Origin of the sequence: Salinarimonas soli (assembly GCF_008386575.1) — a bacterium.
GTDB classification, from domain to species: Bacteria; Pseudomonadota; Alphaproteobacteria; order Rhizobiales; family Beijerinckiaceae; genus Salinarimonas_A; species Salinarimonas_A soli.
Map to the genome: position 1 here is coordinate 1 of NZ_VUOA01000026.1, position 46,775 is coordinate 46,775.

Genomic DNA, 46,775 nt, shown 5'->3' on the forward strand with positions numbered 1-46,775 from the left:
CCGCAACCAAACACACCAAAAGCCCCCTCCCACACACCACGGGGCTTTTTGACGTTCTGGGAGCTTGGCTCATCAGTACGGCCCACCCTCCCACCTCGTCCCCCGCCTTCGCGGGGGCAGCCTCCGAGCTGCCCCCGCAATGGACCTCGGAGGGCGCTCCAGAGGTCCTCGGACTGCCGGGGCAGAGGTGGTGCGTGCTTCGAGGCTCGCCTACGGCTCGCACCTCAGAGGCTGGCTCATAAGGACGGCCCACCTCCCACCTCGTCCCCCGCCTTCGCGGGGGCAGGCTTTGAGGCGCCCACGAAGTGGGCCTCGAACGGCGCTCAGGGATCGCCAGACGGCTGTGGCAGCGTCCTGCGTGCTTCGAGGCCCTGCTTTCGCAGGGCACCTCGGCATGAGGGCGGCAGGAGCAAGCCCCTTCGGGTCAGCCGATGAGGACAGAAGGAGGCGCACTGCGCAGGAGCAGTCCGCGCCGTTGCATCGCAGCCGGCCGCAGGGCCCTTCAGCCACCGGATCGGCAAGCGGGGGAGAGGGCCGCCACTTCGATCGCTGTGCTCCTCAACTCGGATGCGGCCGCGGTCAACCTGGCCAGCGCTCCCGTCCAGCCGAGCGCACGGCCGATCCGACGTTCTGCCGCGACCCAGGGGCGCACCCCCCTCCGGCCCGGAACCCCGCTCGTCGCGCCTCCGTTCATGACGCGATCCAACAACTCGGAGACCGACATGACCATGGATGCCCGCGCGATCTATCAGGGCGCGCTCGTGAACACCCACGCGATGGAGCAGCAGGGGCTGCAGCAGATGGAGAAGCAGATCGGGCGCCTCGAGCGCTACCCCGATTACCGCGCCCTCCTCGAGCGCCACGTCGCCACCACCAAGGGCCAGCTCACCCGCCTCGAAGCCGCGATGCAGGCCGCGGGCACGAGCCCGTCGGGCTTCAAGGAGACCGTGACCTCCATTGCCGGTCACATCGGAGCGCAGGTCCACGCGGCGTTCCAGGACGAGACCCTGAAGAACCTCTATGCGGGCTACGCCTATCAGTACGAGCAGATCGGCGCCTATCGCTCCCTCATCGCCATCGCGGAAGCCGCGGGCGAGACCGCGCACGTGGCGGGCTTCCGCCAGTCGGTGCAGGAGGAGGAGTCGGCCGCGCAGGCCGTGGCCGCCATCATCGAGCCCGTGACGCGGCGCTATGTCGAGCTCACCGTGGCCGGCGAGAAGGCCGACCGCTAACGCGCCACTCCGCCGCCCGTCATGATCCCGGCGGGCGGCGCCTTTCCCCTGTCGCGGGCCCATGTGCGCGTGCGCACCGCGCCGGGTCCCACCCCCGGCCATAACGCCGCGCCCCGAACAGTCGGGCTTGACCTGCGCGAGCCGGCTGTCTTATGAGAATGAACGTTCATTCTCATGGCTCAGGCATGCTCCACGTCCCTGTCGACGCTCTCACGGACCGCCATACCCGCATCCTGGACGCAGCGGAGCGCTGCTTCGCGCGCGCCGGGATCCATCGCACGACGATGCAGGACGTGGCGTCGGAGGCGGGCATGAGCCCCGGCAATCTCTATCGTTACTTCCCCTCCAAGGACGCGCTCGCCGCCGGCCTCGCCGAGCGTGACCGGGCGCAGCTCGCCGCGGATTTCGGCTTCCTGGCCGAAGCCGACGACTTCGTGTCCGCCTTCAAGGCGCTGGGGCGCAAGCACTTCATGGAGGAGCCCCGGGAGCGCTCGGTGCTCTGCCTGGAGATCTGGGCCGAGGCGACGCGCAACCCGAACTTCGCCGCCATGACCCATGCCTTCGAGCGCGAGCTCGTGGGGCGCATGAGCGGACTCTTCGCCGACGCCCAGCGGCGCGGCCGGCTGCCCGGCACGCTCGATCCCCATGCCGCGGCCGTCATGGTGTCGACCCTTGCCAACGGCCTGTTCGTGCGCCGCGCCGTGGCGCCGGGCTTCGACGCCGAGCGCGAGGTCGCCGCGGTGCTCACCATGATCGGCGCCGTCCTGCGCGGCGCCGTCGATCTCTCCCCGTCCGTCCAGCCCGAGAAGACCTGATCCGATGTCGTCCCCCCGCTCCCTCATCCTGCTGGCCGGACTGGCGCTCGTCGCCCCCGTGGGCTCCGCGGGCGCGCAGACGCCGGCGGCCCAGAGCCTCGCCCCCGCCGTGACGGTCGCGACCGCCCTGGAGCGGGAGCTCGTCGAGCGCGTCATCGTCACGGGCACCCTCATGCCGCGCGAGGAGATCCTCGTGGCGCCGGAGGTCGAGGGCCTGCGCATCGTCGAGGTGCGGGCGGAGGAGGGCGACCGGGTGGAGGCCGGCCAGGTGCTGGCGCGCCTGAACCGCGACCTCCTGGAGACCACGCTCGCCCAGAACAACGCCACCATCACCCGGGCCGCCGCCGCCATCGCCCAGGCCAAGAGCCAGATCGTCCAGGCTCAGGCCGCCGACGTCGAGGCGCGGCAGGCGCTGGAGCGGACGGAATCGCTGAGCCGCTCCGGCAACACCACCCAGGCGGCCCTGGAGCAGCGCGTCTCGGCCGCGCGGGCCGCGGAGGGGCGGCTCGCGGCCGCGCGGGACGCGCTCGCCATCGCCGAAGCCGACCGGGCCGCCGCCGAGGCGCAGCGCAAGGAGATCGAGGTGCGGCTCGCCCGCACCGAGATCAAGGCGCCCGCCGCCGGCATCGTGAGCCGCAAGAACGCCCGCGTGGGCGCGACGGCCTCCGGCGCGGGCGATCCGCTCTTCCGCATCATCAAGGACGGCGAGATCGAGCTCGAAGGCGAGATGACGGAAACGCAGCTCCCCCGCATCAAGGAGGGAGCCGCCGCGGAGGTGCGCATCGACGAGGACCGCACGGTCGCGGGGCGGGTGCGCAACGTCTATCCCGAGGTCGACCGTGCGACCCGCTTGGGCCGCGTCAGGATCTCGCTCGCCCGGGACCCGAGCCTGCGGGTCGGCTCGTTCGCCCGCGGCACGGTCGAGGTGGCGCGCCGCGCCGGCGTGGCGGTCCCCCTCGGCGCCGTGCTCTACGGCGCGGAGGGGCCGAGCGTGCAGGTCGTCGTGAACGACCGCGTCGAGACCCGGCGCGTGCGCACCGGCCTCTCGTCGGACGGCCTGATCGAGATCCGCGAGGGCGTCGCGGCGGGCGAGCCGGTGGTCGCGCGCGCGGGCAGCTTCCTGCGCCACGGCGACACGGTCCGCCCCATCGTCGCCGAGACCGCGCAAGGGGGGAGCGCTCGCCGATGACCGGCCTCCCGCCGCCCCGGGCCGCCCGACGGCCGCAATCCTTCCTGATGCCGGTCCCCGTGCCGCGCCGCGCGTCCCCCGGGACCGTGGCCGCCGCGATGCGGGGTGGAGTGCGCTGACATGCAGCTGAACGTCTCGGCCTGGGCCATCCGCAAGCCCATCCCCTCCATCGTGCTGTTCATCGTGCTGATGATCCTCGGGGTCTTCAGCTTCCGGCAGCTCCCGATCACGCGCTTTCCCAACATCGACATCCCGATCATCTCGGTGTCGGTGACCCAGGCGGGCGCCGCGCCGTCCGAGCTGCAGAACCAGGTCACGAAGCGGGTCGAGGACGCCATCGCCGGCCTCACCGGCGTGAAGCACATCATCTCGACCATCGCCGAGGGCGTCTCGACCACGACCATCGAGTTCCGTCTCGAGACGAACTCGGACCGGGCCGTCAACGACGTCAAGGACGCGATCGCCAAGATCCGCGCCGAGCTGCCGCGCACCATCGACGAGCCGATCGTGCAGCGCGTCGACGTGGCGGGCCTGCCGATCGTGACCTATGCGGCCTCGGCGCCCGCCATGACCCCGGAGGAGCTGTCCTGGTTCGTGGACGACGTGGTGGCGCGCGGGCTCCAGAGCGTGGCGGGCGTGGGCTCGGTGGCGCGCGTGGGCGGCGTCGACCGCGAGGTGCGGGTGACCCTCAAGCCCGATCGCCTGCTGGCGCTCGGCATCACGGCCGCGGAGGTGAACCGGCAGCTGCGCGCCACGAGCGTGGACCTTGCCGGCGGCCGGGCCGAGCTCGGCGGCAAGGAGCAGTCGATCCGCGCGCTGGGCAGCGCCCAGTCCCTGGAGAGCCTGCGCGGCACGACGATCATGCTCACCGGCGGCCGGCGCATCCGCCTCGACGAGGTCGCGGACGTGGCCGACACGTCGGCGGAGGCCCGCACCTTCGCGCGCTTCAACGGCGAGCCCGTGGTGGCCTTCTCGGTCACCCGTTCCAAGGGCGCGAGCGACGCCACCGTGGGCGAGGCCGTCGAGAAGAAGGTGGCGCAGCTCCAGGCCCAGAACCCGGACGTGCGCCTCTCCCTCATCGACACCTCCGTGACCTACACGGTGGGCAACTACGAATCCGCCATGCACACCCTCATCGAGGGCGCCTTGCTCGCGGTGCTCGTGGTGTTCATCTTCCTCAAGGACTGGCGCGCGACGCTCATCGCCTCGGTTGCCCTGCCGCTCTCCATCTTCCCCACCTTCTGGGCGATGGACGCCATGGGCTTCTCGCTCAACCTCGTCTCGCTTCTGGCCATCACCCTCGTGACGGGCATCCTCGTCGACGACGCCATCGTGGAGATCGAGAACATCGTGCGCCACCAGCGCATGGGGAAGAGCGCCTACCGGGCGGCGCTGGAGGCCGCGGACGAGATCGGGCTCGCCGTGATCGCGATCACCTTCACGATCGTGGCGGTCTTCGCGCCCGTGTCGTTCATGGGCGGCATCGCGGGGCAGTATTTCAAGCAGTTCGGCATCACGGTCGCGGCCGCGGTCTTGTTCTCGCTGCTCGTGGCGCGGCTCATCACGCCGATGATGGCGGCCTATTTCATGCGGGCCCACCCCCACGAGGAGCCCAGGGACGGCTTCATCATGCGCGCCTACACGCGCCTTGTGGGCTGGTCGGTTCGCTGGAAGTGGATCACGCTCGTGCTGGGCCTCGCCTTCTTCGCGGGCTCGATCTACTCGACGCGGCTGCTGCCTTCCGGCTTCCTGCCGGAGGGCGATGTGGGGCGCTCGCTCTTCATCGTCGAGCTGCCGCCGGGCACGCGCCTGGAGGACACCAAGGCTAAGACCGACATGCTGGCGCAGCGCCTGCGCGAGATGCCCGAGGTCTCGTCCGTCTTCGTGAACGGCGGCGTGCAGCTGCCGGGCAAGAAGGAGGTGCGGCTCGCGACGCTCACCGTGAACTACGTGCCCAAGGGCGAGCGCACGCTGCGCCAGCGCCAGCTGGAGGGCCGCGTGAGCGACATGTTCCGGGACGTGCCCGACATGCGCTTCTTCGCCCTGCAGGACAACGGCCAGCGCGGCATGTCGATGATCGTCAGCGGGCCCGACCCGGTGGTGATCGTCGAGACCGCGGCGAAGCTCCAGCGCGAGATGGCCTCGATCCCCTACCTGGAGAACGTGGTCTCGACGGCGCCGCTCAACCGGCCCGAGGTCCGCATCTCGCCCAAGCCCGAGCTCGCCGCCGAGCTCGGCGTCTCGACCGACCTCATCGCCGAGACGATCCGCGTGGGCTCCATCGGCGACGTCGGCGCGAATCTCGCGAAGTTCGACGTGGGCGACCGCCAGGTGCCGATCCGCGTCCAGCTGCCGGACGCCTCGCGCGGGGATCTCGACCTGATCCGCACCCTCAAGGTTCCGGCGCGGACGGGCGCGGTGCCGCTTGCGGCGGTGGCCGACATCACGCTCGGCCAGGGCCCCTCGTCCATCGACCGCTACGACCGCTCGCTGCGCGTGGCGCTCGAGGCGGACCTGCGCGGCACGGATGCGCTCGGCAAGGTGCTGGAGCAGGTCTACGCCCTGCCCACCGCCAAGAACCTGCCGCCTGGCGTCACCCTGAAGCAGACCGGCGACGCGGAGGTGATGGGCGAGGTGTTCGCGAGCTTCGGCAAGGCCATGGGCGCGGGCATCATGATGGTGCTCGGCGTGCTCATCCTGCTCTTCGCCAACTTCCTCCAGCCCTTCACCATCCTGCTCTCGCTGCCGCTCTCCATCGGCGGCGCGATCCTGGCGCTGGTGCTGACCCAGAAGGCGATCTCGCTGCCCGTGGTCATCGGCTTCCTGATGCTGATGGGCATCGTGACGAAGAACGCGATCATGCTCGTGGACTTCGCCATCGAGGAGATGGCCAAGGGCGTGGACCGGGTGACCGCCATCGTGGACGCGGGCCGCAAGCGCGCGCGGCCCATCGTGATGACCACCATCGCCATGGCGGCCGGCATGCTGCCCTCGGCCATGGCCTTCGGGGCGGGCGGCGAGTTCCGCGCCCCCATGGCCATCGCGGTGATCGGCGGCCTCATCGTGTCGACGATGCTCTCGCTCGTCTTCGTGCCGGCCTTCTTCGTGCTGATGGACGATCTGTCCCGCTTCTTCACCTGGGTCTTCGGCCGCTTCGTGGGGCCGCGCGACGAGCCCGGCGAGGGGGCCATGGTGGGGGTGTCGCCGCATCCGACGCCCTATCCGCCCGAGCCCTACAAGATCGCGGCCGAATAGCGCCGGACGAGCGGACCGCGAACCGGGGAGGGGGCCATTGGCCCCCTCTCTGCGTTCGGCTATCCCTTGAGGTCACTGGAGGGCCGACCCATGCCGCACGATCTCGCCGCGCTTCTCGCCCGCGCGCCCGTCATCCCCGTGATCGCCATCGAGGACGCCGGCCTCGCCGAGCCCCTGGCCGCGGCCCTCGTGGAGGCGGGCCTGCCCCTCATCGAGATCACCCTGCGGACCCCCGCCGCCCTCGACGCGATCCGGGCGGTGGCGCGGGCCGTGCCGGGCGCCGTGCCCATCGCCGGGACGGTGCTGGACGAGCGCCAGATCGCCGCCTCCTTGGACGCGGGCGCGCAGATGATCGTGACCCCCGGCACGCCCCTGGCGCTCGCCGAGGCGCTCGCGGGCTGCGGCGTCCCGGTCATGCCGGGCTGCGCGAGCCCCGGCGAAGCGATGGCGCTGTCGCGGCTCGGCTTCAACGCCTTGAAGTTCTTCCCCGCCGAGGCCTCGGGCGGGCCCCGCTGGCTCTCGGCGATCGCCGGGCCGCTGCCGCACCTCGTCTTCTGCCCCACGGGCGGCGTCACGCTCGCCAACGCGCCCGATTATCTGGCCCTGCCCAACGTGGCCTGCGTCGGGGGCACGTGGATCACCCCGAAGGCCGCGCTCCAGGCCCGGGACTTCGCCGCCATCGGGCGGCTTGCCCGGGAGGCGGCGGGGCTCAAGGGGCGCTGACGCCGGGCGGCCCCGGAACGGCTTGGCTGGTCTCGCGTTCGGTTCCTGACACCAATCGATCCGGGAGCCATCGATGTTCGACGCCAAGAAGCTTCTCGACGCCGTCGTGGGCGCCGTCGCCAAGCCAGGGGCGTCCGGCGCCACGGGCGAGACGCTCTCGCGCCTCCTCGGCCAGGCGACCCAGGGCCTGTCCCAGGGTGCCCAGCGCCTCGACGCCGCCACCGGTTCCGTGGGCGCGGGCGTCAACGAGGCGGCGCGCTCCGCCGTGGCGACGTCGCCCGCGGGCGACACGCTCGCCAAGGCCGGCGCCTATGTCCGGGCCAATCCCGGCCTCGCCGAGGCCGCGCTCGCCGGGGTCGCGGGGCTCCTGATCTCGTCGCGCCGCACGCGGGGCGTCGCCATGAACGCGGCGGCGGTGGGCGGGCTCGCGCTGATCGGCGGGCTCGCCTACAGCGCCTTCCAGAACAGCCGCTCCGGACGCCCGATTCTCGATACGGGAGCGGCCGGCACGGCTCCCGCGCTGGGCCTCGACGCCTTCCCGAACGCCGACGATCCGGCCCCGGCCCACGTGCCGAGCCCCGCCGCCACGCCGCCCGCGGGATCGGCCGCGCCGCAACTCGCCTCCGCCTCCCCGAACCCCCAGCCCGGCGGCGAGGAGGTCTCCCGCGTCCGGCCGGGGCGCGGCGACGTCAGCGACGACGACGCCGTCCTCCTCGTGCGGGCCATGGTGGCCGCGGCCTCCGCCGACGGCATCGTGGACCAGGCCGAGCGCTCGCGCATCATCTCCGGCCTCCAGCAGGCGGGCCTCGACCCGGACGCGACGGGCTTCCTGGAGCGCGAGCTGAGCCAGCCCGCCGACGTGGAGGAGCTCGCCGCCGGCATCACCGATCCCGACAAGGCCGCCCAGGTCTACACCGCCGCCCGCCTGGCCATCGACCCCGACACCCTCCAGGAACGCGAGTTCCTCCGCCGCCTCCAGGAGGCCCTGGATTTGGAGGATGATCTCGTGGCCCACATCGACGCCGCCGCCGCGACGGTGAAGGGGGAGTAGGGGGAGGGGCGCCGCTGTCATCCCCGGCCGGAACTGGCCGTCAGGCCAGTGTAGGGGAAGGGGATCCAGCACAGCTCTTGTCGCGAAGCGACGCCTTGTGCCCGTCCAGGGCCCTTGGCGGGCCCAAATGAGCCGCTACGCGGCGGCATCATTGCGCTGGATCCCCTTCCCCTCCGCGCGACAAGCGCGCTCCGGCCGGGGATGACACGGTGAGGCTAGGCCCGACACCGCGTCACGCCCCCTCGCAACCCGCACCTCACCCCTTGCCGTCACGCTTGTCCGGCGCGATGCTGGCGCCCTGCATGCGAATCCTCGTCCTCTACGCCCATCCCGATCCCGAGAGCTACGTCGCCGCCCTCCTGCGGGCGAGCCTCGAGGCGCTGGCGCGGGCGGGGCACGAGGCGGATCTGTGCGATCTCTATGCCGACGGCTTCGATCCGGTCCTCAGCCTCGGCGAGCGCCGCTCCTATCACGCGGTGCCGGAGAACCGGCGGGGCGTGGAGGATTACGTGCGGCGGCTGGAGCGGGCGGAGGGCCTGCTCCTCGTCCATCCTGTGTGGAACTTCGGCTATCCCGCGATCCTGAAAGGGTTTCTCGATCGCGTCTTCCTGCCGGGCGTGAGCTTTCGCATCGAGGCCGGGACCGTGGTGCCGAACCTCACCCATCTGCGCCTGCTCGGCGCCGTCACCACCTACGGCGCGCCGCGCTGGCGGGCGATGCTCGTCGGCGATCCGCCGCGGCGGGTCACCGGGCGGATGCTACGGGTGCTCGCCGCGCCCCGGGCCCGCTTCGTCTACCTGGCCCATTACGACATGAATCGCTCGACGCCGGACAGTCGCGCCCGCTTCCTCGCCCGGGTCTCGGGCACGCTCGGGGGCCTGTGACATGCGCGTGCTCGTCGTCTACGTCCATCCCTGCCCCGAGAGCTACGCGGCCGCGCTCCGCGACCGGGCGCTCGCGGCGCTGGCCCGGGCCGGCCACGAGACCCGCGTCCTCGACCTCTACGGCATGGGCTTCGATCCCGTGATGGGGGCGCAGGAGCGGCGGGACTACCACACGCCCGGCGACAACGAGCGCCCCGTGGCCGAGCACCTCGCCGCCTTGCGCTGGGCCGAGGGGCTGATCTTCGTCTATCCCACCTGGTGGTACGGCCTGCCCGCGATGCTCAAGGGCTGGCTCGACCGGGTCTGGATCCCCCACGCCACGTTCCGCATGCCCGAGGACGGCAAGCCGATTTCGCGGGTGCTCACCAATATCCGGGTGATCGGCGCGATCTCGACGCTCGGCAGCCCCGCCTGGTGGTGGTGGATCGTCGGCATGCCGGGGCGGCGCACCCTGCTCACGGGCCTCAGCGTGCTGTGCGCGCCGCGCTGCCGTACGTTCTGGCTCGGCCATCACAGCATGGACGCGTCGACCCCGGCGAGCCGCGCGCGCTTCCTCGACCGGGTGGAGCGGCGCCTCGCCCGCCTGGCCTGACCCTCGTCGGGGCCCTGTCATCCAACCGTCATGGGAGGCGGTCAGGGTGCGAACTTCGGATCCGAGGGGTTTGCATGCGGTCTCGCCACCATCCAGGCCTGGAGAGCGTCGGTTGGGCGCTGGTGCAGGCCGCGCGCCTGCACAGGGCCCGCGTGAGCGAGCGGCTCGGCGCGGTCGGGCTGTTCGCGGGGCAAGAAAGCGTCATCCTCGCCCTCGCCGACGGCCCGATGACCATGGGCGAGCTGGCGGACCTCCTGCGTGTGCGGCCTCCCACGGCCTCGAAGACGGTGTCGCGCCTGTCATCCGCGGGGCTCCTGGAGCGGCGCGCCGGGTCGGGCGACGGCCGCCTCGTGCGCGTGGGGCTGACCTCTGCGGGCGAGGCCAAGGCGCGGGCGCTGGCGGGCCTGTGGGACGAGATCGACGAGGAGATGCTGGCGGGCCTCTCGCGCGACGAGCGCGCCAGGCTCCTCTCCCTCCTGCGCCGGGTCGCCGACAGGCCCGACGGGGCCTCGGGCGCCGAGCCCTACGACCCGGCGTTCAGCGCGCCAGCGTGAGCGCCAGCCCCGCCGCCGCCCCGATCGCCACCGCCCGCACCACGCCCCAGTGCAGCCGGAACAGGATGACAGCCGCGAGCGCCGCGAGCAGGGCCGCGTCCCAGCGCAGGCTCGTCCAGTCCGGCCACGGCAGGCTGACGGGCCCGAGCCGCGCGGTGCCGCTCGATGCGAAGAGCACGCTCACCGCGAAGCGCACGGCGAGCGTCGCGATGACGCCCACCACCGCCGCCGTGACGGCCGCGAGCGCGCCCGCGAGCCGCCGGTTCGCCACGATCCGCTCCAGATAGGGCCCGCCCACGAAGATCCACAGGAACGAGGGCGCGAAGGTCACCCACACGGTAATGAGCGCGCCGAGCGTCGCGGCCACGTAAGGAGGGAAGGGGGCGGGGGCCCGGAACGCGGCGAGGAAGCCCACGAACTGGTTCACGAGGATCGTCGGCCCGGGCGTGGTCTCGGCGAGGCCGAGGCCGTCGACCATCTCGCCCGGCGTCACCCAGGCCCGCTGGACGGCGACGTCCGTCAGATAGGCGAGCACCGCATAGGCGCCGCCGAAGGTCACCACGGCGAGCTTCGAGAACAGGAGGCCGATCTCGACGAGGATGTGCCCGCTCCCGAGCGCCAGGGCCGCGGCCCCGACGGGCAGCCACCACAGGATCAGGGCCGCGCCGGCGGCAGCGAACGCGCCGCCCGCCGGGCGCGCGGGCGGTGCCGGCGCCTCGTCCCCGGTGAAGCCGAACCAGCCCGGGTGCTCGCGGCTCGCCGCAAGCCCGAACAGGCCCGCCGCGACGACGACCAGGGGAAAGGGCACGGGAAGCGCCAGGAGCGCCGCGAAGGCGAGTGCCGCGATGGTGACGAGCACCCGCGTCTTCATCGCCCGCCGGGCGATGCGCTGGACCGCCTCGACGATGATCGCGAGCACCGCCGCCTTGATGCCCAGGAAGATCCCCTCGACGAGCGGCGAGCCCCGCCCGGCGGCGTAGAACAGCGACAGGGCGAGCATCACGAGCGCGCCGGGCAGGACGAAGAACAGGCCCGCCACGAGCCCGCCGCGCACCCCGTGCAGGCGCCAGCCCATATAGGTCGCGAGCTGCTGCGCCTCGGGCCCGGGGAGGAGGGTGACGAAGTTGAGGGCGTTGAGGAACGCGCGCTCGTCGAGCCAGCGGCGCTCGTCCACCACGAATCGGTGCATGAGCGCGATCTGCCCCGCCGCGCCGCCGAAGGAGAGGAGCCCCACCTTCAGCCACAGCCGGGAGGCCTGCCCGAGCGAGATCGCGGGAGGGGCGTCGGCGCCCGAGGGGAGGAGGTCTGGCATGCGAGGGAGAAGCAGCCTGCGGCGGGGTTCGTTCCGGCCCTCACGGTGGACCGAGGCCGGCTCTCCGCGCAAGGGGCCCCTGTGCCCCTCCGGCCTCGTCAGGCCCGCCCGCCTCGTCTAGGGTCGAGCCATGCAGACCCCCCGACAGAGCGCCGCCTCGGACCTGCCGAGCACCGGCGAGGTCGAGCGCCGCCGCCGGCTCGCCGGCATCGGCCTCATGTGCTGCGCCCTGATGTGCTTTGCGGGCCTCGACGCGTCGGCCAAGTGGGTGAACCAGTTCGTCGATCCGCTCCAGACCGTCTGGGCGCGCTACGCGGTGAGCGTGGTGATCGTCGCCTTCTTCGTGAACCCCATCACCACGCCGGGCGTGTCCCGCACCCGCCGCCCCTGGCTCCAGGCCGGCCGTTCGCTCCTGTTGCTCGCCTCGACGGCGCTCAACTTCATCGCCCTGCAATATCTTCAGCTCGCGGAGGCGATCTCGATCCAGTTCATGACGCCGTTCCTCGTGGCGCTGCTCGCCGGCCCGATCCTCGGCGAATGGGTCGGGCCCCGGCGGCTCGTGGCGATCTCGGTGGGGTTCCTCGGGGTTCTCGTCATCACCCGCCCGGGCCTGGGCGGGCTGCACCCGGCGGCCTTCCTCTCGGCGCTCGGGTCGGTGTGCTACGCCCTCTACGGCATCTCGACCCGCGTCCTCGCGGCGCACGATTCCTCGCGCACCACGATGGTCTATTCGGGGGCGGCCGGCGTCGCGATCATGACGCCCATCGTGCCCTTCGTCTGGAGCGCGCCGCCCTCCGGGCTCGGCTGGGCGCTCCTCTTCGCGGTTGGGGTGTTCGGGGCCGTGGGGCACTGGCTCCTGATCCTCGCCCATGCCCGGGCGCCGGCGCCGATCCTGTCGCCCTTCATCTACACGCAGATCGTCTGGATGATCGCGCTCGGCTGGCTCGTCTTCGGCCAGCTTCCCGACGCCTGGACGCTCGGCGGCGCGGGCGTCGTGGTCGCCTCGGGGCTGTACCTGCTCTACCGGGAGCAGGTGAGAAGCCGGGAGCGCGCGTGACTCCCTCCCCCTTGCGGGGAGAGGTCGGGGGTGGGGGTCGCAAAGTCGGAGCTAGCGGGGAGGTCGGGAGAACGCAGGCTGCTACAGCTCTATCCTCGGCTGGCCGCGGATGGCGTCCCGACCCCCACCCCTAGCCCCTCCCCGCAAGGGGGAGGGGGACTGGCGTTTCCGCCACGGGGGTCAGCGCGCCCCGGCCGTCGAACCACGAGACGAGGTTGTCCACCACGAGCTGGCCCATGGCGTTGCGGGTGTGGACGGAGGCGGAGCCCACATGGGGCAGGAGCACCACGTGCTCCATGGCGATGAGCTCGGCCGGCACCCGGGGCTCGTCCTCGAACACGTCGAGGCCCGCCGAGAGGATCGCCCCTTGCCGGAGCGCGTCGATCAGCGCCCGCTCGTCCACCACCGTGCCGCGCGCCACGTTGACGAGGATGCCCTCGGGGCCGAGCGCCTCCAGCACGGGGGCGTTCACCATGTGGCGCGTCTCCGGGCCGCCGGGGGTGACGACCATGAGCACGTCGGCGTCGCGCGCCATCTCGACGAGATCGCCGTAGAACCGGTAGGGCACGTCGGGCTGGGCGCGCCGCCCGTGATAGACCACCTCGAGGCCGAAGGCCTGGAGCCGCGTCGCGATCGCCTTGCCGATGCGCCCTAAGCCCAGGATGCCCACGCGCCGGCCCCGCAAGGTGGCGGTGAGGGGATAGGGGCGCTCGAGCCAGCGCCCCGCCCGCAGGTGGGCCTCCGCCTGCGGCAGCTGGCGCACCGTGGAGATCAGGAGGCCCAGCGCGAGATCCGCCACCTCGTCGGTGAGGACGTCGGGGGTGTTCGTCACCACGACGCCGCGCTCGCCCGCATGGGCGGCGTCCACATGGTCGTAGCCCACCCCGAAGCTCGCCACGATCTCCAGCCGGGGCAGGCGGTCGATGACCGCCGCGGTCACCGGCGCGTGCGATCCCGCCGCGATGCCGCGGACGCGCTCGGCGAGCTCGGCGAGCGCGCGCTCGGGGTCGGGCGCCTCCCACAGCCGGTGCAGGGTGAAGCGGGCGGCGATCCCCTCCACGATGAGCGGCATCATCGGCGCGAGCATCAGGATGTCGGGCTTCTCCACGCGATTCCTCCGTTTGCGGCCCCATTTTCGGGGTCTATGGTCCGGTGGGACCGATTCGATGTCTCTTTCGGCTTGATCTCGCGGCGCCGAGTGCCGATGATGACGGCCAAGATCACGAGCGGCAAGCTCCGGCAAGAGAGCCAAAGCCGCGATCCGCATCGGCGGGAGGAAACGCATGGTACCCCAGACGGCAGGGCGCATCCGCCCCGTACCCCAACCCCACGGCTTCCTCCGCTTCCGCTAATCCGCACGCGTCGCCGTCCGATCCCGGACGGCGCGGCCGCTTCAGCACGAAGACCCAAGGGAATCCATGGCTGCAGTCGAGATCCGGGACGTCCGCAAGAGCTTCGGCGCGACGCCCATCATCCACGGGGTGTCGATCGACATCCGGGACGGTGAGTTCGTCATCCTGGTGGGGCCGTCGGGCTGCGGGAAATCCACCCTGCTGCGCATGATCGCGGGGCTGGAGAACGTGACGGGAGGCGAGATCCGCATCGCCGACCGGGTGGTGAACAACATGCCGCCCAAGGAGCGGGACATCGCCATGGTGTTCCAGAACTACGCGCTCTACCCGCACATGACCGTGGCCGACAACATGGCCTTCTCCATGAAGCTGCGGGGCGCGCCGCAGGCCGAGATCGAGACCCGGGTGAGCAAGGCGGCGGGGATCCTCGGCCTCACGCAGCTCCTCGACCGCTTCCCGCGCCAGCTCTCGGGCGGCCAGCGCCAGCGCGTCGCCATGGGCCGCGCCATCGTGCGCGACCCGCAGGTCTTCCTCTTCGACGAGCCGCTCTCCAACCTCGACGCCAAGCTGCGCGTGGCGATGCGCACCGAGATCAAGGAGCTGCACCAGCGCCTCAAGACCACGACGGTCTACGTCACCCACGACCAGATCGAGGCCATGACCATGGCCGACAAGATCGTCGTCATGCATGACGGCATCGTCGAGCAGATGGGCTCGCCCCTCGATCTCTACGACCGGCCCGACAACGTCTTCGTCGCGGGCTTCATCGGCAGCCCGTCCATGAACTTCATCACGGGGCGCGTCGAGAACGGCGCCTTCGTCACGGGCGACGGCATCCGCCTGCCGCTCGGCGGGGCGCCCGCCGCGGCGGAAGGCCGGCCGGTGATCTACGGCCTGCGGCCCGAGCATGTGAGCCTCGACGACAACGGCGTGCCCGTCGAGGTCGTCGTCATCGAGCCCACGGGCTCGGAGACGCAGGTGGTGGTGAAGCTCGGCGCCCAGGAGCTCGTGACGGTGTTTCGCGAGCGCATCGGCGTGCAGCCGGGCGCGCAGATCCGCATCAGCCCCAACCCGGCATTGGTGCACCTCTTCGACGAGGCGACGGGCAAGCGCCTCGTCGCCTGACGCTCGTCCACCCCCGGCGGAACGGGACCGCCGCGGGGATCTCAACGATGTCCAAACCCGTATCCGGAGGACTCCATGACCATCTCCAGACGCGACCTTCTCCTCGGCGCCACGGGCCTTGCGGCCGCGGGCACCGTCGCCTCGCCGGGCCAGGTCTTCGCCCAGGCCGCGGGCGCCCCGAAATACACCCCTGAGCCCGGCGCCACCCTGCGCCTGCTGCGCTGGGCGCCCTTCGTGAAGGGCGACGACGAGGCCTGGCTCGCCAACACCAAGAAGTTCTCCGACGCCACGGGCGTGCAGGTGCGCGTCGACAAGGAGAGCTGGGAGGACATCCGCCCGAAGGCGGCGGTGGCCGCCAACGTGGGCTCCGGCCCCGACCTGATGCTGGTGTGGTTCGACGACCCGTTCCAGTACCCTGAGAAGCTCCTCGACGTCACCGACATCGCCACCGACCTCGGCAACCGCTTCGGCGGCTGGTACGAGGGCCCGAAGGGCTACGGCCAGACCAAGGACGGCAAGTTCGTCGCCCTGCCGCTCGCCACCATCGGCAACGGCCTCGTCTGGCGCCAGTCGGTCATCGAGAAGGCCGGCTTCAAGGACATGCCGACCGACACCAAGGGCTTCCTGGAGCTCTGCCAGGCGCTCGCCAAGAACAACCTGCCGCGCGCCGGCTTCGCCATGGGCAACGCGGTCGGCGACGGCAACAACTTCGCCCACTGGATCGTCTGGAGCCACGGCGGCCAGATGGTGGACGAATCCGGCAAGGTGGTCATCAACTCGCCGGAGACCATCGCGGCGTTGAACTACGCCCGGGAGCTCTACAAGACCTTCATCCCCGGCACGGAAGGCTGGCTCGACATCAACAACAACCGCGCCTGGCTCGCCGGCGAGGTGGGCGTGACCGCGAACGGCGTCTCGATCTACTACTCGACCAAGAACGAGGCGCGCTTCAAGGAGATCGCCGACGACACCCGCTCGTCGATCCTTCCCGTCGGCCCCGTGGGCAAGCCCATCGAGCTGCACCAGACCACCTCGGCGATCATCTTCCGCCACACGAAGTTCCCGAATGCGGCCCGGGCCTACCTGCAGTTCATGTACGACAAGCCGCAGATGGACGCCTGGATCGGCGGATCGAGCGCCTATTGCTGCCCGGCGCTGAAGGGATTCATCGACAACCCCGTCTGGAACGCGGATCCGGTGCACAAGCCCTATGCGCGCGCCTCGGAGACCCTGCGGCCGAACGGCTATGCCGGCCCGCTCGGCTTCGCCTCCGCCGCCACCATGGCGGACTACGTGATGGTCAACATGGTGGCCGAGGCCGCCACGGGCCAGCGCACGCCCGAGGAAGCCGCCAAGCGCGCCGAGACCCGGGCGAACCGCGTCTACAAGGTGTGACGCCATTCTCCTCTCCCCGCCGGGCGGGGAGAGGGCTCCGGCTGCGGAATGGCAGCCGGAGCGAGCGAACGAAGTGAGCGGGGGTGAGGGGGTCTGTCCGGATGGAGCTCCGTCCTGATGCGCCCCCTCACCGTCGGGCTGCCGCCCTTAGCTGTAGGCCCCGGCAAGGGGGCCTGAAGCCCTCTCCCCGCATCGCTGGGAGAGGTGACCGACGCCGCTCGCCCGCGCCGCACGACCACCCGAGGACCCCACGATGGCCACCACCGCCGCCCTGAGCCGCCCCGCGCCCCGGGAGACCACCCTCGCCGAGCGCATCCTGCAGGACAGGAACGTCCTCGGCATCCTCTTCATGCTGCCGGCTGCGGCCTTCCTGTTCCTGTTCCTGACCTATCCGCTGGGCCTCGGCGTCTATCTCGGCTTCACGGATACCCGGATCGGGCGCGCCGGCGTCTGGGTCGGCTTCGAGAACTACGAGTCGCTGTGGGGCGATTCCGTCTTCTGGCTGTCGGTGTTCAACACCTTCCTCTACACCTTCGTGGCCTCGATCCTGAAGTTCATGCTGGGCCTGTGGCTGGCGCTGCTCCTGAACGAGCACCTGCCGTTCAAGGCCCTCATCCGCGCCATCGTGCTCCTGCCCTGGGTGGTGCCCACGGTCCTGTCGGCGATCGCGTTCTGGTGGATCTTCGACGCCCAGTTCTCCATCGTGACCTGGTCGCTCCAGAAGCTCGGGCTCGTGCAGGGCTCGATCAACTGGCTCGGCGACCCGCAGATCGCCCGCGCCTCCGTGATCGCGGCCAATGTCTGGCGCGGCATCCCCTTCGTGGCGATCACGCTGCTCGCGGGTCTCCAGACCATCCCGCCGTCCCTCCACGAGGCCGCGACCCTCGACGGGGCGACGTCCTGGCAGCGCTTCTGGCACATCACCCTGCCGATGCTCTCGCCGATCATCGCCGTGGTCATGACCTTCTCGGTCCTGTTCACCTTCACCGACTTCCAGCTCATCTACGTGCTGACCCGCGGCGGGCCGCTCAACGCCACCCACCTCATGGCGACGCTGAGCTTCCAGCGCGCCATCCCGGGCGGCCAGCTCGGCGAGGGCGCGGCCATCGCGGTCGCCATGGTGCCCTTCCTCCTGGGAGCCATCATGTTCAGCTATTTCGGCCTGCAGCGCCGCCGCTGGCAGCAGGGCGGGCAGGATTAAAGAACTCCCCTCTCCCGGATGGGAGAGGGGCAGGGGGTGAGGGATCACGCCAGACCAGGGGACCGAGACCTTGACGACGCGCCAACGCCGATTTGCCCGCTCGCTTCGCCAAACCGCCACCTCGGCGGAGGACGTTCTGTGGCAGGCGCTGCGCGGCCGTCGCCTCGCGGGCCTCAAGTTCCGGCGGCAGGTGCCGCTCCTGACCTACACCCTCGACTTCGCCTGCATCGAGCGCCGCCTCGTGGTCGAGCTCGACGGCCGGCAGCACGAGTGGTTCGCCGAGTACGACGAGACGCGCACGAAGGAGATCGAGAGGGAGGGATTCACGGTGATCCGGTTCGCGAACCAGCAGGTCACGGAGGATCTCGATGCCGTGCTCGCCGCCATCTGCGCGGCGGCGGCGCAGTGCGAACCTCCCCGTCTGGCCACCCTCACCCCCGGCCCCTCTCCCATCCGGGAGAGGGGAGAGTCGCGCACCTGATCCAGGATCGAGCCATGACCACCGCCTCCCGCATCGAGCGCGCCGCCGTCACGGACGAGAGCGTCGGCATGTCCTATCTGGACCGCGTGCCGCGCCGGATCGTCACCGTGTGGCTTCCGCTCCTCGTCTTCATGTTCGTGCTGCTGTTCCCGTTCTACTGGATGGCGATCACGGCGCTCAAACCCAACGCCGAGCTCACGAACTTCAACGACTACAGCCCCTTCTGGCCCTCCAGCCCGACGCTGCGCCACATCAAGTACCTCCTGTTCGAGACCTCCTATCCGGGCTGGCTCTGGAACACGATGCTGGTGGCCCTGGGCTCGACGTTCCTGTCCCTGTTCGCCTCGGTCTTCGCGGCCTATGCCATCGAGCGCATCCGCTTCAAGGGCTCGCGCTGGACGGGGCTGGGCATCTTCCTGGCCTACCTGGTCCCGCCCTCGATCCTGTTCATCCCCCTCGCCGTGATGGTGTTCAAGCTCGGGATCTACGATTCCAAGCTCGCGCTCATCTTCACCTATCCGACCTTCCTGATCCCGTTCTGCACCTGGCTGCTCATGGGCTATTTCCGCTCGATCCCCTACGAGCTGGAGGAATGCGCCCTTGTCGACGGCGCCTCGCGCTGGCAGATCCTCACGAAGATCATGCTGCCGCTCGCGGTGCCGGGGCTGATCTCGGCGGGCATCTTCGCCTTCACCCTGTCCTGGAACGAGTTCATCTACGCGCTCACCTTCATCCAGTCCTCGGAGAACAAGACCGTGCCCGTGGGCGTGCTGACCGAGCTCGTGCGCGGCGACGTCTACGAGTGGGGGGCGCTCATGGCCGGCGCGCTGCTCGGCTCGCTGCCGGTGGTGATCCTCTACTCGTTCTTCGTCGACTATTACGTGGCCTCCATGACGGGCGCCGTGAAGGAATAGGCCGCGCACGCGTCAAGGAGACCCGGATGACCCGCGTCGGTTTCGTCGGCCTCGGCGCCATGGGCCTGCCCATGGCGGGACACCTCGTCGAGAAGGGCTTCGACGTCGCGGCCTTCGACCTGCGCGCCGACGCGGTGGAGGCGGCGGCCGAGGCCGGCGCGCGCCGGGCGGGGACGGCGGCGGAGGCGGCCCGGGGCGCGGCGGCGCTCGTCCTCATGGTGGTGAACGCGCGCCAGGCGGCGGCCGTCCTGTTCGAGGGCGGGGCGCTCGACGCCCTCGAACAGGACGGGATCGTCGTCCTCATGGCGACGTGCGCGCCGGCCGAGGTCGAGGCCTTGGACGAGCGCATCGCCGCCGCGGGCCGGCGTCTCGTCGACGCGCCCGTCTCAGGGGGCGTGGTGGGCGCGCGGGCCGGGACGCTCACGATCATGGCGGCGGCGCCCGCCGACACCTTCGCGGCCGCGCGGCCCATGCTTGATGCCATGGGCGACAAGGTGTTCCATGTGGGCGAGCGGCCGGGGCAGGGGGCGATGGTGAAGACCGTCAACCAGCTTCTGTGCGGCGTCCACATCGCCGCCGCCGCGGAGGCCTTCTCGCTCGCCGCCAAGGCGGGGCTCGACGGCGCGCTCCTTCTCAAAATCCTCGGCGGGTCCGCCGCGTCCTCATGGATGCTCAACAATCGTGGGCCGCGCATGCTCCAGGACGATCCGGAGGTGGCGAGCGCCGTCGACATCTTCGTCAAGGATCTCGGGATCGTGCTCGATGCCGGGCGCGGGTCCCGGTCGGCCCTGCCGCTCGCGGCGGCAGCCCACCAGATGTTCCTCGCCGCCTCGGGCCTCGGCCACGGCGCGGAGGACGACAGCCAGGTGCTCGCGGCCTATCGGGCGCTCAACGGGGGCTCATAGGCCCCGCCTGAAGCGAACGAAGCGGCGCCATCAGCGGAAAAGGAGCGCACCATGAGCGAGAGCGAGCGGATCGGGTTCATCGGCCTCGGCCTGATGGGCCATGGCATGGCCAAGAACATCCTGGAGAAGGGCTATCCCCTCACCGTGATGGGCAACCGCAACCGCGCGCCCGTGGAGGACATGGTGGGGCGCGGCGCGAGGGAAGCCCGCAGCGCCCGCGAGGTGGCCGAGAACGCCACCATCGTGTTCCTGTGCGTCACCGCCTCGCCGCAGGTGGAATCCCTGGTGCGCGGGCCCGACGGCTTGGCTGCCGGGATGAAGCCCGGCGGCATCATCGTCGACACCTCGACGTCCGACCCGACCTCCACCCTGGCGCTCGCCGCCGAGCTCGCCGAGCGGGGCATCACCTTCGTCGACGCGCCGCTCTCGCGCACGCCCAAGGAGGCCTGGGCCGGCACCCTCGACACGATGGTGGGCTGCGACGAGGCGACGTTCGCGCGCCTCAAGCCCGTGCTCGACACCTGGGCCGGCCGCGCGATCCATATCGGCCGCACGGGCGACGGCCATAAGATGAAGCTCATCAACAACTTCATCGCCATGGGCTACGCCGCGCTCTACTCGGAGGCCCTGGCGCTCGGCGCGAAATCGGGGATCTCGCCGCAGCAATTCGACAGCGTCATCCGCGGCGGGCGCATGGAATGCGGCTTCTACGGCACCTTCATGACCTACGTCCTGGAGCGCGACCGCGACGCCCACCGCTTCACCCTCGTCAACGCCCTCAAGGACACCCGCTACATCGAAGCCATGGCCGACGCGGCGGGCCTCGCCAACCCCATCGGCAACGCGGTGAAGAACTATTTCGCCATCGCGGTGGGCACCGGGCGGGGCGACGACTACGTGCCGATGCTCTCCGACGTGGTGGCGGGCCTGAACGGGACGCGGCTCGACTGAGGCCGCCTCACGCCGCCCGCCGCCGCTCCAGGAACTCGCCCATACGCTCCAGGGCGCGAGCGATGTTCTCCGCCGAGTTGGCGTAGGACAGCCTGATATAGCCCTCGCCGTGGACGCCGAAATCGGGGCCGCCGATGGTGGCGACGCCTGCATCCTCCAGGAGGGCGGAGGCGAGCGGCTTCGCCTTCCAGCCCGTCGCCGTGATGTTGGGGAAGGCGTAGAAGGCGCCCTTCGGCGTGATGCAGGAGACGCCGGGCAGCCGGTTCAAGCCCTCCACCACGAGGCGCCGGCGGGTGTCGAAGGCGCTCATCATGGCATGGACCGCGTCCTGCGGGCCGTTCAGAGCGGCGATGCCCGCCCACTGCGTCGCGGCGTTGACGCAGGAATGGGAGTTCACGGCAAGCTTGCGCGCCGCGTCGTAGAAGGGCTTGGGCCACACCGACCAGCCGAGCCGCCAGCCCGTCATGGCGTAGGTCTTGGAGGCGCCGTCGAGATAGATCAGCCGGTCGCGGATCGAGGGATAGGTGAGGAGCGAGACATGCGCCTCCCCGTCATAGGTCATGGTGCCGTAGATCTCGTCGGACATGATCGCGACATGGGGGTGCGCCTCCAGCCCCGCCACGAGCCGGTCGATCTCCGCTTTCGGGGTCACGCCGCCCGTGGGGTTGGCCGGCGAGTTCAGGATGAGGAGGCGGGTGCGCGGGGTGATCAGCGCCAGGGTCTCCTCCGCCGAGAAGGCGAAGCCGTTCGCCTCGCGGATCGGCACGGGGACGGGCGTCGCGCCCGTGAACTCGATCATGGAGCGGTAGATCGGGAAGCCGGGGTCCGGATAGAGGATCTCGGCGCCGGGCTCGCCGAACATGAGGATCGCCATGAACATGGTGACCTTGCCGCCGGGCACGACCATCACGCTCTCCGGCGAGACCTCGACCGAGAAGCGCCGGTGCAGGTCGGCGCTCACCGCCTCGCGTAAAGGGAGGATGCCGTTGGCCGGCGTGTAGCCGTGGTGGCCGTCGCGCAGCGCCTGGATCGCCGCCTCGACGATGTGGGGCGGGGTCGGGAAGTCGGGCTGGCCGATGCCGAGATTGACGATGTCGCGGCCGGCGCGGCTCAGTTCCGTGGCACGGGCCAGGACCGCGAAGGCGTTCTCCTCGCCGATGCGCTGGAAGGCGGGCACGATGGCAGGCATGGGGTTCCCTCCCGTGGCGGGTTTCGCCCGGTTATGGCGCGATCTCACCATACCCGGCAAGCCGTCACGGGGGCTCGTCACGTAGTTCTCCGGATGGCGCGGATTAGCCCCGCCTTAACGGGGCGCTCCCTAGGCTCGGGACGGTCAGGAAAGCGCCGCCCCTTATGCATATCGTCATCGTCGATCCCAGCCGGGTCGCCCTTAAGGTGATCTCGGGCCTCCTGACGCCGAACGGCCATTTCGTCCATGCCTTCACGGATTCCCGCGAGGCGCTGGTGTTCCTTGCCGACAACGAGTTCGTCGACGCGCTGATCACGAGCCTTGAGGTGCAGCCGATCGCCGGCCTGGAGCTGTGCTGGCAGGCCCGCCTCCTCGCCGAGACGCGCCGGCCCCTCTACATCATCGCCATGTCGTCGCTGCACAACACGCGCAACCTCGGCGAGGCCCTCGACAGCGGCGCCGACGACTTCATCTCGAAGCCCCCGAGCGCCGAGGAGCTGCATGCGCGCCTGCGCGCCGCGCAGCGCCTCACCGGCCTCCAGCGCGAGCTGATCCGGCTCGCCGAGACGGACCCGCTCACGGGCCTCCTCAACCGCCGCGCCTTCACGACGCGCTCGCGCGAGGCGACGGAGCGGCTGGGGCCCCATTCGCCGCTCTCCCTCGTCCTCGTCGACATCGACCACTTCAAGGCCGTCAACGACACCCATGGCCACGACGTGGGCGACCTCGCGATCCAGGCGGTCGCAGCCGAGCTCGCCAAGGTGGGCGGGATCGCGGGGCGCCTCGGGGGTGAGGAGTTCGGCGTGCTGCTCCCGGGCCAGAGCGCGATCCACGCCACCGAGGTCGCCAACGCGCTTCGCCTGCGCTGCCAGGCGCTCCTCATCAAGGGCCATCGCGGCCCCGTGCGCCTCACCTGCAGCTTCGGCATCAGCGAATGGTCCGACGGCGAGACGGTGGAAGGCCTCCTCAAGCGCGCCGACATCGCCCTCTACGACGCCAAGGCCGCGGGCCGGAACTCCGTCGTGACGAGCCGGACGGACTTCGTGCTGGCCAAGACGGCTTGAGGGCTTCGCTCAGCGGCAGCGGATCAAGCCTCCCCACACCCCCTCATGCTGAGGAGCCCGCGTCAGCGGGCGTCTCGAAGCACGCAGGACGCCTGCCACAGCCGTCCTGTGATCCCTGGAACGCCCTTCGAGGCCCGCCTACGGCGGGCACCTCAGGACGAGGTGGGAGGGTAGGGTCACGGCAGTCCGATCACCCCCGCCGCAGGGGATCGTTCTCCAGAACCACCGGCTCGCCGTGCGGGGTCGCGCGGGCGGCGCGGTCGAAGGCGGCGCGGCGCTCGTGCAGGGTGGCTTCGGGCGCGATGCCGCGCTCGGCGACGAGCCGTTCCAGGGCCGCGAGCCAATGGGCGTAGTAGGTGGTGCCGTCGTCCGGGTCGCCGCCGGCTTGCGCCGCGCGGATCGCGGCGGATAGGGCCGCCGCCCATTCGGGCCAGGTGAAGAGACCCCGTTCGTGCAGGGCGAGCGTCATGGCGAAGGCCTGCGCCTCCCAGGGCGCGCCGAAGACCGGAGCGTCGCCGCAAACGGGTGCGGGGGCGACGGCGGCCGCCGCGGCGAGGAGGTCGCGCTCAGGCCGGCTCAAGATAGCTCTCCCAGGCGTCGACGCTCACGACGAGGGCCGGATCGGCCTCCTCGCCCCACACCTCGCGCCCGTCGAAGCGGACGGTGTAGAGCCATTGCGGCGCCTCGCCCGCCCCGTGGGCATTGGTGTCGGGAAACACGAACACGCCGTGCACCCGCTCGATGGTGCCCGTCTTGCCCCGCGCATAGCGCGGCAGGCGGGTGTGGCCGCTCGGGTTGAGGTTGCGCGTCACCACCCGGTCGCCCACGGTAAACCGCGCCGGCGCGGCGGGCTCCCGGTCGCAGGGACCGCCCCGGGCGAGCACGGCCGCGACGTCACCGGCCCGCAGCACGCGCTTCACCGGCGCGGGCGGGGCGAGCGCCGCGCCCTGGCGCAGCTCGTCGGGGGAGACGAGGCCCGTCTGCACCACGAGGCGCTCCACGCCCTTGGTCCAGATCGCATAGTAGCTGGAGGTGAGGTACTCGCCCGGCGGCAGGCTCTCGCGAGCGTGCCGGCTCACGTCGATGTTCCAGGCGCCCGTGGCCCCCATGGCGAGGGTGACCCCGAAGGCGCGGCGCTCCCAGGGGGCGTGGAAGAGGGGCTCGTCCGCCTCCGGGCGCACGGGCCCGAAGCCCATCATGCCGCCGAGATCCTGTCCCCCGTTCATGCCGCCACCGCCTCGGGCGAGAGGGCGAGGCCCGTGCCGATCATGGAATCGCGGGTGACGAGGCCCGCCAGGCGCTCCTCGTCCCACCCGTCCGTCCCCGCCGGGCGCATGGGGATCACGAGGTAGCGCACCTCCGCGGTGGAATCCCAGATGCGAATGCGGGTCTGAGGCGGGAGGGCGACGCCGAACTCCGCCAGCACGCCGCGCGGATCGATCACCGCCCGGGAGCGGTAGGGCGCCGACTTGTACCAGACGGGCGGCAGACCGAGCACCGGCCAGGGGTAGCAGGAGCACAGGGTGCACACGACCATGTGGTGCTCGTCGGGCGTATTCTCGACCGCCACCATGTGCTCGCCCTGGCGCCCCGTGAAGCCCAAGGACGCGATGGCCGCGGTGGCGTCCCGCAGAAGCCAGTCGCGGAACCCTGGGTCGCTCCAGGCCTTGGCGACGACGCGGGCGCCGTTGCGCGGGCCGACCCGGGTCTCGTAGGTCTCGATCAGGGCGTCGACTGCGGCGGGGTCGACATAGCCCTTCTCGACGAGGATGGATTCGAGCGCGCGCACGCGCAGGTCCATGGGCGAGAGCTCGCTGCCCTCGTGGTCATGGGGGTGGTCGTGGTCGTGATGATGGCCTGCGCCCATGGGGCTCCCCGACGCTGACGCCCGGGCGCCGGAGCGCGGCGGGCACATGTGCCAGGAATCTACAGCGACCAGTCGATCGGCGGCAGCCCTTTTTGCGCAAACCACGCATTCGCCCGGGCGAAGGGCTTCGAGCCCTCGAAGTCGCGCAGCCGGTTGAGCGGGGAGGGGTGGCCGGCCTCCAGGACGAGGTGCTTGCCCGCATCGACGAGCGCGGCGCGCTTGCGGGCGGGCGCTCCCCACAGCAGGAAGGCGACGGCGGGCCGGGTGTCGGAGACGGCCTTCATGGCCTGGTCGGTGAAGTCGGACCAGCCGAGCTTCAGATGGGCCCCGGCGGCCCCCGCCTCCACGGTGAGAGCCGTGTTGAGGAGGAGCACGCCCTGGCGCGCCCAGGGCGTGAGGTCGCCGCGCTTCGGGGTCGGCGCGCCGGTCTCGGCGGCCATCTCCTTCAGGATCACCTGGAGCGAGGCGGGCAGGCGGCGCTTGCCCACGTAGGAAAAGGCGAGGCCGTGGGCGTCGCCCGGCGTCGGATAGGGGTCTTGGCCGAGGATCACCGCCCGCACGCTCTCGAGCGGCGTGAGCAGCAGGCCGTTGAAGATGTTCTCGGGGTCGGGCAGCACCGTCGCGCCCGCCTCGATGCGGGCATCGACCTTGGCGGCGACCCGTTCGGCCGAGCCGTCCTGGAAGAAGGGGAGGGCGCTCCACCCCTTCGCGTCTGCGTTCGTCTTGAACGCGGCGAGCGCCGCGGCCACCGGTCCGCCCATGCGGGACTCCTCGATCGGCGCCGCGGCGACGGGCCGTTTCTAGCGGATCACGATCCGGTTCTCGGTGCCGGGGCTAACCGTGCCGAGCTTGCGGATATGGGCCATGACCTCGCCCGCGATGAGCTTGCCGTCCGTGCCGGCGATCTTCGGCGTGCCGCGGGTAAGCGCCACGTAGCCGTCGCCGCCGCGGAGCATGAAGTCCGCCGTGCCCACCTTGTAAATTTTCGCTTCGTCGAGCGGTTCCCCGCCGACCTTGACCGAAACGACGCGGGAGCCCGCGGGCTTCGAGCGGTCGACCTCGACGACGAGGCCCGAGATCTGCGGGAAGCGGCCCGAGGGCGTCTCGATCTGGGCGAAGCCGTTCTCCAGGGCGGCCTTGAGGTCCGCGCCCTTGAGCTCGGTCATCACGGTGGCGTTGCCGAAGGGCAGCTCGGTGAGCACGTCGCGGCGAGAAAGCGTCGCGCCGGCCGCGTAGGTCTTGTTGCCGCGGATGCCGCCGCCGTTGACGATCGCCGCGTCGGCGCCCGTGGAGGCGCGCACCGCGTCGGCGACGAGGTTGCCGAAATTGGTCTCCTTCGTGCGCACCGAGGCGGTGCGGGTGTCGAGCTCCACCGAGGTGGTGCCGAGCGCCACGTCGAGCTCCTTCGACAGCTCCGCCTCGTAGGCCTTCACCTTCTCGGCCACGGCCGGGTCGGGGGTCACGCTCGCCGTGTCGATGATGCGGAAGTTCGGGTGCCAGGTGGCGGTGCGGCGGTTGTTCTGGGTCTGGACGGTCACGTCCGTCTCGACGACGACCACGTATTCCGCGTCCTCGCCGCTCTCGGCCATCACGCGCTTGCCGTCGTAGAACAGGCGCAGGTCGTGGTCGTGGCCCGTGAGCAGGATGTCGACGAGCCCCTGCTCCACGATGCGGAAGTCGGTGGCGCGGTCGGTGTGGGTGACGGCGACGACGAGGTCCGCGCCCTCGTCCTTGAGCGCCTTGGCCTGGGCCCGGATGGTCTCGATCTCGGGGGCGAACTTCAGGTCGCCCGTCGACGAGATGTTCGGCGTGGACTCCAGGGCGATGCCCATGATGCCCACCTTCACGCCGCCCGCATCGACGATGCGCCGGTCCTCGTGGCCCGGCAGGGGCTGGCCGTCGGGGCCGCGCAGGTTGGCGGCGAGGAACGGGAACTTGGCCTCGGCGCGCCGCTTCGCGTACGTGTCCTTGCCGAAGTCGAACTCGTGGTTGCCGGGCACGAAGATGTCGGGCGGGAACTCGTTGAAGAGCGCCACCATGTGGGCGCCCTGGTCGAAGCCGCACAGCAGGCACGGCGACCAGGTGTCGCCCGCATGCACGAAGAGGACGGTGCCGCCCTTCGCCTTCTCGGCCTTCACGATGGCGGCGAGCCGCGCCATGCCGCCCCGGCCCTTCTCCTCGGACATCTGGTAGATGTCGTTGGTGAGCACGAAGGTCACCTTGGCCTGCTGCGCGGCGGCGAGGCCCGCGCTGAGGGCGAGGAACGCGCCGGCGGCGAGCGCGCGTGGCAGAGATCTGATCATCGTCGGTCCAGGTCTGGAAGCGGGTCGAGCGGACGCGCCGCTCGGGCCGGAACCCTAACCATCCGGGCCGCCTCGGTCCAGGACTTGGACCCGGGAGGGTAAATCTGCCGCGCGCCGTGCCCCGCAAGGGGTTGCGGCGGAGCCTCTTCCCTCCACTTGCAAATCAGTGGCAACTTGCGGCATGTTGCAGTTGCGAGCGATTTGCAGAACGAGGGCGGCATGAGCGAGATCGCGCTTGGAGCGGGGCGGTGGTTCATGGGCGGGGCGCTGCTGCGGGCGCTGCGCCAGGAGTGGATGCTTGTGACGCTCGCGGTGCTCGCCGGGCTCGCGCTGGCGTCCCCTGAGCTGCGCGAGAAGGCGGCGGGCGCGCTCGCCGACGCGTACCTGGAGGTGAGCACCTTCGTCGCCCTCACCCTCGCGATCTTCTACGGCCTGGAGCGCTGGGCGGGGATCGACCTCGCGCAGGTGCTCGGCCGCCACCGCGCCTGGCAGGTACCGATCGCCGCGATCCTCGGCGCGACGCCGGGCTGCGGCGCCGAGATCCTCCTCGTCACGCAATATACCCGCGGCGTGGTGAGCTTCGGCGCGATCGTCGCGGCGCTCACCGCCACGATGGGCGATTCCGCCTTCCTCCTCATCGCGAAGGACCCGCCGGCGGCCGCGATCGTCATCGGCCTGTGCACGCTGGCGGGCATCGCGGCGGGCTACGCGGTCAACCTTCTTCACCCCGATGGCCTGGGCGTGCTCAAGCGTGAGATCGCGGCCAATCTCGGCTGCGGTGCGCCCGCCGGCGCGGATGAGCGGCCGTCCCGGGCGCGCCGCCTCGCGGAGGCCGGTTGGCTCCTGGTCCTCATACCGGGCCTCGCGATCGCGATCCTGGAGGGCATCCTCCAGCTCGACGTGAACGCCTGGTTCGGCGCCTATGCCGAGCACGAGCCGACGAAGGTGCTGGGCCTCGCCGGCGGCCTTCTCGCCATCGCGATGTTCATCACCCGCCGCGACCCCGCCAAGGGCTATGGCGGCATCGATCCGCGGGTCACCATGGCGCTGCCGCCCGTGCGGCGGATGATCGTCGACACGAACTTCGTGACCTTCTGGGTCGTCCTCGGCCTGTTCGGGTACGAGATCGTGGCCCATGCCACGGGCGGGGGCGTCGGGCCCTGGCTGCAGGCGAGCGAGATCCTGCTGCCGCTCACCGCGACCCTCATCGGGCTGATCCCGGGCTGCGGGGTGATGGTGCTCGTCACCACGCTCTATCTTCAGCACGGGATCCCGCTCGCGGCCCTGATCTCGGCGGCGATCTCCACGGACGGCGACGCGCTCTTCCCCGCCATCGCGCTCGCCCCCCGCGCCGCCGTGCTCGCGACCCTCTACACGGCGGTGCCGGCGCTGGTGGCCGGCTATGGCTGGTATTTCGTCATGGGCTAGGCCGCCTGCGGCGACGGGATGGTTTGATCCCGACGCCGTCTGGCCTATCTAGGGCACGAGAGCGAGCGGCGCGCAGGCAGCGCCGCGCCACCGGTGCCGCCCCATGAACAAGAACGTCTCCCCCCTCGAGCTCGCGCCCGCCGCGCCCGTGAAGCCGGCCGACCACCCGCAGGTGCGCACGGGCCGCATCGGCGTGCTGCTCATGAACCTCGGCACGCCGGACGGGACCGACTATTGGTCGATGCGCCGCTACCTCAAGGAGTTCCTCTCCGACCGCCGGGTGATCGAGACCTCGCGGCTGATCTGGTGGCCGGTGCTCAACCTCATCATCCTGTCGAAGCGCCCCGGGCCGAAGGGCCGCGACTACGCGACGATCTGGAACAAGGAGCGCGACGAGGGCCCCCTCAAGACCATCACCCGCTCCCAGGCCGAGCAGGTCGCCGAGCGCATGCGCGCCGTGGCGGGGGACAAGGTCGTGGTCGACTGGGCCATGCGCTACGGCAACCCGCCCGTGAAGCCCGCCATCGAGAACCTGCTGGCCCAGGGCTGCGACCGCATCCTCCTCGTGCCGCTCTATCCCCAATACGCCGCCGCCACCTCCGCCACGGCCTGCGACCAGGCCTTCCGGGCGCTGATGGAAATGCGCTGGCAGCCCACCGTGCGCGTCTCGCCGCCCTATTTCGAGGACCCGGTCTATATCGACGCGGTGGTGAACTCGATGAAGCGGGACCTCGCGAAGCTCGACTTCGAGCCCGAGGTGGTGCTCGTGTCGTTCCACGGGGTGCCGAAGTCGTACCTCCTCAAGGGCGACCCGTATCATTGCCAGTGCGTGAAGACCTACCGCCTCATGCGCGAGGCCATGGGCTGGCCCGCCGAGCGCTTCCGCATGAGCTTCCAGTCGCGCTTCGGCACCGAGGAATGGCTCAAGCCCTACACCGACGAGACCGTGGAAAGCCTCGCCAAGAGCGGCGTGAAGCGCATGGCGATCCTCGCGCCGGGCTTCTCGGCCGACTGCCTGGAGACCCTGGAGGAGCTCGACGGCGAGAACCGCGAGATCTTCGAGCACAATGGCGGCGAGAAATTCGCCTACCTGCCCTGCCTCAACGACAGCGAGGACGGGATCAGGGTGATCCAGGCGGTGGTGGAGCGCGAGCTCCAGGGCTGGCTGTAGGCGGAGCCGCTGGGCGGCGGCTCCGTACCCCCTTACGCCGCCGACAGGAAGCGTGACGCCCGGTCGAGGGCCTCGCGGGTGAGGGGGAGCTGGAGGACCGTGCCGCGGGCGCCGTGCTCCGCGATGCGGGCGCTGACGTCGCCGAGCCCCGGGAGGCGCAGGGTCACCCGCTCGCCGCGCTCGCCCGCGAGCCGCTCGGCGAGCTCGGCCATCGCGGCCGACATGCGCACCACCCGGACGGGCACCGTCGCGGACCCGGTCGCGACCTCGCCCGCGAGGTCCACGGTCCGGCGCGCGATCGCCTCGCGGGTGCCGCCGTCCGAGATCCCGTCGAGGAAGTTGCGCACCTCCTCGGAAAGCACGCCGGCCTCCAGGGAGAGCGACCGGGCCGCGGCCTGCACCTCCTCGGACACGGTCTTCGCGACGAGGCCGCTGTCGCGTACCCCCGACACCTCGCCGCGCACGGCATCGAGGTCGCCGCGCACCTCCTGGACCGCCCGGGCGATCTCGTCGGTGGCCACCGTCTGCTCCGTGGTGGCGGCGGCAACCGATTGCGACACGGCGTCGAGCTCGCCGACGAAGCCCGCGATGCGGCGGATCGCGTCGACGGCGCCGTCGGCCGAGCGGCTGATGGCGTCGATGGCGGCGGCGATCTCGTCGGTGGCGCGGGTGGTCTGGCCCGCGAGGGCCTTGACCTCGGTGGCGACGACCGCGAAGCCCCGGCCCGCCTCGCCGGCCCGCGCCGCCTCGATGGTGGCGTTGAGCGCGAGCAGGTTCGTCTGCTCCGAGATCGCGCGGATGAGCTGGACGATGTGCCCGACCTGGCCGACAGCGCTGGAGAGCGTATGGACCTGCCCCGCGGTGTCGCGGGCGGCCTCGCTCGCCTGGCGCGACATCTGGCTCGCGGTGTCGATCTGGCGCGCGATCTCGCCGATGGAGGCGGAGAGCTCCTGCGCGGCCGCCGCGACGGCCTGCGCGTTGTCGTAGGCCCGCACCGTGGTGCCCTGCACCCGGTCGGCCTGGGCGAGGTTGGCCTGCGCCGTCGCGCTCATCTGCTGCGAGGTGCCGGCCATGCCGCCGGACGCGCCCTCGATCTTGCGCAGCACGCCGTCGATGGAGCGGCCGAACATGGCCACGAGCTGGTCCACCTCGTCCTGCCGGTGGCGCTGGTCCTCGAAGGAGCGCACGCGCTCGGCCTCGAGCTTGCCCCGCTCGCGGGCATTGTCGAGGAACCGGCCCATGGCGGCCGCCATGGCGCCGATCTCGTCGCGCCGGCCCGTGTCGGGAACCGTCACGTCAAGATCGTTCGCGGCGAGCCGCCGCATGCTCGCCGTGATCCGGCGCACGGGCGCCGAGATGGCAAGATGCAGCCACACGCCGATGCCGAGCGCCGCCGCGAGCGCGATCGCGACGCCCGCGAGCAGGGCGCGGTCGACGCTCGCCTTCTCGTCGCGGATCGCATCCGCGCTCGCCGCCTCCAGGGTTCTGGCGGCGCCGAGCATGGCGCGCGAGGCCCCCTCGACGGCCGCCATGCGCGGCCCGAACAGGCGGTCCGTGGCGGCGCCCTCGGCCGCGATCAGGCTCTCCAGATCCACCAGCACCCGGGAGACGCGGGCGACGAGGCCCGCCGCCTCGCGTAGCGCCGGCACGCCCGCCAGCGCCGCCTCGGCACGGGCGATCTCGGCTCGCGCGCGGGTCAGGTCGGCGGCCTCGAAGCGCAGCAGATAGCGGTTGGCATAGTCGCGGGCGAGCAGCAGCGGCACCACGGCGGCGCCGGCCCCCGCCACCCCGCGCTCGTCGGCCGCCGAGAGAAGCCTGCGGGCCGCGGTCGCGGCATCGCGCAGCTCGCTCTCGACGACGTCGTTGCGGCGGTTGCGCTGGAGCGCGAACTCCTCGAACGAGGCGCGCAGCTCGCTCAACGCCGTGCGCGTCGCCTTGATGCCCTCGCCATAGGCGCCCTCGATGTGCCGCCCCGCCGCGTCGAGCTGAGCGCGGACCCTGGCATAGACGTCGAGCGTCGCGGCGTAGCGCGCCTGGGTGTTGCGGGCGGCATATTCCTTGGCGGCGCCCACGAATTCGTGGACGGCGACGCGCAGCTCCTCGGCCGCCTTCGTCTGCTGGACGGCGGTCTGGTAGCGCTCCAGGCTGCCCTCGATGCGCTCCAGCCCCCACCAGGCCTTGCCGCTCACGCCCCCGATGATGACGAGAAGGCAGCCCAGGCCGACGGCAAGCCGGCCGCCGACGCCGATGGCGCGAAACGGCGCCCTCACGGCCGGCCCGCCAGCGCGGCGACGGCGCCCACGAGCTCCTCCGCCTCGAAGGGCTTGCGCAAGGTGGCGTCGGCGAGGCCTTCCGCCATGCCGAGCGCCTCCTCCGCCCCCACGAGCGAGCCGCCGCCCGAGATCGCGAGCACCTTGGGCCGCGCGCCGCCGGGCCGCCTCAATCCCTCGATCACCTCGATGCCGTCGACCTGCGGCATGAGGAGGTCGGTGATCACGATGCCCGGCGCCTGGCCGCGGGCCAAGTCCAGGCCCTCGCGCCCGTCCCGGGCCTCGATCACCTCGTAGCCCTCGCGGCGCAGGATCGCCGCGATGGTGCGCCGGACGCCTGCGACGTCGTCGATGACGAGAACGCGATTCATGAAACCCCCTGGACGCTTTGATCCGGACCGCCCGCCGCGACGGGCACGTGAATGGTGATGCAGGTGCCCTGGCCGGGCCGGCTCTCGACGCCCGCGCTGCCGCCCCAGCTCGCCACGAGGCCGTGGACGACCGAGAGGCCGAGCCCCGTGCCCTCGCCGGGCGGCTTGGTGGTGAAGAACGGCTCGAAGATCCGCGCCCGCACGGCCTCGTCCATCCCTGGGCCGTTGTCGGCGACCGTCAGCCGAAGGGCGTCTCCATCACCGACGAGCCCCACCTCCACCTCGCCGTGGCCGCCCATGGCCTGGGCGGCGTTGAGGAGGAGGTTGGTGAGCACCTGGCGCAGCTGCGTTTCCTCGACCGCGACGAGCCCCAGCCGCGCCCCCGACGCGAGCGCGCCCGTCCGCCGGACCGAGACGCCCGGCGGGATGAGCCCCTGCGCGAAGCCGAGGGCCTGGGTCACGAGGGCCGTGGCCTCGCGGGGCTTCGCGGGCTTCTCCGAGCCGCGGCTGAAGGCGAGCACGTCGCGCACGATGCTGCGCGCCTGGCGGGCGTGGTCCTGGATGAGGGTGAGCCATTCCCGCTCGGCCTCGGCCTCCGCCGGGAGGGCGTCGGCGACGAGGGAGGGGAGGGCGAGCATGGGCTGGAGCAGGTTGTTGATCTCGTGGGCGACGCCGCCCGCGAGCCGGCCCAAGGCCTCGACACGCTGGCGCTGGCCGTCGCGCTCGGCGGCGATGCGCTCCTGCGTGACGTCGACCTGCTGGCCGAGGAAGGCCTCCAGCTGCCCGTCCGTGCCGAAGACGGGCAGGATGCTGAGCTCGTTCCAGAACGGCTTGCCGTCGCGGCGGTAGTTGAGGAGCGTGATCCGGATCGGCTCGGCCCGGGCGAGCGCCCCGCGCAACCGCTCCACGGCCTCGGGGTCGGTGTCGGGGCCCTGGAGGAAGCGGCAATTGCGGCCGAGCACCTCCTCGGCGCTGTAGCCCGTCGTCTCGCAGAAGGCCGGGTTCACGTAGAGGAGGGGGCGGCCGGGCTTCGTGGCGTCCGCGAGCGTCACGTTGACCGGCGACGTCTCGATCGCCGCCCGCAGAAGGCGTTCGAGCCCCGCAGCTGCCCCGAGGCGGAGCACCCCGCCGAAGCCGTCCCCGGCCTCCGCTGCCGCCCCAGCTCCCCTGCCCACGTTGCGTCTCCCGGAATGCCGCTGTCGTTCGCGATGGCGGGATCAAGCAAGCATAGGCGCTAAGGAAGCTTTAAAGCCGAGTAGTTCGGACGGTTTTCGTTAGACGCCGACGTATAGTCCACCTGGCAAGGTGACGTTGCGTCCACTTGTCTGCTTGCGTGCATCGCCGAAATCTGGCCGCCGGGGATCCGCGCCGCGATAATACATGTGGTTCGTGTGTTTTGACGGCCCGAGCCGCTCAGTGGGGAGCCGCGGGTCCCGGGCCTGCGTGCGGGCTCGAGCCTAGCGTCGCGCCGCTCTCATCGCGGCGGCGCGGATCTGCTATGCTTGATCCATCGAGCCGCGCCCAGCGGCCGCCGGGGGCCTGCCGTCATGCCGTTTTCGCTTGGGTTCGACGTCGTCGTCATCGGGCTGGCGATCCTCGCCGTGATCACGATCGCGCTCGGCGTGCGCACCATCCCTCAAGGGTACAACTACACCGTCGAGCGGTTCGGCAAGTATTCCCGCACCCTCGGGCCGGGCCTCGGGCTGATCATCCCCTACGTGGAGGGGATCGGGCAGAAGGTGAACGTGATGGAGCAGGTGCTCGACGTGCCGAGCCAGGAGGCCTTCACCCGGGACAACGCGGGCGTGACCATCGACGCGGTCGCCTTCTACCAGGTGCTCGACCCCGCGCTCGCCTCTTACGAGGTCACGAACCTGCAGCAGGCGCTCCTCACCCTCACCATGACGAACATCCGCACGGTGGTGGGCTCCATGGACCTCGACCAGCTCCTGTCCCACCGCGACGAGATCAACGACCGGCTCCTCAAGGTGATGGACGCCGCCGCCTCGCCCTGGGGCGCCAAGGTCACCCGCATCGAGATCAAGGACATCCTGCCCCCGGCCGATCTCGCGGGCGCCATGGCGCGGCAGATGAAGGCCGAGCGCGAGAAGCGGGCCGCCGTGCTGGAGGCGGAGGGGATGCGCCAGGCCGAGATCCTGCGCGCCGAGGGCCGCAAGCAATCCGCGATCCTGGAGGCGGAAGGGCGCAAGGAATCGGCGTTCCGCGACGCCGAGGCCCGCGAGCGCCAGGCGGAGGCCGAGGCCAAGGCCACCGCCATGGTGAGCGAGGCGATCGGGCGCGGGGACCTCGCGGCCGCGAACTTCCTCATCGCCGAGAAATATATCGAGGCGCTCGGCGCCCTCGCCACCGCTCCGAACCAGAAGGTGCTCATCGTGCCCATCGAGGCGGCGGGCCTCGCCGGGTCGCTCGGCGGCATCGCCGAGATCACGAAATCCGTCTTCGCGGCCGACGGCAGCGGGACGGGGCAGGCGGCCGGGCGACGCAGCGGCAGCCTGCCCCCGCCGGTCAAGGGGTGAGCGGGCCATGGTGGGCTATCTCTCCGATCTCGGCGCCTGGGCCTGGGTGATCGCCGGCATCGTCCTCCTGGGGCTGGAGCTCGCGATGCCGGGGGGCTTCCTGCTGTGGCTCGGCCTCGCGGCGCTCGCCACGGGGGCGGTGGCCTGGGCCACCCCGCTCTCGTGGCAGGCCGCCGTCATCCTCTTCGTGGTGCTCGCCCCCGCGATCCTGCTCGCCGGGCGCCGCCTCACCCGCGACCGCGCCGAGGAGACGGCCCGGGACGTGCCCCACCTCAACCGGCGCGCCAAGGCCCTCGTCGGCCGGGTCCTCACCCTGGAGGCGCCGATGGTCAACGGCGAGGGGCGGGTGCGGATGGACGATTCCTCCTGGCGCGTGATCGGCCCCGACCTGCCGGGGGGCGGGAGCGTGCGCGTGGTGCGGGTGGAGGGCGCGACGCTCGTGGTCGAGCCCGCCTGAGCCGGAGCCCGGACCATGCGCCGCTCTTGACCCCGGGGCCCGTCCAGTGATCATCGCGCCACAAGGATCCCAGGAAAGCGCGCCCATGCCCACCGCTCCCGCCGGCAAGCCCCGTGTCGGCCTCTTCGCCACCTGCCTCGTCGACCTCATGCGCCCCTCGGTGGGCTTTGCCGCCGCCAAGCTCCTGGAGGAGGCGGGCTGCGAGGTCGACGTGCCGGTCCAGACCTGCTGCGGCCAGCCGGCCTTCAATTCCGGCGACCGGTCGGCGGCGCGCGACCTCGCGATCCAGACCATCCGCGCCTTCGAGCCCTTCGACTACCTCGTGGCGCCGTCGGGCTCCTGCGCCGGGATGATCAAGGCGCATTACGTCGAGCTGTTCTCCGACGACCCGAACTGGCTGCCCAAGGCCAACGCGCTCGCCGCGCGCACCTACGAGCTCACGAGCTTCCTCGTCGACGTCCTAGGGGTGGAGCGGGTCGAGGCGCGCTACGACGGCTCGGTGACCTACCACGATTCCTGCTCGGGCCTGCGCGAGCTCGGCGTGCGGACCCAGCCCCGCAAGCTCCTGAAGAGCGTCCAGGGCCTGACCCTCATCGAGATGGCGGAGACCGACGTGTGCTGCGGCTTCGGCGGCACCTTCGCCGTGAAGTACGGCGACATCTCCGGCGCGATCGTCGGCAAGAAGGCCGAGAACATCGTGGCCTCCGGCGCCTCCACCGTGCTCGCGGGCGATCTTGGCTGCCTCATGAACATGGCCGGCAAGCTCTCCCGCGACGGGCAGCCCGTGGTGGCCCGCCACGTGGCCGAGGTGCTGGCCGGCATGACCGACGAGCCGCCCATCGGCATGCCCGCGACGAAGGCTTCCTGAGCCTCCGGAGCCGTCGCCCGGAGCGCCTAGGCGGAAATTCCCGCCGACAGGAACCCTTCGGCCAGCTAGGCGTTGTCTGCACAGTGCGCCCAGCGGCCGTCCGGTTCGCCCTTCGACCCGCGATCCCGCAAGTCCCGGCCTCCGCGCCGGGCCCTTCCTGCGCCACTCCGCCCGTCGGCAGGGTTTCCCTGCCTGGCGATCCGAGCCCGCTCGCTTCGGCCGAACGGTCGCGTCCGCTTGGCCCAAGCCGACTATGAGGATCCCGCCCGGTGATCGATCCGACACTTCGCGATTCGTTGCTCGCCGCCGTCCCCAGCCTCCGCGCCTTCGCCATCTCGCTTTGCGGGCGGGTCGACCGGGCGGACGACCTCGTCCAGGACACGCTCGTGCGGGCGCTCACGCATATCGATCGGTTCGAGAAGGGCACCAACCTCAACGCCTGGCTCTTCACCATCCTGCGCAACCTCTTCCTGTCCGAGTACCGCAAACGCCGCCGGGAGGTGGAGGACGTGGACGGGAGCTACGCCGCGAGCCTCACGAGCATCCCCGAGCAGGGCGCCCATCTCGACTTCGAGGACATGCGCCGGGCGTTGGCCAAGCTCCCCGACGACCAGCGCGAGGCCCTCATCCTCATCGCGGCGCAAGGCTTCTCCTACGAGGACGCCGCCATGATCTGCGGCACGGCGGTCGGCACCATGAAGAGCCGCGTCAACCGCGCCCGCCGTCGCCTCTCCGAGCAGCTCGGCCTCCAGGGCACCGCCGTGAAGGTGGAGCTCGTGATGGCGGCGCATGGGTGAGGGGCGAGCCGACAACCGGCTTTCCAGAATTCGCCTACTCCTGAGCGAGTCAGGTTGAAAATACACCGACAGCTTGCAATCGCCGATCCGCTCTGCTTCCCTCGCCGAAAAGGCGGGGGCGGCATCGTGGATCTGGACGCGTTCATCGCCCGCTGGACGGCGGGCGAGGGTGGAGCCGAGCGGGCGAACTACCAGCTCTTCCTCGCCGAGCTGTGCGATGTGCTCGACCTGCCCTGCCCCGATCCCGCCGAGGCCGGGCGCGAGCGCAACGATTACGTGTTCGAGCGTGCCGTGCGGCCTCGCGACGGCGATCCCGCGGCGGGCCTGAAGCGCATCGATCTCTACAAACGCGGCTGCTTCATCCTGGAAGCCAAGCAGTCCCGTCTGCCGGGGCACAAGAACGCGATCCCCGGCCAGCTCTCACTCCCCGTCGACGATCCCGCGACGCTCGGACGGCGCTCCATCGCCCGCGGCTGGGACGTGATGATGCAGAACGCACGTCGCCAGGCGGAGAACTACGTCTTCCTGCTCGATGCCGACCACCCGGCTCCGCCCTTCGTCATCGTCTGCGACGTGGGCCACGCCTTCGAGCTCTATGCCGACTTCACCGGCACCGGCCGCGCCTATGCGCAATATCCCGACCGCAAGGGCTTCCGGATCTATCTGGAGGACCTGCGCGATCCCGCAATCCGCGCGCTGTTCGGCACGATCTGGCGCGAGCCGCACAGTCTCGACCCGGCCCGGGTCTCGGCCCGCGTCACCCGCGAGATCGCCAAGCGGCTGGCCGACGTGAGCCGGTCACTGGAGGCGGTGCACCGGCCCGAGGACGTGGCCCATTTCCTCATGCGCTGCATCTTCACGATGTTCGCCGAGGACGTCGACCTGCTGCCGCGGGGCGAGTTCAAGCGGCTCTTGGAGGATTGCAGGGCCGCGCCCGACGCCTTCGCGCCCCTGCTCAAGGAATTGTGGGCCAAGATGGACGAGAAGAACCGCGACGACCGGTTCTTCTCCGCCTTCCGCACCCATCTGCGCCATTTCAACGGCAACCTGTTCAACGACGCCCGCGTGTTCGATCTCGGCCGCGAGGAGATCGGCGAGCTTCTGGAGGCGGCGAGGCATCGCTGGACGGAGGTCGACCCCGCCATCTTCGGCACCCTTCTGGAGCAGGCCCTCGACCGTGACGAGCGGCGCAAGCTCGGCGCCCATTACACGCCCCGCGCCTACGTCCAGCGCCTCGTCGAGGTCACCGTCATGGAGCCGCTTCGGGCCGATTGGCAGGCGGCGCTCGCCCGCGCCGAGAGCGCGAAGGAGGAGCGTGACGACAAGCGCGCCGTCGCGGCGGTGCGGGCCTTCCTGCACAAGCTGTGCACCACGCGGGTCCTGGATCCTGCATGCGGGACGGGAAATTTTCTCTACGTCGCCCTGGAGCTGATGAAGACGCTTGAGGGCGAGGTGCTGGAGACGCTGGCTCGCCTCGGCGAGACGGAATCCCTGGGCCTCGAGCGCGAGACGGTCGACCCGCACCAGTTCCTCGGCCTCGAGCTCAACCCCCGCGCCGCCGCGATCGCGGAGCTCGTGGTCTGGATCGGCTATCTCCAGCAGCATTACCGCACCCGCACCGGCCACCCCTCCGAGCCGATCTTGCGGGCGTTCCAGACCATCAATTTCGGGCAGCGCGCGGGCTACGACGCGGTGCTGACCTGGGACGGGTACCCGGTGCCGACCGTGGTGGAGCGGGACGGCAAGCGGGTGGACACCTACCCGAACCCGCGGCGGCCGGACTGGCCTGAGGCGGAGTTCATCGTGGGGAACCCGCCGTTCATCGGCGGCAAGGACCTGCGCTCGCGCATGCGGCCGGGCTACGCCGAGGCACTGTGGGCCGCCCACCGGCACATGAACGAGAGCGCCGACTTCGTCATGTATTGGTGGGACCGGGCGGCGGAGTTGCTGACCCGCAAGGGAACTGCGCTACGCCGGTTCGGCTTCGTCACCACGAACTCGATCAGCCAGGTGTTCCAGAGGCGCGTCATGGAGCGGCACATCTCCGTGAAGCCTCCCGTGAGCCTCGTCCTCGCCATCCCCGACCACCCGTGGACGAAGGCGACGCGGGACAGCGCGGCCGTGCGGATCGCGATGACGGTGGCAAGGCTGGCGTACACGATGGGCAGTTTATAGAGGTTGTCGCGGAGAGTGGTCTCGACACAGACCAACCAACAATCCAGACAATCGAACGGCGCGGGGTGATCAATGCGGACCTTTCGGTTGGTGTTGATGTAACCCGAGCAACGCTGCTCAAAGCGAACGCGGGAGTTGCTCATGATGGGGTGAAGCTGCATGGCAGCGGCTTCATTGTGACACCTTCCGAGGCTGTGCATCTCGGCTTGCATAGACGCCCTGGGCTACACAAGCAGGTCCGTCCGTACAGGAATGGTCGAGATCTTGCGGGTAGTCCGCGCGGCCTTTTTGTGATTGATCTATTTGGCTTAAGCGCTGACGAAGTAAGGCGCGATTTTCCAGAGGTATACGCGCACTTGTTGGAGAGCGTGCGACCTCAACGGGAGTTAAATAATCGTGTCTCTTATCGCGATTTTTGGTGGATTTTCGGGGAGCCTCGGCGTGATCTAAGGCCTGCGCTAGCCTCTCTGGAAAGATTCATCTGCACCGTCGACACGTCTCGTCACCGGATATTTCAGTTTGTGCCTGCGGAGTACATTCTCGATGACAAAGCGGTCGTAATTGCAAGTGAGAACGCAGACCTGCTTTCGCTGCTCAGTTCGCGCATACACACGACATGGTCCACCCGATCTGGGGGGTGGCTTGGGCAGGGAAATGACTCGGTTTACACCAAGTCCCGTACCTTCGACCCCTTCCCCTTTCCCGAGCCGTCGGCTCTCACCCAAGCCTGCCTCCGCGCCGCCGGCGAAGAGCTCGACGCCACCCGCAAGGGGGTCCAGGCCGAGCATCCCGACCTCACCCTCACGGGCCTCTACAACGTCCTGGAGCGGATCCGCGCCGGCACTCCGCTCACTGAGGCCGACGAGGACGTGAAGCGGCGCGGGCGGGTGCTGATCCTCCGCGAGCTCCACGACACCATCGACCGCCTCACGGCCGAGGCCTATGGCTGGCCAGCCGACCTCTCCGACGAGGCGATCCTGGAACGGCTCGTGGCGCTCAATGCCGAGCGGGCGCGGGAGGAGGCGGCAGGGCACGTGCGCTGGCTGCGCCCCGACTACCAGATCCCCCGTTTCGCCAAGGGCGCGGCGGCGAGGACGGGGCAGCTCGATCTGGGGGCCACGGTGGTGGCCATCGACCGGGGGCTTCCCGTCTTCCCCGCCGACCGGGACGAGCAGCCGCTCGCGGTCGAGGCGGCGCTGGCGAGGGCCGGGCAGCCCTTGGATGCGGCGGCCCTGGCGCGGGCCTTCCGGCAGGGCGCCGGGCGGGGCGGCAAGCGGATCGAGCCGCAGATCGTGCGGGCGCTGGACAAGCTCGCCCGCTACGGCCGCATCACGGCGCTCCCCGACGGGCGCTACGCGGCGCGGCGGGCGGCTTGAAGGTTTGGACTGCGACGATGGTTCCCACCCCCTCATGCTGAGGTGCCCTGCGGAGCAGGGCCTCGAAGCACGCACCACCTCTGCCACGGCGCTTGGGAGATCCCTGGAGCGCCCTTCGAGGCCCGCCTGCGGCGGGCACCTCAGGACGAGGTCGGAGAGTGGGAGAGTAGCCTCTCTCTCCCGCGGGCGATCACGGAGCAGGCGGGGGCCCTCGCGCGGCACCCCGTCACGGGAACCGGGCGGCGGCTTGGCTGATTGTCGCTCGACGTTTCCGGAGCCCCCCATGCGCCCTGTCCCCCGTCGTCCCTGGCTTCTCCTCGTGCTCGCCCTCGGGCTGGCGATGCCGGCCCTGGCGCAGCAGCCGGCGCCCGCGCCCGGCGGCGATGCGCCGGCGGCGGAGCGGCGGCAGGGGCGGCCGGCGGAGGCGGGGGCGCTGCCGGCGGAATCGGTCACCCGGCACCGGCTCCAGCTGCCGGGCCGCGAGCTCGCCTTCACGGCGGTCGCGGGGAGCCTGCCGCTCCTCGACAGGGCGGGCAAGGTCGAGGCCGATATCGGGTTCGTGGCCTATCTGCGCGAGGGCGAGGATCCCGCTCGCCGCCCCGTGACCTTCGCGGTCAATGGCGGCCCGGGCGCGGCCTCCGCCTATCTGCATCTGGGCGTGCTCGGCCCCTGGCGCCTGCCCCTCGACGGGCCGACCGTGCCGCCCTCGTCCTCGCCGGCCCTCGTGCCCAACGGCGAGACCTGGCTCGACTTCACGGATCTCGTGTTCATCGATCCCGTGGGCACCGGCTACAGCCTCACCCGCCCGGGCACCCCCGACGACCTGCGCAACCGGCTCCTCTCCGTCGAGGGGGACATCGACGCCCTCGCCACGATCGTGAGCCGCTGGCTCAAGGACAACGGCCGCCTCGCCTCGCCGAAGTTCTTCGTGGGCGAGAGCTATGGCGGGTTCCGCGGCCCGCTCCTCGCCGAGAAGCTCCAGACGGATCAGGGCGTGGGCTTCAGCGGCCTCGTGCTCCTCTCCCCCGTGCTCGATTTCGGCTGGCGCTCCCAGCCCTCCTGGAATCCCCTGCCGCAGGTGAGCCTGCTGCCCTCGGCGGCGGCCGCCGCCATGGAGCAGCGCGGGCCCGTCGACCGCAAGGCCCTGCGGGCCGTCGAGGCCTATGCCTCGGGGGAGTTCGTCACCGACCTCTTACGTGGCCAAACGGACCCGGCGGCGCTCGACCGGCTCGGCGCACGGGTGGCGGAGCTCACGGGCCTCGACCCGGCCCTGGCGCGCCGGCTCGGGGGGCGGCTCGACATGCGCACCCTGCAACGGGAGCTGCGCCGGGGCGAGGGCCTCGTCACGAGCGCCTACGACACGGGCGTCACGGCCTTCGATCCCGACCCGACCTCGCCTCAGGGGCGCTTCTCCGATCCCGTGCTGGAGGGCATGACGGCGCCGCTCACCAGCGCGATCGTCGACCACCTCTCCCGCACCCTGAAATGGGACGTGCCCGACCGGCGCTACCAGCTCCTCAACGGCGGGGTGAGCCGGGCGTGGCGCTGGGGCGGCGGCCGGAGCCAGCCCGAGTCCCTGAACGAGCTGCGCTCGGCGCTCGCCCTCGACCGGCGCATGCGCGCCCTCGTGGTGCACGGCTTCACCGATCTCGTGACGCCCTATTTCGAGAGCGAGCTCCTCCTGCGCCAGGTGCCCGATTACGGCGCCGAGGGCCGGGTGCGGCTGGAGGTCTATCCGGGCGGGCACATGTTCTATTCGCGCGACGGGTCGCGGCGCGCCTTCCGCGCGGACGCAGAGACCCTGTATAGGGAGGCGATCCGCGACCGGCCCGTCCCCGCCAACGCGCCATGATCCCCCGGAGCCCGCACCCTTGACCCCAGCCCGCCTGCTCGTCCCGCTCCTCGCCACGCTCGGCCTCGCCGCCTGCGCCGGCGCGCCCGAGCGCTCCGCCGTAGCCCTTGCGACGCCCGCCGCCCCGGCCACGCCTGCCCGCACCGTCGCCGGCCCGTTCCTCACCGCGACCGGCGAGTGCGACGGCCCGGTGCCGGCGGGTGCCAAGGCGATCGAGCCCGGGATCGGCGAATGCGAGCTCGTGCGCCTCAAGGGCAAGCCGCCCACCGACGTGCTGGTGGGCGAGAGCGGGCGAGGCGGCCGCGAGGTCCAGGTGCTCTACTCGGAGCCCGGCGGGCGCGAGCTCTATCTCTTCGTCGACAACCGCCTGGACCGGTTGGTGCGATAGGCTGCTCCCTGCCGCGCGGAGCGCGGCAACCTCTCCCCTGGTGGGAGAGAGCCTGCCCCGGACTTGATCCGGGGTCGGGCCGCAGGCCCGGGNNCCACCCTCACCCGATGCTTCGCATCGACCCCCCCCATCGAGGGGGAGGTTGGCGCCTGCGGCGCCGCAGCCGCAGCCCTCTCCCCGCCCGGCGGGGAGAGGAGGAACGCCGCATCATCTTCCCTCGCGGACTCACGATTCCCACATTGGTCCGATGAATCGCGAACCCAACAACGACGTGCCGCCCGACTTCCTCGAGGACATCGAGGACGACGAGCGCGAGGTCGAGCAGGGGCTCGGCTCCGACGTCGACATGCAGGCCGAGGCCGCGCCCGCCCGGGTGAAGCAGGGCGCGGAGGTGATCCGCCGCTTCTGGACGACCCTGCCGGCCTCGCCGGGCGTCTACCGCATGATCGATGCGGCGGGCGAGGTGCTCTATGTGGGCAAGGCCCGCAACCTCAAGAACCGGGTGGGATCGTATGCCCGCAACCAGGGCCACGGCAACCGCATCGCCCGCATGATCGCCGAGACGACGGCGATGGAGTTCGTCACCACGGCGACCGAGACGGAGGCGCTGCTGCTCGAGGCGAACCTCATCAAGCAGCTCAAGCCCCGCTACAACGTGCTCCTGCGGGACGACAAGTCGCTGCCCTACATCCTCGTGACCCGGGACGGGAAGGCCTCCCAGCTCACGAAGCATCGCGGCGCGCGCAACCGCAAGGGCGACTTCTTCGGCCCCTTCGCGAGCGTTTGGGCCGTGAACCGCACGCTGACCGCGCTCCAGCGCGCCTTCCTGCTGCGCACCTGCTCGGATTCGTATTTCGAGAACCGCTCGCGGCCCTGCCTGCTCTACCAGATCAAGCGCTGCGCCGGCCCGTGCACGGGGGAGGTGGGAGCCGCCGAGTACGAGGCCATGGCCGACGAGGCCCGCGCCTTCCTGATGGGCAAGTCCTCCGCCGTGAAGGAGCGCCTCGCCGCCGACATGCAGGCCGCCGCCGAGGATCTGGAGTTCGAGCGCGCGGCCCGCTACCGCGACCGCCTCGCCGCGCTCTCCGCCATCCAGTCGACGCAAGGGGTCAACACCCAGACCGTCGAGGAGGCGGACGTGTTCGCCATCGACGAGCAGGCGGGCGCCTTCTGCATCGAGGTGTTCTTCTTCCGCAACTGGCAGAACTGGGGCAACCGCGCCTACTTCCCGAAAGCGGACCGCTCGGTTCCGGTCGACGAGGTGCTCGCCGCCTTCATCGTCCAGTTCTACGCCGACAAGCCGGCGCCGCGCCTCGTCCTCCTCTCGCACACGATCGAGGAGCCGGACCTCGTCGCGGACGCCCTGTCGAGCCGCGTCGAGCACCGGGTCGAGGTGGTCACCCCGAAGCGGGGCGAGCGGCGGCAGGTGGTCGAGGGGGCGCTGCGCAACGCCCGCGAGGCGCTGGGCCGGCGCCTCGCCGACACCGCCTCGCAGCAGAAGCTCCTCGCCTCCGTGGGCCAGGCGCTCGGCCTGGAGCAGGCGCCGCGCCGCATCGAGGTCTACGACAACTCGCACATCATGGGCACGAACGCGGTCGGCGCCATGATCGTGGCGGGCGCCAACGGCTTCATGAAGCAGCACTACCGGCTGTTCAACATGGGGGCCGAGGAACTCAAGCCCGGCGACGATTACGGCATGATGCGCGAGATGCTGCGCCGCCGCTTCGCGCGGCTCGCCAAGGAGCAGCCGCGGGCGGCTGTTCCCGCCGGATCGGAGGACGACATTTCCCAGGATGGCGCGAGCCCCGATACGCTCCCTCGGGCTGCCGCGCTCCCGTCCGCCCCCGGAGAGGCGTTCGTCGACCCCGACGCCTTCCCGGCCTGGCCCGACCTCGTGCTCATCGACGGCGGCAAGGGGCAGCTGGAGGCGGCGCGCCAGGCCCTCGACGAGGTGGGCATCACGGGCGTGCCGCTCATCGGCATCGCCAAGGGGCGCGACCGGGACGCCGGGCGCGAGACGTTCTTCACCCCGGACCGCCCGCCCTTCAAGCTGCCGCCCCGGGACCCGGCGCTCTACTTCATCCAGCGGCTCCGCGACGAGGCCCACCGCTTCGCCATCGGGGCGCACCGGGCGAAGCGCAAGAAGGAGATGATCAAGAACCCGCTCGACGAGATCCCCGGCATCGGCCCCACCCGCAAGCGCGCGCTCCTGCACCATTTCGGCACCGTGAAGGCGATCAGCCGCGCGGCCCTGGAGGACCTGATGCGCACCCCGGGGGTGAACGCCGCGACCGCCAAGGCGGTGTACGACCACTTCCACGAGGGGTGAGCGAATTCGGCGGAACAAACCGCCCCGCCGGGCGCTGACTCTAGGCATCACGCCGTGGAGAGCAGCCATGAAGGCCCGTTCCGCCCTGACCCTCGCCGCCGGTCTCCTGGCCGGGATCGCGGCCGCGCCGGCCGGCGCGCAATGGGTGGATCCGCCGGCACCAGGAACCGCCTCGCAGGCCCCGCAGGCCACGAAACCACCGGAGGCGACGCCTGCGAAGCCGGTGGAGGCGGCCAAGCCGCAGCCCAAGCCCGTCGAGGCCGTAAAGGCGGAACCGACGCCGGAGCCCACGAAGTCTGCCGCGACGAAGCCCCATCCCGCGCCCGAGCAGGAGGCGAAGGCCGCCCCGGAGACCACGGGCTCCATCGAGACCAAGCCGCCGGCCGGGGCGAAGCCCGAGCGCCGCGCCGTGGCCAAGCGCGCCGTGAAACCCGCCGCGACGGCGAGCTCCACGGTCACGCGACCCACCCGCCTTGCGGCGAAGCCCGTCCGCCAGCGGGCGGCCGCGCGCACCACGCCGCGCCGGACCACGGCCGAGGATCTCGAGATGGTTCGGATCCGGACTTACGAGCTCCCCGACGGGCGCCAGATCGAGGTCGTGACGCGGATGGGCGCCCCCGACGCGGACTGACGGCGCCTCAAGCCTTGCGCTGCCAGCGGCCGCCCTCGTCCTGCTGCCAATAGGTGGCGGCGTGGCCCTGCGCCTTCACGGCGCGCCACTGGTCGCGGGCGAGCGCCAGGGCCTGCGGGTCGCCGCCGTCGAAGAGTAGGACGAGGCGCTGGTAGGCCGCCGCGTCCTCCGGCAGGGGCGCGCCGTCGACGAGGAAGCGCACCTGCGCCCCGTTGAGGTTCGCGCCCGCCACCGTGAGCACCACGGCCTGCTCGGGCGCGTCGGGCTCCCGGTCGGTGCAATGGGGCAGGAAGCTCTCGTCCGTGAAGGTCCAGAGATGGTCGTCGAGGGCCGAGACCCGCTCCGGGCTCGTCGCCTGCACGGCGATCCGCCAGCCCCTCTCCAGGGACTTCTGCAACAGGGTCGGGAGCACGGATTCGAGCGGCTGGCGCTGGAGATGATAGAACAGGATCTCGGTCATCGACCCTGATGTAGGCTTGCGGCGCGGAGGCGGGAAGGGCCGGCGTGGCTTTGAGCGGATGAGTTCCGGCCCTGACGTGGAGGCGGCGCTGTCGCGCCGCACCCCCCTCTCCATCTCTCCCCCGCAAGGGGGGAGAGGGATCATCGGCATCCCCCGCCCCGACCCCTGGAGGCCGGGCGAGACGGGCACGTCTGCCCCCCTCTCCCCCCTTGCGTGGGAGATGGCCCGTCAGGGGCAGAGGGAGGTCGGGCGGG

General features: G+C 71.2%; 42 protein-coding genes. 30 read left to right on the forward strand and 12 right to left on the reverse strand.

Annotation, left to right across the window (positions count from 1 at the left end):
• Nucleotides 1–722 precede the first annotated feature (722 nt).
• The 9 genes from F0L46_RS14305 (at nucleotide 723) to F0L46_RS14345 (ending at nucleotide 10,295) form a co-directional block, all read left to right on the forward strand.
• Nucleotides 723–1,232, forward strand: coding sequence for a DUF892 family protein (locus F0L46_RS14305; protein WP_149818666.1), 510 nt, complete (start codon nucleotides 723–725; stop codon nucleotides 1,230–1,232).
• Nucleotides 1,233–1,417: 185 nt separating this feature from the next.
• The gene (locus F0L46_RS14310) at nucleotides 1,418–2,047 is read left to right on the forward strand and encodes a TetR/AcrR family transcriptional regulator (RefSeq protein ID WP_149818668.1); all 630 of its coding nucleotides are present in this window, start codon (nucleotides 1,418–1,420) and stop codon (nucleotides 2,045–2,047) included.
• A 4-nt stretch (nucleotides 2,048–2,051) separates the two neighbouring features.
• Entirely contained in the window at nucleotides 2,052–3,236 is a 1,185-nt protein-coding gene (locus F0L46_RS14315; protein WP_149818670.1) for an efflux RND transporter periplasmic adaptor subunit, read from the forward strand.
• Nucleotides 3,237–3,356: 120 nt separating this feature from the next.
• On the forward strand, nucleotides 3,357–6,491 hold the full coding sequence (locus F0L46_RS14320) for an efflux RND transporter permease subunit (RefSeq protein ID WP_149818672.1): 3,135 nt from the start codon (nucleotides 3,357–3,359) through the stop codon (nucleotides 6,489–6,491).
• Between the two features lie 90 nt (nucleotides 6,492–6,581).
• Nucleotides 6,582–7,214 (forward strand): bifunctional 4-hydroxy-2-oxoglutarate aldolase/2-dehydro-3-deoxy-phosphogluconate aldolase, encoded by a 633-nt coding sequence (eda, locus tag F0L46_RS14325; protein ID WP_149818674.1) that lies wholly within the window; start codon nucleotides 6,582–6,584, stop codon nucleotides 7,212–7,214.
• Nucleotides 7,215–7,287: 73 nt separating this feature from the next.
• Nucleotides 7,288–8,265, forward strand: a complete 978-nt coding sequence (locus F0L46_RS14330) for a tellurite resistance TerB family protein (RefSeq protein WP_149818676.1) — start codon at nucleotides 7,288–7,290, stop codon at nucleotides 8,263–8,265.
• A 302-nt stretch (nucleotides 8,266–8,567) separates the two neighbouring features.
• A complete protein-coding gene (locus tag F0L46_RS14335) occupies nucleotides 8,568–9,149 on the forward strand; it encodes an NAD(P)H-dependent oxidoreductase (RefSeq protein WP_149818678.1) in 582 nt (193 codons plus the stop codon).
• Nucleotide 9,150: 1 nt separating this feature from the next.
• Nucleotides 9,151–9,741 (forward strand): NAD(P)H-dependent oxidoreductase, encoded by a 591-nt coding sequence (locus F0L46_RS14340; protein ID WP_149818680.1) that lies wholly within the window; start codon nucleotides 9,151–9,153, stop codon nucleotides 9,739–9,741.
• 74 nt (nucleotides 9,742–9,815) lie between these two features.
• Nucleotides 9,816–10,295, forward strand: a complete 480-nt coding sequence (locus F0L46_RS14345) for a MarR family winged helix-turn-helix transcriptional regulator (RefSeq protein ID WP_149818682.1) — start codon at nucleotides 9,816–9,818, stop codon at nucleotides 10,293–10,295.
• Here the strand turns inward: F0L46_RS14345 and chrA are convergent.
• A complete protein-coding gene (chrA, locus tag F0L46_RS14350) occupies nucleotides 10,279–11,607 on the reverse strand; it encodes a chromate efflux transporter (protein ID WP_149818684.1) in 1,329 nt (442 codons plus the stop codon). The two genes, F0L46_RS14345 and chrA, sit on opposite strands and share 17 nt — an antisense overlap.
• Nucleotides 11,608–11,737: 130 nt before the next feature.
• Here chrA and F0L46_RS14355 point away from each other — a divergent pair, with 130 nt between their 5' ends.
• Nucleotides 11,738–12,664 carry a DMT family transporter gene (locus F0L46_RS14355; RefSeq protein WP_149818686.1) on the forward strand — a complete coding sequence of 309 codons (927 nt, stop codon included), beginning with the start codon at nucleotides 11,738–11,740 and terminating at the stop codon, nucleotides 12,662–12,664.
• A 130-nt stretch (nucleotides 12,665–12,794) separates the two neighbouring features.
• Here F0L46_RS14355 and F0L46_RS14360 read toward each other — a convergent pair whose 3' ends face one another.
• A complete protein-coding gene (locus F0L46_RS14360) occupies nucleotides 12,795–13,772 on the reverse strand; it encodes a 2-hydroxyacid dehydrogenase (protein ID WP_240539996.1) in 978 nt (325 codons plus the stop codon).
• Nucleotides 13,773–14,082: 310 nt separating this feature from the next.
• On the opposite strand from F0L46_RS14360, the gene F0L46_RS14365 reads away from it, so the two are divergent.
• The 7 genes from F0L46_RS14365 (at nucleotide 14,083) to F0L46_RS14395 (ending at nucleotide 20,988) form a co-directional block, all read left to right on the forward strand.
• On the forward strand, nucleotides 14,083–15,141 hold the full coding sequence (locus F0L46_RS14365) for an ABC transporter ATP-binding protein (RefSeq protein ID WP_149818688.1): 1,059 nt from the start codon (nucleotides 14,083–14,085) through the stop codon (nucleotides 15,139–15,141).
• 75 nt (nucleotides 15,142–15,216) lie between these two features.
• Nucleotides 15,217–16,536, forward strand: coding sequence for an ABC transporter substrate-binding protein (locus tag F0L46_RS14370; protein WP_149818690.1), 1,320 nt, complete (start codon nucleotides 15,217–15,219; stop codon nucleotides 16,534–16,536).
• 349 nt (nucleotides 16,537–16,885) lie between these two features.
• A complete protein-coding gene (locus F0L46_RS14375) occupies nucleotides 16,886–17,737 on the forward strand; it encodes a carbohydrate ABC transporter permease (protein ID WP_438646681.1) in 852 nt (283 codons plus the stop codon).
• 70 nt (nucleotides 17,738–17,807) lie between these two features.
• Nucleotides 17,808–18,218, forward strand: a complete 411-nt coding sequence (locus F0L46_RS14380; protein ID WP_149818694.1) for an endonuclease domain-containing protein — start codon at nucleotides 17,808–17,810, stop codon at nucleotides 18,216–18,218.
• 14 nt (nucleotides 18,219–18,232) lie between these two features.
• On the forward strand, nucleotides 18,233–19,132 hold the full coding sequence (locus tag F0L46_RS14385; protein ID WP_149818696.1) for a carbohydrate ABC transporter permease: 900 nt from the start codon (nucleotides 18,233–18,235) through the stop codon (nucleotides 19,130–19,132).
• A 26-nt stretch (nucleotides 19,133–19,158) separates the two neighbouring features.
• Nucleotides 19,159–20,037: an NAD(P)-dependent oxidoreductase gene (locus F0L46_RS14390; RefSeq protein WP_149818698.1), complete on the forward strand. Its 879-nt coding sequence runs from the start codon at nucleotides 19,159–19,161 to the stop codon at nucleotides 20,035–20,037.
• Between the two features lie 51 nt (nucleotides 20,038–20,088).
• Nucleotides 20,089–20,988 (forward strand): NAD(P)-dependent oxidoreductase, encoded by a 900-nt coding sequence (locus tag F0L46_RS14395; RefSeq protein WP_149818700.1) that lies wholly within the window; start codon nucleotides 20,089–20,091, stop codon nucleotides 20,986–20,988.
• Between the two features lie 7 nt (nucleotides 20,989–20,995).
• Here F0L46_RS14395 and F0L46_RS14400 read toward each other — a convergent pair whose 3' ends face one another.
• Entirely contained in the window at nucleotides 20,996–22,177 is a 1,182-nt protein-coding gene (locus tag F0L46_RS14400; protein WP_149818703.1) for a pyridoxal phosphate-dependent aminotransferase, read from the reverse strand.
• Between the two features lie 164 nt (nucleotides 22,178–22,341).
• Here F0L46_RS14400 and F0L46_RS14405 point away from each other — a divergent pair, with 164 nt between their 5' ends.
• Entirely contained in the window at nucleotides 22,342–23,241 is a 900-nt protein-coding gene (locus F0L46_RS14405) for a GGDEF domain-containing protein (protein ID WP_149818705.1), read from the forward strand.
• 190 nt (nucleotides 23,242–23,431) lie between these two features.
• On the opposite strand, the gene F0L46_RS14410 is transcribed toward F0L46_RS14405, so the two are convergent.
• Genes F0L46_RS14410 through F0L46_RS14430 form a run of 5 tightly spaced genes read right to left on the reverse strand, consistent with a single transcriptional unit; the run spans nucleotide 23,432 to nucleotide 27,411 of the window.
• Nucleotides 23,432–23,821, reverse strand: coding sequence for a nitrile hydratase accessory protein (locus F0L46_RS14410; protein ID WP_149818706.1), 390 nt, complete (start codon nucleotides 23,819–23,821; stop codon nucleotides 23,432–23,434).
• On the reverse strand, nucleotides 23,808–24,467 hold the full coding sequence (nthB, locus tag F0L46_RS14415) for a nitrile hydratase subunit beta (RefSeq protein WP_149818708.1): 660 nt from the start codon (nucleotides 24,465–24,467) through the stop codon (nucleotides 23,808–23,810). Before nthB ends, F0L46_RS14410 begins: the two co-directional genes overlap by 14 nt.
• The gene (gene nthA, locus F0L46_RS14420; protein WP_149818710.1) at nucleotides 24,464–25,108 is read right to left on the reverse strand and encodes a nitrile hydratase subunit alpha; all 645 of its coding nucleotides are present in this window, start codon (nucleotides 25,106–25,108) and stop codon (nucleotides 24,464–24,466) included. Before nthA ends, nthB begins: the two co-directional genes overlap by 4 nt.
• Before the next feature lie 59 nt (nucleotides 25,109–25,167).
• Nucleotides 25,168–25,869 (reverse strand): uracil-DNA glycosylase, encoded by a 702-nt coding sequence (gene ung, locus F0L46_RS14425; RefSeq protein ID WP_149818712.1) that lies wholly within the window; start codon nucleotides 25,867–25,869, stop codon nucleotides 25,168–25,170.
• 39 nt (nucleotides 25,870–25,908) lie between these two features.
• A complete protein-coding gene (locus F0L46_RS14430) occupies nucleotides 25,909–27,411 on the reverse strand; it encodes a bifunctional metallophosphatase/5'-nucleotidase (RefSeq protein WP_149818714.1) in 1,503 nt (500 codons plus the stop codon).
• Nucleotides 27,412–27,630: 219 nt separating this feature from the next.
• On the opposite strand from F0L46_RS14430, the gene F0L46_RS14435 reads away from it, so the two are divergent.
• Nucleotides 27,631–28,839 (forward strand): putative manganese transporter, encoded by a 1,209-nt coding sequence (locus F0L46_RS14435; protein WP_149818716.1) that lies wholly within the window; start codon nucleotides 27,631–27,633, stop codon nucleotides 28,837–28,839.
• Nucleotides 28,840–28,942: 103 nt separating this feature from the next.
• Nucleotides 28,943–30,010, forward strand: coding sequence for a ferrochelatase (hemH, locus tag F0L46_RS14440; protein ID WP_149818718.1), 1,068 nt, complete (start codon nucleotides 28,943–28,945; stop codon nucleotides 30,008–30,010).
• Nucleotides 30,011–30,042: 32 nt separating this feature from the next.
• Here the strand turns inward: hemH and F0L46_RS14445 are convergent, their stop codons facing one another.
• From F0L46_RS14445 to F0L46_RS14455, 3 genes are read right to left on the reverse strand one after another with little or no spacing between them, the layout of a single operon-like run.
• The gene (locus F0L46_RS14445) at nucleotides 30,043–32,280 is read right to left on the reverse strand and encodes a methyl-accepting chemotaxis protein (protein ID WP_149818720.1); all 2,238 of its coding nucleotides are present in this window, start codon (nucleotides 32,278–32,280) and stop codon (nucleotides 30,043–30,045) included.
• Nucleotides 32,277–32,651 carry a response regulator gene (locus F0L46_RS14450; protein ID WP_149818722.1) on the reverse strand — a complete coding sequence of 125 codons (375 nt, stop codon included), beginning with the start codon at nucleotides 32,649–32,651 and terminating at the stop codon, nucleotides 32,277–32,279. The genes F0L46_RS14445 and F0L46_RS14450 overlap by 4 nt, the downstream gene beginning before the upstream one ends.
• Complete coding sequence (locus tag F0L46_RS14455; RefSeq protein WP_149818724.1) at nucleotides 32,648–33,826, reverse strand: two-component system sensor histidine kinase NtrB; 1,179 nt, start codon at nucleotides 33,824–33,826, stop codon at nucleotides 32,648–32,650. The genes F0L46_RS14450 and F0L46_RS14455 overlap by 4 nt, the downstream gene beginning before the upstream one ends.
• 372 nt (nucleotides 33,827–34,198) lie before the next feature.
• Between F0L46_RS14455 and F0L46_RS14460 the strand changes: the two genes are divergently transcribed.
• The 10 genes from F0L46_RS14460 (at nucleotide 34,199) to F0L46_RS14500 (ending at nucleotide 46,061) form a co-directional block, all read left to right on the forward strand.
• On the forward strand, nucleotides 34,199–35,188 hold the full coding sequence (locus F0L46_RS14460; protein WP_149818726.1) for an SPFH domain-containing protein: 990 nt from the start codon (nucleotides 34,199–34,201) through the stop codon (nucleotides 35,186–35,188).
• A gap of 7 nt (nucleotides 35,189–35,195) precedes the next feature.
• Nucleotides 35,196–35,645, forward strand: a complete 450-nt coding sequence (locus F0L46_RS14465; RefSeq protein WP_149818728.1) for an NfeD family protein — start codon at nucleotides 35,196–35,198, stop codon at nucleotides 35,643–35,645.
• 85 nt (nucleotides 35,646–35,730) lie between these two features.
• A complete protein-coding gene (locus tag F0L46_RS14470; RefSeq protein WP_149818730.1) occupies nucleotides 35,731–36,513 on the forward strand; it encodes a (Fe-S)-binding protein in 783 nt (260 codons plus the stop codon).
• 269 nt (nucleotides 36,514–36,782) lie between these two features.
• Nucleotides 36,783–37,310, forward strand: coding sequence for a sigma-70 family RNA polymerase sigma factor (locus F0L46_RS14475; RefSeq protein ID WP_149818732.1), 528 nt, complete (start codon nucleotides 36,783–36,785; stop codon nucleotides 37,308–37,310).
• Nucleotides 37,311–37,436: 126 nt separating this feature from the next.
• The gene (locus F0L46_RS26880; protein ID WP_240539997.1) at nucleotides 37,437–39,485 is read left to right on the forward strand and encodes a DNA methyltransferase; all 2,049 of its coding nucleotides are present in this window, start codon (nucleotides 37,437–37,439) and stop codon (nucleotides 39,483–39,485) included.
• An 869-nt stretch (nucleotides 39,486–40,354) separates the two neighbouring features.
• Nucleotides 40,355–40,861: a hypothetical protein gene (locus F0L46_RS26885; RefSeq protein ID WP_240539998.1), complete on the forward strand. Its 507-nt coding sequence runs from the start codon at nucleotides 40,355–40,357 to the stop codon at nucleotides 40,859–40,861.
• Between the two features lie 283 nt (nucleotides 40,862–41,144).
• On the forward strand, nucleotides 41,145–42,713 hold the full coding sequence (locus tag F0L46_RS14485; RefSeq protein ID WP_149818734.1) for a S10 family peptidase: 1,569 nt from the start codon (nucleotides 41,145–41,147) through the stop codon (nucleotides 42,711–42,713).
• A 19-nt stretch (nucleotides 42,714–42,732) separates the two neighbouring features.
• Nucleotides 42,733–43,101: a hypothetical protein gene (locus F0L46_RS14490; protein WP_149818736.1), complete on the forward strand. Its 369-nt coding sequence runs from the start codon at nucleotides 42,733–42,735 to the stop codon at nucleotides 43,099–43,101.
• A 346-nt stretch (nucleotides 43,102–43,447) separates the two neighbouring features.
• On the forward strand, nucleotides 43,448–45,430 hold the full coding sequence (gene uvrC, locus F0L46_RS14495; protein ID WP_438646682.1) for an excinuclease ABC subunit UvrC: 1,983 nt from the start codon (nucleotides 43,448–43,450) through the stop codon (nucleotides 45,428–45,430).
• Between the two features lie 67 nt (nucleotides 45,431–45,497).
• Nucleotides 45,498–46,061 (forward strand): hypothetical protein, encoded by a 564-nt coding sequence (locus tag F0L46_RS14500; RefSeq protein WP_149818741.1) that lies wholly within the window; start codon nucleotides 45,498–45,500, stop codon nucleotides 46,059–46,061.
• A 7-nt stretch (nucleotides 46,062–46,068) separates the two neighbouring features.
• On the opposite strand, the gene F0L46_RS14505 is transcribed toward F0L46_RS14500, so the two are convergent.
• Entirely contained in the window at nucleotides 46,069–46,521 is a 453-nt protein-coding gene (locus tag F0L46_RS14505) for a DNA polymerase III subunit chi (protein ID WP_149818743.1), read from the reverse strand.
• Between the last annotated feature and the right edge of the window lie 254 nt (nucleotides 46,522–46,775).

Excerpts from the sequence above, each read along its gene's own strand:
- uvrC (WP_438646682.1), top strand. The coding sequence starts at position 43,448 with ATGCAGGCCGAGGCCGCGCCCGCCCGGGTGAAGCAGGGCGCGGAGGTG.
- F0L46_RS14315 (WP_149818670.1), top strand. The coding sequence starts at position 2,052 with ATGTCGTCCCCCCGCTCCCTCATCCTGCTGGCCGGACTGGCGCTCGTC.
- F0L46_RS14310 (WP_149818668.1), top strand. The coding sequence starts at position 1,418 with ATGCTCCACGTCCCTGTCGACGCTCTCACGGACCGCCATACCCGCATC.
- F0L46_RS14505 (WP_149818743.1), bottom strand. The coding sequence starts at position 46,521 with ATGACCGAGATCCTGTTCTATCATCTCCAGCGCCAGCCGCTCGAATCC.
- F0L46_RS14465 (WP_149818728.1), top strand. The coding sequence starts at position 35,196 with ATGGTGGGCTATCTCTCCGATCTCGGCGCCTGGGCCTGGGTGATCGCC.
- ung (WP_149818712.1), bottom strand. The coding sequence starts at position 25,869 with ATGGGCGGACCGGTGGCCGCGGCGCTCGCCGCGTTCAAGACGAACGCA.
- F0L46_RS14345 (WP_149818682.1), top strand. The coding sequence starts at position 9,816 with ATGCGGTCTCGCCACCATCCAGGCCTGGAGAGCGTCGGTTGGGCGCTG.
- F0L46_RS14335 (WP_149818678.1), top strand. The coding sequence starts at position 8,568 with ATGCGAATCCTCGTCCTCTACGCCCATCCCGATCCCGAGAGCTACGTC.
- F0L46_RS14340 (WP_149818680.1), top strand. The coding sequence starts at position 9,151 with ATGCGCGTGCTCGTCGTCTACGTCCATCCCTGCCCCGAGAGCTACGCG.
- F0L46_RS14375 (WP_438646681.1), top strand. The coding sequence starts at position 16,886 with ATGCTGCCGGCTGCGGCCTTCCTGTTCCTGTTCCTGACCTATCCGCTG.
- F0L46_RS14435 (WP_149818716.1), top strand. The coding sequence starts at position 27,631 with ATGAGCGAGATCGCGCTTGGAGCGGGGCGGTGGTTCATGGGCGGGGCG.
- F0L46_RS14460 (WP_149818726.1), top strand. The coding sequence starts at position 34,199 with ATGCCGTTTTCGCTTGGGTTCGACGTCGTCGTCATCGGGCTGGCGATC.
- F0L46_RS14405 (WP_149818705.1), top strand. The coding sequence starts at position 22,342 with ATGCATATCGTCATCGTCGATCCCAGCCGGGTCGCCCTTAAGGTGATC.
- F0L46_RS14385 (WP_149818696.1), top strand. The coding sequence starts at position 18,233 with ATGACCACCGCCTCCCGCATCGAGCGCGCCGCCGTCACGGACGAGAGC.
- F0L46_RS14365 (WP_149818688.1), top strand. The coding sequence starts at position 14,083 with ATGGCTGCAGTCGAGATCCGGGACGTCCGCAAGAGCTTCGGCGCGACG.
- F0L46_RS14430 (WP_149818714.1), bottom strand. The coding sequence starts at position 27,411 with ATGATCAGATCTCTGCCACGCGCGCTCGCCGCCGGCGCGTTCCTCGCC.
- F0L46_RS14485 (WP_149818734.1), top strand. The coding sequence starts at position 41,145 with ATGCGCCCTGTCCCCCGTCGTCCCTGGCTTCTCCTCGTGCTCGCCCTC.
- F0L46_RS14500 (WP_149818741.1), top strand. The coding sequence starts at position 45,498 with ATGAAGGCCCGTTCCGCCCTGACCCTCGCCGCCGGTCTCCTGGCCGGG.
- F0L46_RS14305 (WP_149818666.1), top strand. The coding sequence starts at position 723 with ATGACCATGGATGCCCGCGCGATCTATCAGGGCGCGCTCGTGAACACC.
- F0L46_RS14355 (WP_149818686.1), top strand. The coding sequence starts at position 11,738 with ATGCAGACCCCCCGACAGAGCGCCGCCTCGGACCTGCCGAGCACCGGC.
- F0L46_RS14450 (WP_149818722.1), bottom strand. The coding sequence starts at position 32,651 with ATGAATCGCGTTCTCGTCATCGACGACGTCGCAGGCGTCCGGCGCACC.
- F0L46_RS14395 (WP_149818700.1), top strand. The coding sequence starts at position 20,089 with ATGAGCGAGAGCGAGCGGATCGGGTTCATCGGCCTCGGCCTGATGGGC.
- F0L46_RS14390 (WP_149818698.1), top strand. The coding sequence starts at position 19,159 with ATGACCCGCGTCGGTTTCGTCGGCCTCGGCGCCATGGGCCTGCCCATG.
- eda (WP_149818674.1), top strand. The coding sequence starts at position 6,582 with ATGCCGCACGATCTCGCCGCGCTTCTCGCCCGCGCGCCCGTCATCCCC.
- nthB (WP_149818708.1), bottom strand. The coding sequence starts at position 24,467 with ATGAACGGGGGACAGGATCTCGGCGGCATGATGGGCTTCGGGCCCGTG.
- F0L46_RS14320 (WP_149818672.1), top strand. The coding sequence starts at position 3,357 with ATGCAGCTGAACGTCTCGGCCTGGGCCATCCGCAAGCCCATCCCCTCC.
- F0L46_RS14400 (WP_149818703.1), bottom strand. The coding sequence starts at position 22,177 with ATGCCTGCCATCGTGCCCGCCTTCCAGCGCATCGGCGAGGAGAACGCC.
- F0L46_RS14470 (WP_149818730.1), top strand. The coding sequence starts at position 35,731 with ATGCCCACCGCTCCCGCCGGCAAGCCCCGTGTCGGCCTCTTCGCCACC.
- F0L46_RS14370 (WP_149818690.1), top strand. The coding sequence starts at position 15,217 with ATGACCATCTCCAGACGCGACCTTCTCCTCGGCGCCACGGGCCTTGCG.
- hemH (WP_149818718.1), top strand. The coding sequence starts at position 28,943 with ATGAACAAGAACGTCTCCCCCCTCGAGCTCGCGCCCGCCGCGCCCGTG.
- nthA (WP_149818710.1), bottom strand. The coding sequence starts at position 25,108 with ATGGGCGCAGGCCATCATCACGACCACGACCACCCCCATGACCACGAG.
- F0L46_RS14330 (WP_149818676.1), top strand. The coding sequence starts at position 7,288 with ATGTTCGACGCCAAGAAGCTTCTCGACGCCGTCGTGGGCGCCGTCGCC.
- chrA (WP_149818684.1), bottom strand. The coding sequence starts at position 11,607 with ATGCCAGACCTCCTCCCCTCGGGCGCCGACGCCCCTCCCGCGATCTCG.